The 57,362-nt window shown below is 59.5% G+C and carries 57 protein-coding genes (1 of these 57 only partly in view); 25 read left to right on the top strand and 32 right to left on the bottom strand.

The genetic code is table 11. The annotated features are described in order from the left end of the window. The 9 genes from bamA to rpsB form a co-directional block, all read right to left on the bottom strand. Positions 1-1,318, bottom strand: the 5' portion of a protein-coding gene (bamA, locus tag BN1118_RS04935) for an outer membrane protein assembly factor BamA (protein WP_043554778.1). 1,106 nt of this gene lie to the left of the window's left edge; the window shows 1,318 of its 2,424 coding nt (coding positions 1-1,318); its start codon is at positions 1,316-1,318; the stop codon falls past the left edge of the window. Between the two features lie 34 nt (positions 1,319-1,352). Beyond that, positions 1,353-2,705: a sigma E protease regulator RseP gene (gene rseP, locus BN1118_RS04930; RefSeq protein ID WP_043554777.1), complete on the bottom strand. Its 1,353-nt coding sequence runs from the start codon at positions 2,703-2,705 to the stop codon at positions 1,353-1,355. Positions 2,706-2,876: 171 nt separating this feature from the next. Then, positions 2,877-4,070 (bottom strand): 1-deoxy-D-xylulose-5-phosphate reductoisomerase, encoded by a 1,194-nt coding sequence (gene ispC, locus BN1118_RS04925; RefSeq protein ID WP_043554776.1) that lies wholly within the window; start codon positions 4,068-4,070, stop codon positions 2,877-2,879. Positions 4,071-4,202: 132 nt separating this feature from the next. Further along, positions 4,203-5,060, bottom strand: a complete 858-nt coding sequence (locus BN1118_RS04920) for a phosphatidate cytidylyltransferase (RefSeq protein ID WP_043134484.1) — start codon at positions 5,058-5,060, stop codon at positions 4,203-4,205. Positions 5,061-5,086: 26 nt separating this feature from the next. Further along, on the bottom strand, positions 5,087-5,863 hold the full coding sequence (uppS, locus tag BN1118_RS04915; RefSeq protein WP_043554775.1) for a polyprenyl diphosphate synthase: 777 nt from the start codon (positions 5,861-5,863) through the stop codon (positions 5,087-5,089). Positions 5,864-5,935: 72 nt separating this feature from the next. After that, entirely contained in the window at positions 5,936-6,493 is a 558-nt protein-coding gene (gene frr, locus BN1118_RS04910) for a ribosome recycling factor (protein WP_042867195.1), read from the bottom strand. A 102-nt stretch (positions 6,494-6,595) separates the two neighbouring features. Continuing rightward, the gene (pyrH, locus tag BN1118_RS04905) at positions 6,596-7,330 is read right to left on the bottom strand and encodes a UMP kinase (protein ID WP_042038153.1); all 735 of its coding nucleotides are present in this window, start codon (positions 7,328-7,330) and stop codon (positions 6,596-6,598) included. 71 nt (positions 7,331-7,401) lie between these two features. Beyond that, positions 7,402-8,283 (bottom strand): translation elongation factor Ts, encoded by an 882-nt coding sequence (tsf, locus tag BN1118_RS04900; protein ID WP_042038148.1) that lies wholly within the window; start codon positions 8,281-8,283, stop codon positions 7,402-7,404. Between the two features lie 104 nt (positions 8,284-8,387). After that, the gene (gene rpsB, locus BN1118_RS04895) at positions 8,388-9,116 is read right to left on the bottom strand and encodes a 30S ribosomal protein S2 (RefSeq protein WP_042867194.1); all 729 of its coding nucleotides are present in this window, start codon (positions 9,114-9,116) and stop codon (positions 8,388-8,390) included. 362 nt (positions 9,117-9,478) lie between these two features. Between rpsB and map the strand changes: the two genes are divergently transcribed. From map to BN1118_RS04875, 4 genes are all read left to right on the top strand, one after another. Then, a complete protein-coding gene (map, locus tag BN1118_RS04890; protein ID WP_042867193.1) occupies positions 9,479-10,267 on the top strand; it encodes a type I methionyl aminopeptidase in 789 nt (262 codons plus the stop codon). 64 nt (positions 10,268-10,331) lie between these two features. Then, a complete protein-coding gene (glnD, locus tag BN1118_RS04885; protein ID WP_043554774.1) occupies positions 10,332-13,019 on the top strand; it encodes a bifunctional uridylyltransferase/uridylyl-removing protein GlnD in 2,688 nt (895 codons plus the stop codon). Positions 13,020-13,154: 135 nt separating this feature from the next. Then, entirely contained in the window at positions 13,155-13,982 is an 828-nt protein-coding gene (dapD, locus tag BN1118_RS04880) for a 2,3,4,5-tetrahydropyridine-2,6-dicarboxylate N-succinyltransferase (protein WP_042867191.1), read from the top strand. Positions 13,983-14,240: 258 nt separating this feature from the next. Continuing rightward, on the top strand, positions 14,241-14,624 hold the full coding sequence (locus BN1118_RS04875; RefSeq protein ID WP_011705091.1) for a DUF3461 family protein: 384 nt from the start codon (positions 14,241-14,243) through the stop codon (positions 14,622-14,624). A gap of 253 nt (positions 14,625-14,877) precedes the next feature. Here the strand turns inward: BN1118_RS04875 and ptsG are convergent, their stop codons facing one another. From ptsG to BN1118_RS04845, 6 genes are all read right to left on the bottom strand, one after another. Next, positions 14,878-16,308, bottom strand: coding sequence for a PTS glucose transporter subunit IIBC (gene ptsG, locus BN1118_RS04870; RefSeq protein ID WP_043134475.1), 1,431 nt, complete (start codon positions 16,306-16,308; stop codon positions 14,878-14,880). A 431-nt stretch (positions 16,309-16,739) separates the two neighbouring features. After that, positions 16,740-17,711 (bottom strand): MalM family protein, encoded by a 972-nt coding sequence (locus BN1118_RS04865; protein WP_043554773.1) that lies wholly within the window; start codon positions 17,709-17,711, stop codon positions 16,740-16,742. A 91-nt stretch (positions 17,712-17,802) separates the two neighbouring features. After that, on the bottom strand, positions 17,803-19,167 hold the full coding sequence (locus BN1118_RS04860) for a maltoporin (RefSeq protein ID WP_043554772.1): 1,365 nt from the start codon (positions 19,165-19,167) through the stop codon (positions 17,803-17,805). 525 nt (positions 19,168-19,692) lie between these two features. Continuing rightward, the gene (locus BN1118_RS04855; protein WP_043554771.1) at positions 19,693-20,133 is read right to left on the bottom strand and encodes a flavodoxin; all 441 of its coding nucleotides are present in this window, start codon (positions 20,131-20,133) and stop codon (positions 19,693-19,695) included. 90 nt (positions 20,134-20,223) lie between these two features. After that, a complete protein-coding gene (gene truC / locus BN1118_RS04850; RefSeq protein ID WP_043134766.1) occupies positions 20,224-20,964 on the bottom strand; it encodes a tRNA pseudouridine(65) synthase TruC in 741 nt (246 codons plus the stop codon). Positions 20,965-21,155: 191 nt separating this feature from the next. Next, positions 21,156-21,491, bottom strand: a complete 336-nt coding sequence (locus tag BN1118_RS04845) for a YqcC family protein (protein WP_042867184.1) — start codon at positions 21,489-21,491, stop codon at positions 21,156-21,158. Between the two features lie 277 nt (positions 21,492-21,768). Between BN1118_RS04845 and BN1118_RS04840 the strand changes: the two genes are divergently transcribed. From BN1118_RS04840 to BN1118_RS04820, 5 genes are all read left to right on the top strand, one after another. Next, positions 21,769-22,797: a DUF3549 family protein gene (locus tag BN1118_RS04840; RefSeq protein WP_043554770.1), complete on the top strand. Its 1,029-nt coding sequence runs from the start codon at positions 21,769-21,771 to the stop codon at positions 22,795-22,797. Positions 22,798-22,871: 74 nt separating this feature from the next. Continuing rightward, positions 22,872-23,171: a DUF3301 domain-containing protein gene (locus tag BN1118_RS04835; protein ID WP_043134468.1), complete on the top strand. Its 300-nt coding sequence runs from the start codon at positions 22,872-22,874 to the stop codon at positions 23,169-23,171. A gap of 135 nt (positions 23,172-23,306) precedes the next feature. Continuing rightward, positions 23,307-23,543, top strand: a complete 237-nt coding sequence (locus BN1118_RS04830) for a DUF2789 domain-containing protein (protein ID WP_043554769.1) — start codon at positions 23,307-23,309, stop codon at positions 23,541-23,543. A gap of 100 nt (positions 23,544-23,643) precedes the next feature. Then, on the top strand, positions 23,644-23,949 hold the full coding sequence (locus BN1118_RS04825) for a hypothetical protein (RefSeq protein ID WP_042867180.1): 306 nt from the start codon (positions 23,644-23,646) through the stop codon (positions 23,947-23,949). 6 nt (positions 23,950-23,955) lie between these two features. Beyond that, positions 23,956-24,741, top strand: a complete 786-nt coding sequence (locus BN1118_RS04820) for a Zn-ribbon-containing protein (RefSeq protein ID WP_043554768.1) — start codon at positions 23,956-23,958, stop codon at positions 24,739-24,741. Positions 24,742-24,828: 87 nt separating this feature from the next. Here the strand turns inward: BN1118_RS04820 and syd are convergent, their stop codons facing one another. Beyond that, positions 24,829-25,377, bottom strand: a complete 549-nt coding sequence (gene syd, locus BN1118_RS04815) for a SecY-interacting protein (RefSeq protein ID WP_043554767.1) — start codon at positions 25,375-25,377, stop codon at positions 24,829-24,831. A gap of 177 nt (positions 25,378-25,554) precedes the next feature. Here syd and queF point away from each other — a divergent pair, with 177 nt between their 5' ends. From queF to BN1118_RS04780, 7 genes are all read left to right on the top strand, one after another. Then, positions 25,555-26,403: an NADPH-dependent 7-cyano-7-deazaguanine reductase QueF gene (gene queF / locus BN1118_RS04810; protein WP_043554884.1), complete on the top strand. Its 849-nt coding sequence runs from the start codon at positions 25,555-25,557 to the stop codon at positions 26,401-26,403. Between the two features lie 255 nt (positions 26,404-26,658). After that, a complete protein-coding gene (locus BN1118_RS04805; RefSeq protein ID WP_043134459.1) occupies positions 26,659-28,929 on the top strand; it encodes a hypothetical protein in 2,271 nt (756 codons plus the stop codon). Between the two features lie 91 nt (positions 28,930-29,020). Then, positions 29,021-30,640 carry a GGDEF domain-containing protein gene (locus tag BN1118_RS04800; RefSeq protein ID WP_043554766.1) on the top strand — a complete coding sequence of 540 codons (1,620 nt, stop codon included), beginning with the start codon at positions 29,021-29,023 and terminating at the stop codon, positions 30,638-30,640. 150 nt (positions 30,641-30,790) lie between these two features. Next, a complete protein-coding gene (gene ppnN, locus BN1118_RS04795) occupies positions 30,791-32,146 on the top strand; it encodes a nucleotide 5'-monophosphate nucleosidase PpnN (RefSeq protein WP_011705076.1) in 1,356 nt (451 codons plus the stop codon). A gap of 136 nt (positions 32,147-32,282) precedes the next feature. Next, positions 32,283-33,092, top strand: a complete 810-nt coding sequence (gene xni, locus BN1118_RS04790) for a flap endonuclease Xni (RefSeq protein WP_043554765.1) — start codon at positions 32,283-32,285, stop codon at positions 33,090-33,092. Between the two features lie 162 nt (positions 33,093-33,254). Further along, a complete protein-coding gene (locus BN1118_RS04785; RefSeq protein WP_043554764.1) occupies positions 33,255-34,262 on the top strand; it encodes an isocitrate dehydrogenase in 1,008 nt (335 codons plus the stop codon). A 121-nt stretch (positions 34,263-34,383) separates the two neighbouring features. Next, a complete protein-coding gene (locus BN1118_RS04780; protein WP_043134452.1) occupies positions 34,384-34,827 on the top strand; it encodes a hypothetical protein in 444 nt (147 codons plus the stop codon). A 74-nt stretch (positions 34,828-34,901) separates the two neighbouring features. On the opposite strand, the gene rlmM is transcribed toward BN1118_RS04780, so the two are convergent. The 6 genes from rlmM to dinB form a co-directional block, all read right to left on the bottom strand. Beyond that, the gene (gene rlmM / locus BN1118_RS04775; protein ID WP_043554763.1) at positions 34,902-35,996 is read right to left on the bottom strand and encodes a 23S rRNA (cytidine(2498)-2'-O)-methyltransferase RlmM; all 1,095 of its coding nucleotides are present in this window, start codon (positions 35,994-35,996) and stop codon (positions 34,902-34,904) included. Then, on the bottom strand, positions 35,989-36,387 hold the full coding sequence (locus BN1118_RS04770) for a DUF423 domain-containing protein (protein ID WP_043134447.1): 399 nt from the start codon (positions 36,385-36,387) through the stop codon (positions 35,989-35,991). Before BN1118_RS04770 ends, rlmM begins: the two co-directional genes overlap by 8 nt. A 31-nt stretch (positions 36,388-36,418) precedes the next feature. Continuing rightward, positions 36,419-37,057 (bottom strand): alpha/beta fold hydrolase, encoded by a 639-nt coding sequence (locus BN1118_RS04765; RefSeq protein ID WP_043554762.1) that lies wholly within the window; start codon positions 37,055-37,057, stop codon positions 36,419-36,421. A gap of 32 nt (positions 37,058-37,089) precedes the next feature. Next, the gene (locus tag BN1118_RS04760; protein ID WP_043134445.1) at positions 37,090-38,010 is read right to left on the bottom strand and encodes a transcriptional regulator GcvA; all 921 of its coding nucleotides are present in this window, start codon (positions 38,008-38,010) and stop codon (positions 37,090-37,092) included. A gap of 283 nt (positions 38,011-38,293) precedes the next feature. After that, on the bottom strand, positions 38,294-40,435 hold the full coding sequence (locus BN1118_RS04755) for a methyl-accepting chemotaxis protein (RefSeq protein WP_043554761.1): 2,142 nt from the start codon (positions 40,433-40,435) through the stop codon (positions 38,294-38,296). A gap of 66 nt (positions 40,436-40,501) precedes the next feature. Beyond that, complete coding sequence (dinB, locus tag BN1118_RS04750; protein ID WP_043554760.1) at positions 40,502-41,554, bottom strand: DNA polymerase IV; 1,053 nt, start codon at positions 41,552-41,554, stop codon at positions 40,502-40,504. 132 nt (positions 41,555-41,686) lie between these two features. On the opposite strand from dinB, the gene BN1118_RS04745 reads away from it, so the two are divergent. Then, entirely contained in the window at positions 41,687-41,905 is a 219-nt protein-coding gene (locus BN1118_RS04745) for a hypothetical protein (protein ID WP_042867165.1), read from the top strand. Between the two features lie 90 nt (positions 41,906-41,995). Here the strand turns inward: BN1118_RS04745 and nqrM are convergent, their stop codons facing one another. The 9 genes from nqrM to BN1118_RS04700 form a co-directional block, all read right to left on the bottom strand. After that, positions 41,996-42,220 carry a (Na+)-NQR maturation NqrM gene (gene nqrM / locus BN1118_RS04740; RefSeq protein WP_042867164.1) on the bottom strand — a complete coding sequence of 75 codons (225 nt, stop codon included), beginning with the start codon at positions 42,218-42,220 and terminating at the stop codon, positions 41,996-41,998. An 11-nt stretch (positions 42,221-42,231) separates the two neighbouring features. Next, positions 42,232-43,269 carry an FAD:protein FMN transferase gene (locus BN1118_RS04735; protein WP_043554759.1) on the bottom strand — a complete coding sequence of 346 codons (1,038 nt, stop codon included), beginning with the start codon at positions 43,267-43,269 and terminating at the stop codon, positions 42,232-42,234. 3 nt (positions 43,270-43,272) lie between these two features. Next, positions 43,273-44,496: an NADH:ubiquinone reductase (Na(+)-transporting) subunit F gene (gene nqrF, locus BN1118_RS04730; protein ID WP_043134436.1), complete on the bottom strand. Its 1,224-nt coding sequence runs from the start codon at positions 44,494-44,496 to the stop codon at positions 43,273-43,275. Positions 44,497-44,513: 17 nt separating this feature from the next. Beyond that, positions 44,514-45,110, bottom strand: a complete 597-nt coding sequence (gene nqrE, locus BN1118_RS04725) for an NADH:ubiquinone reductase (Na(+)-transporting) subunit E (protein ID WP_005330713.1) — start codon at positions 45,108-45,110, stop codon at positions 44,514-44,516. Positions 45,111-45,113: 3 nt separating this feature from the next. Beyond that, the gene (locus BN1118_RS04720) at positions 45,114-45,746 is read right to left on the bottom strand and encodes an NADH:ubiquinone reductase (Na(+)-transporting) subunit D (RefSeq protein ID WP_042867161.1); all 633 of its coding nucleotides are present in this window, start codon (positions 45,744-45,746) and stop codon (positions 45,114-45,116) included. After that, positions 45,739-46,527 (bottom strand): Na(+)-translocating NADH-quinone reductase subunit C, encoded by a 789-nt coding sequence (locus BN1118_RS04715; RefSeq protein WP_043134434.1) that lies wholly within the window; start codon positions 46,525-46,527, stop codon positions 45,739-45,741. Before BN1118_RS04715 ends, BN1118_RS04720 begins: the two co-directional genes overlap by 8 nt. Further along, positions 46,517-47,746, bottom strand: coding sequence for an NADH:ubiquinone reductase (Na(+)-transporting) subunit B (locus BN1118_RS04710; protein ID WP_043554758.1), 1,230 nt, complete (start codon positions 47,744-47,746; stop codon positions 46,517-46,519). The genes BN1118_RS04715 and BN1118_RS04710 overlap by 11 nt, the downstream gene beginning before the upstream one ends. Positions 47,747-47,749: 3 nt before the next feature. Next, complete coding sequence (locus BN1118_RS04705; RefSeq protein WP_043554757.1) at positions 47,750-49,093, bottom strand: Na(+)-translocating NADH-quinone reductase subunit A; 1,344 nt, start codon at positions 49,091-49,093, stop codon at positions 47,750-47,752. 440 nt (positions 49,094-49,533) lie between these two features. Then, on the bottom strand, positions 49,534-49,842 hold the full coding sequence (locus BN1118_RS04700; protein WP_042867323.1) for a BolA family protein: 309 nt from the start codon (positions 49,840-49,842) through the stop codon (positions 49,534-49,536). 206 nt (positions 49,843-50,048) lie between these two features. Between BN1118_RS04700 and BN1118_RS04695 the strand changes: the two genes are divergently transcribed. The 6 genes from BN1118_RS04695 (at position 50,049) to BN1118_RS04670 (ending at position 55,264) form a co-directional block, all read left to right on the top strand. After that, positions 50,049-51,191: a methyltransferase gene (locus BN1118_RS04695; RefSeq protein WP_043554756.1), complete on the top strand. Its 1,143-nt coding sequence runs from the start codon at positions 50,049-50,051 to the stop codon at positions 51,189-51,191. Positions 51,192-51,215: 24 nt separating this feature from the next. Next, positions 51,216-51,788: a YajG family lipoprotein gene (locus tag BN1118_RS04690; RefSeq protein WP_043554755.1), complete on the top strand. Its 573-nt coding sequence runs from the start codon at positions 51,216-51,218 to the stop codon at positions 51,786-51,788. A gap of 14 nt (positions 51,789-51,802) precedes the next feature. Continuing rightward, complete coding sequence (locus tag BN1118_RS04685) at positions 51,803-52,354, top strand: peptidylprolyl isomerase (protein ID WP_043554754.1); 552 nt, start codon at positions 51,803-51,805, stop codon at positions 52,352-52,354. A 116-nt stretch (positions 52,355-52,470) separates the two neighbouring features. Continuing rightward, the gene (locus BN1118_RS04680) at positions 52,471-52,800 is read left to right on the top strand and encodes a hypothetical protein (RefSeq protein ID WP_043554753.1); all 330 of its coding nucleotides are present in this window, start codon (positions 52,471-52,473) and stop codon (positions 52,798-52,800) included. Positions 52,801-52,885: 85 nt separating this feature from the next. Beyond that, a complete protein-coding gene (locus tag BN1118_RS04675; RefSeq protein WP_043554752.1) occupies positions 52,886-54,265 on the top strand; it encodes an AmpG family muropeptide MFS transporter in 1,380 nt (459 codons plus the stop codon). Positions 54,266-54,421: 156 nt separating this feature from the next. Next, positions 54,422-55,264, top strand: a complete 843-nt coding sequence (locus BN1118_RS04670) for a nucleoside-specific channel-forming Tsx family protein (protein ID WP_043134423.1) — start codon at positions 54,422-54,424, stop codon at positions 55,262-55,264. Positions 55,265-55,396: 132 nt separating this feature from the next. Here BN1118_RS04670 and BN1118_RS04665 read toward each other — a convergent pair whose 3' ends face one another. Continuing rightward, entirely contained in the window at positions 55,397-55,879 is a 483-nt protein-coding gene (locus BN1118_RS04665) for a YajQ family cyclic di-GMP-binding protein (protein ID WP_005311958.1), read from the bottom strand. Positions 55,880-56,080: 201 nt separating this feature from the next. On the opposite strand from BN1118_RS04665, the gene BN1118_RS04660 reads away from it, so the two are divergent. After that, entirely contained in the window at positions 56,081-57,013 is a 933-nt protein-coding gene (locus tag BN1118_RS04660) for a ketopantoate reductase family protein (RefSeq protein WP_043134421.1), read from the top strand. A gap of 35 nt (positions 57,014-57,048) precedes the next feature. Further along, on the top strand, positions 57,049-57,362 hold a 314-nt coding region (locus BN1118_RS22205), incomplete at its 3' end, for a DJ-1/PfpI family protein (protein WP_043554751.1).

Genomic DNA, 57,362 nt, shown 5'->3' with positions numbered 1-57,362 from the left:
GGCCCGATTCGGTACCATAGCCCACGCCGGCGTTGATGGAGCCCGCTGGCTGCTCCTTGACCTTGAAGTCGAGATCGACCTGGTCATCGCTGCCCGGCACCCGCTTGGTATCCACTTCCGCGGTTTCGAAGTAGCCGAGGCGGTTGAGACGGGTCTTGGACTGCTCGACGCTGTCGGAGGAGAGCCAGGTGCCTTCCATCTGACGCATCTCGCGGCGCAGCACTTCATCCTTGGTGGTGACGTTGCCGCTGAAGTTGATGTTGCGCACATAGACACGGGGACCCGGCTCTATGTTGACGATCAGCTCCACTTCCTTGGTCTTGTCATTGACCTGGGGGAAGGTGACCACTTTCGGGTAGGCGTAGCCGTAACGGCCAAGGAACTTGGAGAGCACCTCTTCGGTATGGGTAACCTGGCTGGCGGAGTAGATGCTGCCGGCTTCGATGGGGATCAGGCCCTTCATCTCGCCGCCACGATCTATCATGTCGCCCTTGAGCTGAACGCCGGAGACCTTGTACTGATCCCCTTCCTTGACGTTCAGGGTCACGTAGACGCCCTTCTTGTCCGGGGTCATGGAGACCTGGGTCGACTCCTGGGCGAAGCGGATGTAGCCGCGATCCATGTAGTAGGATCGCAGGGTCTCGATGTCACCGGCCAGTTTCTGTTTCTGGTAACGCTGATCACCGGTGAAGTTCCACCAAGGCACATCATCCTTGAGGGAGAGCTGGGCCAGCAGCTTCTCTTCCGGGAAGACATTGTTGCCGACTATGTTGATCTGCTGGATCTTGGCCGCTTCCCCTTCCACGAAGGTGAACTTGAGGTCGACCCGGTTGCGCGGCAGCGGGGTGACGATGGCCTTGACTCTGGCAGAGTATTTGCCCACGCCGTAGTAGAAATCTTCCAGCCCCTTCTCGAGGGAGCTCAGTACGGTGCGATCCAGGGGATCACCCACCCGGATGCCGGAGGACTCCAGGCTCTGGGTCAGCTGCTCTTCCTTGATATCCTTGTTGCCTGAAAACTCGATGCTGGAGATGGTCGGCCGCTCCTTGACCGCCACTTGCAGCACCTGACCGTCACGGTAAACCTTCACGTCCTCGAAGTTGCCGGAGGAGTAGAGCTTCTTGATGGCGTTGGCCAGGGTCACGGAATCGACGGTATCGCCAACCCGGATCGGCAGGTTCAACAGGGCGGCACCCAGCGTCACTCGCTGCAAGCCATCGACCTGGATATCTTGCACCACAAAAGAGGCAGGGGCCGCCTGGGCCAGGAAACTGGCACCCAGCAGGCAACTCAACACCAATGCTTTTTTAACAGCCATTTTGTTCTTGTGTGTCCTTGTTGATGCTCTGGCCTCAGAGGCGAGCGAAATCATTAAACAGCGCAATGCCCATCAGTAACATCAGAATGGCGGCGCCGATCCTGAAACCCACTTCCTGAATTTTTTCTGATACCGGCTTGCCGGTGACCGCCTCGATGAAGAAGTAGACCAGATGGCCACCATCCAGCACCGGCAGGGGAATCAGGTTGATGATCCCCAGGTTGACGCTGATCAGCGCCAGAAAACCGAGGAAATAGACCAGACCGTAATCGGCACTGCTGCCTGCGCCCTTGGCAATGGAGATGGGACCGCTCAGATTATCCAGCGAGACGATGCCACCAATCAGCTTGCCAATCATGTCAAAGGTCAGTGTGGTCAGGCTCCAAGTCTTCTGGGCTCCCTGCCACAGGGCTTGCAAAGGCCCATACTGTAACAGAATTCGATACTCATCCGGTAATGGAACCAGTTGCGGTGACAGGCCGACAAAACCGACCAGCTGGCCCCGCACTTTTTTCACATCCGGGGTCAGGGTCAGGGTCAGCTCGCTGCCCGCCCGCTCCACCACGACCGGCAATGGCTGCTCCGGTGACTGCTGCACCAGGAGCACGAACTGGGCCCACTCGGTGACCTCCTGCTCGCCCACCCGCTTGATGCGATCACCGACCTGAATGCCGGCCTTTTCGCTGGCACTCTTGGGCACTATGGCCTCGACCACGGGCAGCACCTTGCCGCCAAGGGGCACTATCCCCAGGCTGCCGATGGGTGACTCCTTGTCCGGGTCGAACTGCCAGCCATCGAGCTGGAGGGTCTTGTCCACCGCGTAGCTGGTGTTGGCCGCTTTCAGTTTGAGCTGCACGGAATCATCGCCCAGGTGGCTGATGAGGGCATAGGTCACGCTCTCCCAGTCACCGGTCGCCTTGTCGCCGACACCGACGATCTCCATGCCGGGTTCGATCCCGGCTGCCGCCACTATGGAAGCGGGACGCACCTCCCCCACCACGGGTTTGACAGCAGGGACGCCGATCATGAACATCAGCCAGAGGGCAAACAGGGCAAACACGAAGTTCGCCATGGGGCCCGCCGCCACTATGGCCATGCGTGCCCAGACACTCTTGTGGTTGAAGGCAAATTGCTCATCGCCAGGTTTGAGCTCATCGACCCGGCCATCGAGCATCTTGACGTAGCCGCCGAGCGGGATCAGCGCCAGCACATACTCGGTGCCATCCTTGCCGACCCGGCGCCAGATGGCCTTGCCAAAACCGATGGAAAAACGCTCGACCTTGACGCCACAGCGACGGGCCACCCAGAAGTGGCCGAATTCATGAACCGCAACCAGCAACCCGAGGGCGACAATAAAGGCACCTATGTTCCACAACACGCCGCCCATCAGCCGATCACCTCGATATCATACCCATTCGAACAACTGAAGGAGGCAGTCATCAAGGCATGTTTGTCATTCCACAGCACAGCACTCATCAGTCAGCCACCTCGATTTCATGCATGGTCCGATACCCGAAGGCAAGGATGAAGGCAGCACAATGCCACGAAATACCACTCATCAGCTAAGCTCCTCAATCAAATTGTGAGCACGGGCACGGGCCGCACCATCCAGCGCAATCAAATCATCCAGTGAGCCCACGGCGGAACTGCCCAGCGCCGCCATGATGGCCTCATTGACTCTGGCAATATCCATAAAACCGATCCGCTCTGCAAGGAAAGCCGCAACGGCCTCTTCATTGGCGGCATTGAGCGCCGTGGTCGCCGCCTGCCCTTGCTGGCAGGCGCTCATGGCCAGCGCCAGGCAGGGATAACGCTCATAATCGGGCCGGATAAAGCTGAATTCTCCGACACTGAAGAAATCCAAAGGTTCCACCCCAGACTCAACACGAGCCGGATAGGCCAGGGCATGGGCTATGGGGGTGCACATGTCCGGGTTGCCAAGCTGGGCCAGCACTGAGCCGTCCTTGTACTGCACCATGGAGTGGATGACGGACTGGGGATGGATCACCACCTGGATCTGCTCGGGCGCCGCATTGAACAGCCAGCGCGCCTCTATGTACTCCAGCCCCTTGTTGATCATGGTGGCGGAGTCCACCGAGATCTTGGCCCCCATGGACCAGTTCGGGTGGGCGATCGCCTGGGCCGGCGTGACCCGTGCCAGTTCCTGAATGTCGGTGTAGCGGAACGGGCCGCCGGAGCCGGTCAGCAGTATCTTGCTGATGCCCGCTTCTGCCAGGGAGCAGAAACCGGGCTGACGCTGAATGGCTTCGGGCAGGCACTGGAAAATCGCGTTGTGCTCGCTGTCGATGGGCAGCAGCTCGGCGCCATGCTCGCGCACCGCCTCCATGAAGAAAGCGCCGGACATCACCAGCGCCTCCTTATTGGCCAGCAGGATGCGCTTGCCGGCGCGCACCGCAGCCATGGTGGGCGCCAGGCCAGCGGCACCGACGATGGCCGCCATCACGCTGTGAACATCAGGATGGGCTGCCACCTCGCACAGGGCGGCCTGACCGGACAGTACCCGGGTCACGCTGCCATGGCTCTTGAGCCGGCCTGCCAGCATGGCGGCCGCTTCTTCATCCACCATGACGGCGAAGCGGGGGAAGAATTCGAGACAATCGCGCAGCATGGCGTCCACGCTGCGGGCCGCCGTCAGCGCCAGAACTTGCCAACGGCCCGGATTCTGCCGCAGTACCTTGAGGGTGCTCTGACCGATGGAGCCGGAGGCTCCCAGGATCACCAGGTTATGCATCAACACTCCCGACTTGCTAACGAATGAATGGAGCCGAAAGCCTTCAAGATCATCAGACTATGCATCAAGACTCCTGAACGAGTAACAGACTGACGGAGCCGGATGCTCCCGGGATCATCAGCGAGCGAGGCATCAGAATTCCTGGCTGAGCAACAGGTAGCTGAGCAGGAATACCGGCAGGGCGGCGGTCAGGCTGTCGATCCGGTCGAGAATACCGCCATGACCGGGCAGCAGGGTGCCGGAATCCTTGATGCCAGCTTCCCGCTTGAACATGCTCTCGGTCAGATCGCCGAGCACGGACGCCAGCACAGCCAGCAGGGAGCAGAACAGCACTATGGCCATCTTGGCGGGCACGAAGCCCATGAACCAGGTCACGGCAACGGCCAGCAGGCTGGCGGTAAACAGGCCGCCAACCATGCCTTCGATGGTTTTGCCCGGGCTGACGGCCGGCGCCAGCTTGTGTTTGCCAAAGGCCTTGCCGAAAAAGTACGCGCCAGAATCTGCCGCCCAGACCAGCCCCATGACGAACAACAGGATCCAGGCCCCCATCATGGGGTCGTGATAGAAGTTGTAACCACGGATGGCCACCAGGGACCAGAAGAAGGGCACCAGGGTCACCAGACCGAACAGGGACTTGAGCCAGATGGACTCTTTCCACAACTTGGCGCTCTGGGGATAACGCAATACCAGCAGCAGCCCCAGCAGCCACCAGCTGACCGCAGTCCAGAGCACGCCCATCACCAGCGGATGCAAGTGCGGGGTCCACAGCTGCTCGACCGGCAGCCAGAACAGGCTGGCACCGAGCAACAGACAGAACACCAGCGGCAGCCATTGCTGCGGCTGGGCAGAGACGAAGCCGCTCCACTCGCGGCTGGCCAACAGAAACACCAGGGCTGCCAACAGGGCAAAGAATTTCAACGGCAGAAAGAATAGCGCCCCCAACACCAGGGGAACCAGTAGCAATGCGGTAATAATTCGTTGTTTTAGCAAAAGAAACCTCTCTCTTGGGAGGGGGTTTAGCCGGTCTGATGCTCGGCGATCAATTCCCGTATCTGTTCACCCGTACACCCGAAGCGACGCTCACGGGCAACGAAAGAGGCAACGGCCTCACTGAACTCGGCCTCGTTGAAATCGGGCCACAATACCGGGGTAAAATAGAGCTCGGCATAGGCGAGCTGCCATAACACAAAATTGCTGATGCGATGATCACCACCGGTCCGGATCAACAGATCCACGGGGGGCAGGTCGGCCATGCAGACTTGCCCGGCCAGCAGGGACTCATCGATGGTATCGGCGTCCAGCTCGCCCGCCGCCACGGCACGGGCCAGTTTACGGGCCGCCTGGGCGATATCCCACTGGCCACCGTAATTGGCGGCAATATTGAGGGTCAGCCCCTGGTTGTCGGCGGTCAGGGCCTCAGCCTTGGCGATCTTGGCCTGCAAGCGGTCGCTGAAGCGGGCGGTATCACCGATCACCTTGAGCCGGATCCCGTTGCTGTGCAGTTTCTTGACCTCACGGCCCAGCACGGTCAGGAACAGCTCCATCAGGGCACTGACCTCCCCTTCCGGTCGCCGCCAGTTCTCACTGGAGAAGGCAAACAGGGTCAACGCCTCTATCTTGGCGCGCGCGGCAAAGGTCACCGCCTCACGAACAGACTGCACGCCCGCCTTGTGACCATAGACCCGCATCTTGCCACGGTTCTGAGCCCAGCGTCCGTTGCCATCCATGATGATGGCCACATGACGAGGCAAGGACGAGTTGGCACAATCACCTAACGCTGCCAAAAGCGACATTCATTTCTCCCACAAAGACAAAAGCGCCGTGCAGGGGCACTACACGGCGCTCGTAATATACCTGTCAGAGACTTAGATTTCCATTAGCTCCTTTTCCTTCGCGGCCAGGGCGTCATCCACCAGCTTGATGAAGGCATCAGTGAGTTTCTGGATCTCTTCCTGGGCACGACGGTCGTCGTCTTCGGAGATCTCTTTGTCCTTGAGCAGCGCTTTCAGGTCGGCGTTGGCATCGCGACGGATGTTGCGCACGGCCACACGGGCACCTTCGGCTTCGGCACGGACGATCTTGGTCAGATCGCGGCGACGCTCCTCGGTCAGCGGCGGCAAGGGTACGCGCAGGGTCTGACCGTTGCTGGACGGGTTCAGGCCCAGATCAGAGGTCAGGATGGCCTTCTCTACCGCCTGGATCATGGAGCGGTCAAAAATGGAGATGGACAGGGTACGAGCATCTTCTGCCACCACGTTGGCCAACTGTTTCAGAGGAGTGGCAGCACCGTAATACTCAACCTGGATACCGTCGAGCAGGCTCGGATGAGCACGGCCGGTACGGATCTTGGACATCTGGGTCTTGAGCGACTCTACGCTCTTGGCCATACGGTCCTTGGCGTCGTTTTTAATCTCGTTGATCACAGTGGTTTTCCTTTTGGCGAACGAGCCGCCACGCGGCTCGTGTCTATCATATTTATTTGCTGGCGTAATGAATAAGAGCGCCTTCCAGCCTGATCTCTTGTCTTACTTGCCGATGTGGTGGATCAGGGTGCCTTCCGGCTCACCCATGATAACCCGACGCAGCGCACCCGGTTTGTTCATGTTGAACACGCGGATCGGCAGATCATGGTCACGGGCCAGAGTAAAAGCAGCAAGATCCATCACTTTGAGTTCTTTTTCAAGAACTTCATCATAACTCAATTCATGGTACAGCACGGCATCCGGGTTCTTGACCGGGTCATCCGTGAATACGCCATCGACCTTGGTGGCCTTGAGCACCACGTCGGCTTCGATCTCGATCCCGCGCAGGCAGGCCGCGGAGTCGGTGGTAAAGAAGGGGTTGCCGGTACCGGCAGAAAAGATCACTACCTTGCCGGCGCGCAGCTGGCTGATGGCCTCGGCCCAGCTATAGGAATCGCAGACGCCCTGCAGGGAAATGGCAGACATCAGACGGGCATTCACATAAGCACGATGCAGGGCATCACGCATGGCCAGACCGTTCATCACGGTGGCCAGCATACCCATGTGGTCGCCCACCACGCGGTTCATGCCCGCTTTGGCAAGACCGGCACCACGGAACAGGTTGCCGCCACCGATGACCAGACCGACCTGAACACCCAGCTCAACCAGTTCCTTGATCTCTTGGGCCATCCGCTCCAGCACCGCCGGATCAATGCCAAAACCCTCGGATCCTTGCAGGGCTTCACCACTCAACTTCAGAAGAACACGTCTGTATGCAGGCTTGGGATTGGTACTCATGTCACTGATTCCTGGTCATATAAAGACCGCGACATAAGTCGCGGTCTGGGGAAACGGAAAAACCGGTTCGGTTAGGCCTTCTGAGCGGCCGCGATTTGGGCTGCTACTTCAGCAGCGAAATCGGTCTCTTGCTTCTCGATGCCTTCGCCCACTTCGAAACGGGTGAAGGAGACAACGTCAGCGCCTTCTTTCTTCAGCAGCTCGGCAACCGTCATGGAAGGATCCTTCACGAACGGCTGACCAGTCAGGGAAACCTCACCGGTGAACTTCTTCATGCGGCCTTCAACCATCTTCTCGGCGATCTCTTTCGGCTTGCCGGAGTTGATGGCGATGTCGATCTGAATTTCGCGCTCTTTGGCAACGACTTCAGCAGACACGTCTTCAGGCTTGACGAATTGCGGGCTGTTGGCTGCAACATGCATGGCCAGATCTTTGGCCAGCTCGGCGGAACCACCGGTCAGCTTGGTGATAACACCAATGCGGGAACCGTGAACGTAGGTGCCCAGGTTGTCACCTTCAACCAGCATCACGCGACGCAGGTTCATGTTCTCACCGATCTTGGCGATCAGGTTGGTGATGGTCAGCTCGATGGACTCACCGTTGCCGAAATCGGTCGCTTTCAGGGCGTCGACGTCAGCAATTTTCTGGGTCGCGGCGATATCGGCGATCTTCTGGCCCATTGCCATGAAGCTGGCATCTTTGGCGACGAAGTCGGTTTCGCTGTTCAGCTCGATCATGGCAGCAATGTTGCCTTCGGTACGGGCGAAAATCACGCCTTCAGCAGCGATACGGCCTGCTTTCTTGGCGGCTTTGGCCTGACCGGATTTGCGCATGTTCTCGATTGCCAGCTCGATATCACCAGCAGCTTCTTCCAGTGCTTTTTTGCAATCCATCATGCCAGCGGCGGTGCGCTCGCGCAGTTCTTTTACCAGGGCGGCAGTAACGTTAGCCATGTCCAGTATCCTCGGTCTTGAATTGACAAGAAACAGGGGCCACAAGGGCCCCTGCTAACCAATTACATCAGCTTGGTTAATAAGGGCTTTTCAGTCCTTATCAATTACTCAGCTTCAACGAAGCCATCTTGTTCGGCTTGAACAACGATGTCCTGAGCGCGAGCTTCCAGTACGGTGTCAGCAGCAGCATTCAGATACAGCTGTACGGCACGGATAGCATCGTCGTTACCCGGGATGACGTAATCAACGCCGTCCGGGTTGGAGTTGGTATCAACGATGGAAACTACCGGGATACCCAGGTTGTTGGCTTCTTTGATAGCGATGTGCTCGTGGTCGGCATCGACAACGAACAGCACGTCAGGCAGGCCGCCCATGTTCTTGATACCACCCAGGCTCTTCTCCAGCTTGTCCATTTCGCGAGTACGCATCAGCGCCTCTTTCTTGGTCAGCTTTTCGAAGGTACCGTCCTGGCTCTGGGTTTCCAGATCTTTCAGGCGCTTGATGGACTGACGAACGGTTTTCCAGTTGGTCAGCATGCCACCCAACCAGCGGTGGTTGACATAGAACTGGTCGCAACGATCAGCGGCATCTTTTACGGCTTCAGACGCGGCACGCTTGGTACCTACGAACAGTACCTTGCCTTTCTTGGCAGCTACTGAGCTGATGAAGTTCATGGCATCGTCAAACATCGGAACGGTTTTTTCCAGGTTGATGATGTGAACCTTGCTGCGGGCACCGAAGATGTAGGACTTCATTTTCGGGTTCCAGTAACGAGTCTGGTGACCGAAGTGAACGCCGGCTTGCAGCATGTCGCGCATAGAAACTTTAGCCATTTTATACCTCTGTATTGGGGTTAGGCCTCCACACATCCCATGTAACCGACCCCAAAGGGGCACCCCGGTACAGGTGTCGATGTGTGTGTGTTATTGAGTAAGGGTGATGAAATGCGGACGCAAGTTCCCCATTCCGGCGCGCTTTATACCATAACTTTGGTCAGGACACCACCGGCCGGGGTGCTAAAAATGGATCCCTGTAGTGGATGCTGGGCAGAGGATTTGACGTTGTGATGACAATCACACTGGAAGTAAACGGGGGTTGGGGATAAAATTTTGGCCTGATTGCAAACGCATCTATTTTTCATTACCTGATTGTTGGGCATCGACAGGATGCGCAGTCAGGCCCCAAGAGAGATCCCATGTCCATTAAAATCAAGACACCGGAAGAGATTGAAAAGATGCGCGTTGCCGGCCAGCTGGCCGCCGATGTGCTGATCATGATAGCCCCCCACGTCAAGGCAGGCGTCACCACCGACGAGCTGAACACCCTGTGCCACGACTATATTGTCGACGTACAGCAGGCGATCCCGGCCCCGCTCAACTACCACGGCTTCCCCAAGTCCATCTGCACCTCGGTGAACGACGTCATCTGTCACGGCATCCCCAACCACAAGAAATTGCGGGAAGGGGACATCATCAACCTGGACATCACAGTCATCAAGGATGGCTACCACGGTGACACCTCCGCCATGTTCATCGTGGGTGAGACCACACCGCTGCGTCGCCAGCTGTGCAAGGTCGCCCAGGAGAGCCTGTACGCCGCCATCAAGCAGGTGCGCCCCGGCATGTGCATCACAGAGATTGGCGCCCTGATCCAGCCCATCGTCGAGAAGGCAGGCTTCTCCGTGGTGCGCGACTACTGTGGCCACGGCATCGGCAGCGAATTCCACGAGGAACCGCAGATCCTGCACTACCGCAACGGCGGCAAGCAGGAGCTCAAGCCGGGCATGTGCTTCACCATAGAGCCCATGGTCAACAGCAAGAAGTATCACTGCCGCATCAACCCGAAAGATGGCTGGACCGTGACCACCAAGGATGGCGGCGACTCAGCCCAGTGGGAACACACCCTGCTGGTGACCGAGGATGGCTGCGAGGTGCTCACCCTGCGCCCCGATGACACCATCGACCGCGTTATCCGTCACGTTTGACATTCAACCCCGGCCACACGCCGGGGTTGATCTTTATCCGGCCAGACCGAGAGTGTGAGATGCCATGGATGCCAGCCTGCTTTCCCCCCATCTGTTACCCGACGATCAGCTCACCCGCGAGAACTGCAAAGAGTATCTGAGCCGTTTTCTCGGCTGGCTGCACGCCCGTTTCGATGCCGGTGACAACATCATAGAACTGGTGGCCACCCGCTCCGAATACATGGATGAGTTGCTGACCCGGCTGTGGCAGAAGTTCGGCTTCGACAAGACGGCGCTCACCCTGATCGCAGTAGGCGGCTATGGCCGCGGCGAGTTGCACCCCCACTCCGACATAGACCTGCTGATCCTCTATGAAGGGGAGGAGCTGGACGAGGTGCTGGGGCTGCGCATCGGCGAATTCATCACCTTGCTGTGGGATCTCAAGCTGGAGGTCGGCCAGGCGGTACGCAATGTGGCCGAATGCATAGAGCAGGGCCGCGCCGACATCACGGTCGCCACCAACCTGATCGAGGCGCGCTATATCACCGGCCGCCAGGAGGGTTTCCAGCAACTCAAGGAGGCGACCGGCCCCCAGCACTTCTGGCCGAGCGAGCAGTTCTTCCAGGCCAAGCGCGAAGAGCAGGCCCTGCGCCACCAGCAATTTCAGGGGACCGCCTACAAGCTGGAGCCGGATCTCAAGAGCAATCCGGGCGGACTGCGGGACATCCAGACCCTGGCCTGGGTCGCCCGCCGCCATTTCGGCGCCACCACCCTGTTCGAGATGACCAGCCACGGCTTTCTCAACCGGGCCGAGTATCGCGAGCTGCTCGACTGCCAGAATTTCCTGTGGAAGGTGCGCTTCGCCCTGCACATGGCCATCAACAAGGGCGACAACCGGCTGCTGTTCGACCGCCAGCGCACCGTGGCCCAGATGCTGGGATTCGAGGGGGACGGCAACAGCCCGGTCGAACAGATGATGAAACGCTTCTATCAGACGGTGCGGCGGGTCTCCGAGCTCAACGAGATGCTGTTGCAGCTGTTTGACGAGGCTATTCTCGGCAACACCGCCATGGACGTGCGCCGCCTCTCCGACGAATTCCAGCTGCGGGGTCGCCTCATCGATGCGGTGGATTCCGAGCTGTTTGGCCGCGAGCCCGCCGCCATACTGCGGCTCTTCTACCAGATAGCCCAGCATCCCGAGATTGCCGGCATCCACTCCGCCACCCTGCGCCAGCTGCGCGAGGCGCGCCGCAAGCTCAACTGCTGGCTGCAGGATTTGCCCGAGTGCCGCCGCCTGTTCATGGCGCTGCTGCGCCATCCCAACGGCATAGGTCAGCCGCTCTCCCTGATGCACAAATACGGGATCCTAGCGGCCTATTTGCCCCAGTGGAACCTCATCGTCGGCCAGATGCAGTTCGACATGTTCCACGCCTACACGGTCGATGAGCACACCCACCGGCTGCTCAAGAACATCCACCAGTTTCCCAATCCGGCCAGCCGCCAGACCCACCCGCTCTGCCACGAGGTGTTCACCCGGCTGCGCAAGCCGGAGCTGCTCAGCATCGCCGCCCTGTTTCACGACATCGCCAAGGGCCGGCGCGGGGATCACTCCGAACTCGGCGCCGTCGATGCGCTGGAGTTCTGCCAGCTGCACGGCCTGGATCGCTACGAAAGTCGACTGGTCGCCTGGCTGGTGCGCCACCACCTGCTGATGTCGGTCACCGCCCAGCGCCGCGACATCTACGACCCCGAAGTGGTCACCGACTTTGCCCAGAAGGTGCGCGACGAGCAGCATCTCGACCTTATCTACTGCCTGACGGTGGCCGACATCTGCGCCACCAACGACACCCTCTGGAACGACTGGAAAGGCACACTGCTGCGCGAACTCTACTTCGCCACCCAGAAGGCGCTGCGCCAGGGGCTGGAAAACCCGCCCGACATGCGACTGCGCATTCGCGAGAACCAGCGTCAGGCCAAGCAGATCCTGGCTCAGCGGGACGTACCGGAAGAGGCCATCAACCAGCTGTGGAGCGACTTCAAGGCCGACTACTTCCTGCGCCACAGCCCGGAGCAGATCGCCTGGCACTGTCGCAAGATCATCGAACATGGCGACAACCCGGCCCCGCTGGTGATCATCGGCAAGCATCCGACCCGGGGGGGCAGCGAGGTGTTCATCTACTGCCGCGATACCCCGAATCTGTTCGCCACCGTGGCCTCGGCGCTGGATCAGAAGAACCTCAACATCCACGATGCCCAGATCATGAATTCGCGCAGCGACTATGTGCTGGATACCTTCGTGGTGCTGGAGCCGAGCGGCGAGCCCATCAGCCCCAACCGCACCGCCACCATCAAGAAGGCGCTGGAGAAGGCCTTGCAGGAGCCGGGCAAACTGGTGCTGCGCAACAAGCCGCTGTCACGGCGCCACCGCCAGTTCAGCGTACCAACCCGGGCGGTGTTTTTGCCCCACAAGGGGGAGACCCGCCACACCCTGCTGGAGCTGACGGCGCTGGATACCCCGGGGCTGCTGGCCCGCATCGGCGCCGTGTTCCAGCAGTGCGGCCTGTCGCTCCATGCCGCCAAGATCACCACCATAGGCGAGCGGGTGGAGGACTTCTTCAGCCTCACCACACTCGCGGGCGAGCCCTTGACCCAGAACGAGCAGCTGGCGCTGGAGGAGCGGCTGGTGAATCAGCTCAATCCTCAGGAGTCGGCCGACGATGAGGGCAGCGACAAGCCGGCGAAAGGCCTCACAAGGCGCCTTTCATCATCCTGATTTATCAAGCAGAACAAATGGTTGGACCACTCAAGCACAATAAATCACCGTTCTCCCGAAGAAATCGGCTTGAGCCCTTAAAAACAATTGGAAAAGTGTGATACAACAAACGGAATTTTTTAAAGGAAACCTGTCATGACCGAGTTGCAACAGATCATCGAAGCGGCCTTCGAGCGCCGTGATTCCATCACTCCCGGCTCAGTCGATGCCGCCACCAAGGCCGCCATCCTGCAAGCCATCGACCTGCTGGATTCCGGCAAGGCCCGTGTCGCCGAGAAGATTGCCGGCGAGTGGGTGGTACACCAGTGGTTGAAGAAAGCGGTACTGCTCTACTTCCGCATCAATGACAACGGCATCATCAAGGGCGACGATGCCCAGTACTACGACAAGGTTCCCCTCAAGTTCTCCGACTACACAGCCGAGCAGTTCAAGGAAGCGGGTGTGCGCGTGGTGCCGCCGGCAACCGCCCGCAAAGGCTCCTTCATCGCTCCCAATACCGTGCTGATGCCCTCCTACGTCAACATAGGCGCCTTCGTTGACGAAGGCACCATGGTCGACACCTGGGCCACAGTGGGCTCCTGCGCCCAGATCGGCAAGAACGTACACCTCTCCGGCGGCGTCGGCATAGGTGGCGTACTGGAGCCACTGCAGGCCAACCCGACCATCATCGAAGACAACTGTTTCATCGGTGCCCGCTCCGAGGTGGTTGAGGGTGTGATCGTCGAGGAAGGCTCCGTCATCTCCATGGGCGTCTTCATCGGCCAGTCCACCCGCATCTATGATCGCGAAACCGGCGAAATTCACTACGGTCGCGTACCTGCGGGTTCCGTGGTCGTCTCCGGCTCTCTGCCCTCCAAGTGCGGCAAGTACAGCCTGTACGCCGCCGTGATCGTCAAGAAGGTGGATGCCAAGACCCGTGCCAAGGTAGGGATCAACGCCCTGCTGCGCTCCATCGACGAGTAATGGCCAACTGCTTGCTGCAAGGGCGCCTCGAGGCGCCCTTTTTTATGATTGCATCGACATTCAGATGATAGGAATGTCCCGTGGCCCAGGCTGTCGGTAACAGCGCACTGCTGCGCGCCATCGATAAGTGATCGACCAGCCATCATGGTAAAAGGGGCCTTTTGGGCCCCTTTTGATTTTGGCGCCCCTGTCACAGGCAAGCCACACAGACTCGGTTAAGATAGATGGGTCAGGATCGTTTCAAACCGAGGAAGCCCGATGTACGAGAATCTGAAGAGCCTGGGGATCCAGGAACCCACCTCAGTGGACAGCTATACCCTGCGCCAGGAAGCCAATCACGACATCCTCAAGATCTACTTCAAGAAGCAGAAAGGCGAGTTCTTCGCCAAGAGTGTCAAATTCAAATATCCCCGCCAGCGCAAGACCATGCTGGTCGACTCGGGTACCCATGAGTACAAGGATGTCACCGAGATCAACGCCAATCTCAAGTACGTGGTGGATGAGCTGGATAACCTGACCCAGGGCGTGCACGTCCAGGCCGACCCGGATATCAAGCAGAAGATACTGCGTGACCTGCGTCATCTGGAAAAAGTGGTGCAGAACAAGATCAGTGAAATAGAGCGGGATCTGGAGAAGTTGTAAGCCCGATCCGGCAGCAACGAGGGGCGCCCGTCAGGCGCCCCTTTTCTTTGTGCGGGATCCGTATGCCATGGGCGGGTCAACATCTGGTGAGGGCAGCAGGCCATAAACGCCCCCCTCACCCCCACTCCTTTGGATGCAACTGGATGAGCAACTCGACGGATCCGGTCCCTGCCCGCTATCACCCTGACGCTCGCCCAGCAAAAAGGGAGGCTTGCGCCTCCCTTTTCTGAACTTCAGGATTCAGGCAACTGTATTAGTTGCTCTTCATCCAGATATCCATGTCGGTTTTCAGGTTGTCTGACTTGGTACCGAAGATGGCTTGTACGCCGGAACCAGCCACAACCACACCGGCAGCACCCAGTTTCTTCAGACCAGCCTGGTCAACCTTGGCCACGTCTTTCACGCCAACCCGCAGACGGGTGATGCAGGCATCCAGAGAAGCGATGTTCTCTTTACCACCGAAGGCAGTGACCAGGGCAGCGGACATCTCATCCTTGCTTTGGCTGACGGTCTCTTCAGCAGTCTCGTCTTCACGACCCGGGGTTTTCAGGTTCATGGCACGGATTACGAAGCTGAACACCACGTAGTAGATGACCGCGTAGACCAGACCCAGACCCACCAGCAGCAACATGTTGTCGGCACGGGGTGATTGCACCACGAAGTCGATGAAACCGTTGGAGAAGGTGTGACCGTGTACCACGCCCAGGGAGTTGGTCAGCACATAGGCCAGACCAGCCAGTACGGCGTGAATCGCGTACAGCACAGGAGCGATGAACAGGAAGGAGAACTCAATCGGCTCGGTGATACCGGTCAGGAAAGAGGTCAGGGCGGCAGAGGCCATGATACCTACGATCTTGGCGCGGTTTTCCGGCTTGGCGGCGTGAGCGATGGCAAACGCAGCAGCAGGCAGACCGAACATCTTGAACAGGTAGCCACCGGCCAGCTGACCGAAGCCGTTACCGGCAGCGCGGGAAGCGTCATCGGCAGTCAGGAAGCAGGTCATGATGCCGTGAACAGTCTCACCGGCGCCGTTGACACAGGTACCCGCCTGATAGAAGAAAGGTACGTTCCAGATGTGGTGCAGACCGAACGGGATCAGGGAGCGCTCAACCACGCCGTAGATACCGAAGGCCAGTACCGGGTTCTGGTTGGCAGCCCAGTCGGAGAAGGCACCGATGGCGGAACCAACTGGCGGCCAAATCACGGACAGGATCACACCCAGACCGATGGACACGAAACCTGTGATGATGGGCACGGCACGCTTGCCGGCGAAGAAGCCCAGATACTCTGGCAGCTGGATCTTGTAGAAACGGTTGAACGCCCAGGCAGCCACACCACCGGCGAGGATACCGCCCAGTACGCCGGTCTCGATGGTTTCAACACCCATCACAGGTGCCATCACCTTCAGAGTAGCGGTCATGATGCCGTAGCCAACGATGGCTGACAGACCAGATACGCCGTCGTTATTGGTAAAGCCGAGGGCAACACCCACTGCGAACAGCAGGGCCATCTGACCAAATACGGAACCACCAGCTTGCTCCATCAATTGGGAGACAATTTCTGGCAACCAGCTGAAGTGAGCGGCGCCCACCCCCAGCAGAATACCTGCAACTGGCAAGACCGATACTGGCAGCATCAGCGCCTTACCGACCTTTTGCAGATTAGAGAAAGCATTTTTAAACATGTGTGCGCTCCTGAATGAATTGTCTTCCCGTAAACGGTTCAGTCCAATTGATAGACGATCACGAGCATCATCTTCATCGGCATGAATTCGATTGGGGGTTGTTTATTTTGACCAGATGAATATAACCCAGCAGATCGGAAATTTCTTCCATCAGGCGCAAGGGAATAAAAAATTTGGAGGGGAGATCACAAGATAATTCTGAGGGGAAATTCGGGGGAATTACAGATATATTTCGGCATTTTCATGCTACGCCATAAATATGAAAAGTGCTGTTTCGCATTGTATTTTAACCAATCATATTAATGCCGAAAGAAACGCATTGTAACTTAATGTAACCATTTGCTGTTTTTTCTATTTTAGTCTACCGATTAAAAAGGCCTCCAACAAGGGAGGCCTCAAATAAATATTATCTTTTAAAGACTGGGCAATATTCAGCCTTTCTGCGAACGCTTGACCGCGTCAATAAAGACGGATTTCGCCTTGGTCGAGCCGGCACGCTCGGCCTCATTGACCAGTTGCATCGCCTTGTCGATATCACCGGCTTTCACCGCTTTCTCGATCTGGGACTGATAGAAGGCCTCGGTTTCGGTCAGCATGGCGGGTGCGGGTTTGCTGGGCGCAGCAACGGCTGCAACCGTCACAGTACCAGCGGCCACGGCGGCGGTCGCCGGTGCGGCCTGGCTCATCGCCACCTTGTCTGCGTACTCGGGTTTGAAGACGGCCTCAAGACCCTGCCCCTTGGCCATATCGACGACTTCGATCTGCACCAGGCCCCATGGGGAGTGCGGGATCACGGGATCCTTGATATCCGGCTCGACCGTGCCATTCGCACGGGCAAACGCCTTGGAGGGATGCAATATGGTGGTACTGCCCGCCAGCTGGTTGGCCGGGGCATAGACAATCATGTAGGTTTCAGCCGCCGGGTTGCCCGGCATGCTGCGATCGACAAACACTTTGCCTTCGATGCGATCGTTGTCCAGCAGATGGGCTGGCTGGTAGCTGAATACCGACTCACCCAGCACACGAGTCACCTTGAACTGGGCATCCAGCATGATGACCTGAGGCACCAGCACTGTCTTGCTCACCTGGGAGGCGACCTTGATGGCCAGGTTGCCGGTGTTGGCTGGCAGGCGATAAGCCGCAAAGTAGCTCATCCCCTCGTCAAACTGAAAACTGGGTTGCTTGCCATCGAGGGCCAGCAAGGTATCGCCTTCCGGCAGGCTCACATAATTGAAATCGTTGAAAGCAGCGCAGCAGCTGGTTGCCTGTGAGAGCGCCTGCTTGGCCTGTTCGGCATTACTCAGGATGGATGCGTGATCCTGCACGGGGATCAACATGCTACCGGAACAACCGGCCAACAGCGCAGTAACCACGGCTGCGATAGACATCTTTACCAGTTTCATTCTTCTTATCTCCATAACCCGGTTGCCGTTACCCGGCGAAACAAAACTGCCCCCATACGGGGGCAGTGACTAACTTAACTGAAAGAAGTGCTTACCACCAAGCTTCCGCTTGCACACCCACTTGGTAGGTGTCTTTGGAGGTGCCGCTTTCGAAGACTTTCTGATCTTCGTCATTGGCCAGGTAGGAGGCGAACACACGGATTTCAGGACGAGCCCAGAAGCTGGAGCCGGCAGACCAGGCTTGAGCCAGGGTCAGCTTGTAGCCGGAGTCATCAACAGAGGTACCGTTGGTGGACTTGGTCTTGTCCTTGAAGTAGCCGCCTTCGAAGATGGTCTTGTTGAAGTCATCCCACTTGTACATGGGGCGAACAACGGCGGACATGGCTTCAACCTTGTCGTTGCCATCCCACATCTCGTTGCCTACACCGTAGACCAGCTGGTGACCCATCTCGAAGTTGTTGCCCATGGGAACAACACCCCAGTTGATGATGCGGAAACCATCAGCACCGTCTTTGGCTTCGGCACCGTACCAGGAACCGTCACCGTAGAAGGCCATGGTCTTGGAGTAACCTTCAGTACCGTACTGCAGCACAGTCTTGTTGAAGCCACCCAGGATGCCTTGGGTCAGTTCGGCAGTCAGCATGACGCCGTCTTTCATATTGTTGTTTTTCAGCGGTTTCTGCGCTTCAGTCTCGTTAACCAGTGCGTAGTCTACGCCCAGTTCCAGAGACGCTTCGCTCCACAGCGGGATACCGGCATAACGCAGGTCCAGTGTGTTGACGTTAACATCTTCGTTCTTGGTGTAAGTAGGATCTTCTACATAGTTACCAGTCGGGTTGCCGTTTGCATCCAAAACAGGTTTTTTATTTACACCGGTCTTAGTGTACTGACCGAACACATCGGCCGCGCTGCGGTCGTTGCGAACCCAGGCGAAGGAGATCTTGCCAGGACCGGCCTGGATGCCTTCGATACCGGCACCGGCACCGGAGATATTCCAGTAGTAGAAGTCGGAGATGTGGATGTCGTGACGTTGGTAGTAACGCTTACCGGCCCACAGGGTGGCTTCCGGTGCAAAACCCAGCAGGCCCTTGGCCTGGACGTTGAACTGGCGCAGGGCGAAATCGGAATCACCGTTGCACTGTTTGGCATCGAAGTTACAAACGGTACCGGTACCTTCCCAGTCGTTTGAACCGTTGGAAGCCATGGCGAACATGGAGTCAACGTAGAAAGTCTTGCCATCCTTGTTGAATACTTCCTGACCCAGCTGAACTTCGCCGTAGGTATCATTTTCGTTACCCAGACGACCAACCTTGTTCACGTTGTATTTAACCATGTCTCCGTCACCGGAAACGCCAACACCTGAACGGAAGTAGCCGTGGAAATCAACGGCGAAGGCGGCTTGGGAAGCCAGGGCTGCGGTTACTGCTGCAGCGATCGGGAGCCACTTTGCTTTCATTTTCATTTTCCTTATTCCCGCTGAGAGGAGTGTGATCCTGAATATCCAAGTTCTTATCACCATAAAAACGTTTAGGTGATAACCGAGGCCGATTATAGGTAGCCAATTTCGGGACAAACATGAGCTGATTCACAAAATGGCGACAAATCGCCCACCCCACACCCAAGAGGGTTTTATAGGGCATGGGAAGCAAACAATCAGCAATAACTCACCAATTAAAAACGCAAACAAGCAAAAAACATAGCTTGAAATCGCTATCAAACATTAATTCGCTTCGCTGATTAAGTATAAAATACCCAAATCAATGACAAAAACATGACTGAAATCGCTTTCAATGCGGAACTTTTAATTTTCTTGCATGTCTGTCATGACAGAAATAAATGCTCGACCAAACGAAGGGATGCCAGAAAAATAACCGGATGAAAAGTGGGAAATATGGTCAGTTGAGACTGGTCTGGCCCGGAAATAAACATCCCCCATGGGCAAACCAACGGGGGACAAATAAAGAACACAAGGAGGGGAAAACTAGAGTGTATTTTCCCAGCCGGTTAGCCAGGCCAGCGCCACTTTTTCCGGTTCATCGTCGACGGTGGCATCTATCTCCAGACGGGGCAACAGAGCCCTGGCCCCCAGCTCCTGCAACAGGTCGTCAAGCTGACGGCCTGCACCGCAAAAGTGTTCATAGCTGCTGTCACCCATGGCGATGAGCGCATAGCGCCACCCTTTCATATAAGGCGCCCGATCGGCCAGGGCGGCGGCTAAGGGTTGCAGATTGGGCGGAATATCGCCCTGCCCCGTAGTGGCGGTGATCACCAGCAGGAAGCGGGAGGCGTCCAGGTCTTCCAGCACGGCCTCATCGAAGATCTGGCACTCATGTCCGGCCTGCTGCAACTGCGCTGACAGCGTCTCGGCAACCAGCATGGCCGCGCCATAAACGGTTCCCACCACTATATCTATCTGAGCCATAACGGATTCCTTTGACTGGCGTAGCTTTACAGCATGCCACAACCCGGTCGAAGGCAACACCCGGCAGTGAGTGAGCAGGCCAGGTGAAGATCAGTAGTCGCTCTCGCTGGCGGGCCAGCCCAGCTCGGCAAACAGCTGCAAGACGTCCGGCCCCAGCGGCGCCTGGATCCGCATCGGGACTTTGAGGATCGGGTGCTCGAAACTGAGTCTGCGGGCCACCAGCAGCAGGCGTTCGCACCCCAGCTGCTCGCGAAAGAAGCGGTTGTGACGGCCATCACCATGGCTGGTATCCCCGACTATGGGGTGGAACAGGTGGGCCAGATGGCGGCGCAGCTGATGCTTGCGACCGGTTTTCGGGAACAACCTGACCAGGCTGTAACGACTGGTGGGGTGCTTCTTGGAAACCGCATGGGGCAGTTCGACCTGGTGCAGGCGATGAAATGCGGTGACCGCCTCCTGAGCCGGGCGATCCGGGGAGCTCATGGCGTCGGCTATCTTGTCCAACTGCTCTTTGAGGGGGTAATCGATCACCCCCTGCTCCGGGGCCCAGCCCCGCACCAGCGCCAGATACTCTTTGTGCACCCGACGGGCGGCAAACGCCTCGGTCAGGGTGCGGGCAACCGCAGGATCCAGTGCAAACAGCAGTACGCCTGAGGTTGGGCGATCGAGGCGATGCACGGGGTAGACGTGGCGGCCGCCGATGAGATCCCGGGTCATCTGCATGGCGAAGCGGGTCTCGGCCTTGTCGAGCCAGCTGCGGTGCACCAGCAGGCCCGACGGCTTGTTGACCGCCACCAGCCAGTCATCCTGATAGAGCAGAGTCAGCTTCATCGCGCCGCCGTCGTTAGTACAGCAACCATTGGGGCCGCCACCAGCCGGCGTTTCCTTCTGATAGGGCAGGGTCAGCTTCATCGCGCCGCCGTCGTTAGTACGGCAACCATTGGGGCTACCACCAGCCGGCGTTTCCTTCTGATAGGGCAGGGTCAGTTGCAAGGCGTTTTCTTCCTTTGCCTGCTCACTCATCATTGCTCAACCACTTTGCCGGAGAGCAGCAGATCGAAGCGGGCGATCAACCGCAGCAGGGCTTCCACGTCGGCCAGCTCTTCTTTGTAGACTTCGCTCGCCATGGGATAGAGGGAGACGCTGGTGGGCAGCGGCGCTTGCAGCATGACCAGTTGCTCCATGCGCGGGATCAGCACGAACTGCAGCCACTGATCGAAGCTCAGGGTATCGACACAGAACGGCAGCTCGCTCGCCAGGGCCTCTTCACCCGGATGCTCATCTTGCCAGCGCTCCAGGCGCTGCAACTCGGCGGTGAGTTCACCCAACAGGCCTGCTACCAGCAAATATTGATTCATCTCGTCGTCCTCTTGCTCATTCAGCCTCCCCTGTAAAACTGACACAGGCTGGCTGGGCTCATCAAAAAAGGGCGCTACTATACACCGTCCCCCTCCCCCTCTGCCATGTTCCATTGGCAGGCTGGACGCAGAGCCGAGCCCCCACAGGCTATCTGATGCAACCGCTTTATACAGCTTGACCCGCTGCGCCTGTAATAAAGCGCTCTTGGTACCCCTGCTGGCTATCTGATACAACCGCTTTATAATCGGCCCGCATCACCCTTAGCCGGATCACATCATGTCTACCATCAACACGCTGACCGAGTTTCTGACCCAGGCCGATACCCAGTTTCAACTGTTCGACATGGGTCGCCAGGTGCGACCGCTGGCGAGCGATACCTTCGTGCGCATCGAGCAGCAGCAAGAACCCTATCCCTGGCCCCTGCAACAGCACGCCTGGCTCGGCGTCCATTTCTTCCAGCCGGCGGAGTCCAGGCACTATCTCTGGTTCCTCAAGTTTGCGCTCGATGAGCGCGGTCTGCTCATCGGCAGCGGCCCCAAGCTCTTCATGGATCAAGTGGTCGAGACCCTGGGCTACAAGCTGACCGGTGATCTGGATGAAGAGAAGGCCCAGCGACTGGCCGACAACCCCTACACCTTCCGCCCGGCCGAGGCCAAGATGGCCAGCCTGCATGCCAAGCTGGCCCGCCAGCTGGAACAGGCCCCTTCCACCTACTACGACGCCCTCTGCCACTATCTGGCGGCACCAGGCGACGAAGGCTGGCAGGCGCTGGGCCTGCAAGGCTTCGCCGACATGGCCGAGCGGCTGCAGGACGAGCGCAATCTGGCGCTGGTGTGCAAGGCGTTGCCAAGGCTGCCCCAGGCGCCGCTCTACGCCCTGTGCCAGAGCCTGGAAAACGTCCCGCTGCCACCGGCCGTGCAGGGTGCCCTGTTTGAGCGCATCGGCAAGGAGCAGGAGAGCGCCGAGCCCAACCCGGAAACCCTGGCCTACCTGTGCCGGGCGCTGGCCTCTTGCAACGGCAATGCCATGCGCACCAACAAGCTGCTGACCCTGCTGCAAACCCAGCCGAGCCCGGCCCTGCTGCTCGCCATCGCCGGTCGCCTCTGGCCCGATCTGAAGGAGCCGAACCTGCTCGGCCTGTTCCTGGAGCAGCTGGCGCTGCAACCGCCCCAGTTCTTCAATCAGGTGTTTGCCGAACTGGTGACCCTGCCGGCCCTGCGCGATGATATGCTGGCCAGATTACGGGATCCGGCGCGTAGCGATGCGCTCGGTCAGGCCATAGGCCGTCTGTTTGCCGCGGCGTAACATCTGATGGAATAACGGCCGGGTGGCTCGCCACTCGGTCCACACCAGGCCACATCACAAGGAAGGAGCCCTCGATGGGTGAAATGCTCGGTATCTTGCTGCTTATCCTCATCGGCGCTGCCTTCTGGCATCAGCGCCGCCAGGCCGAACTCGCCTGGCAATACATGCGCCGCTACTGCCAGCATCACGATCTGCAATTGCTGTCGCTGGCGCGCAGCCACCGTGCACTGGCCCATCAGCCACTGCGCCTGTTGACCTACTACGAATTTGAATTTTCCAGCGATGGCGAGAGCCACTATCAGGGACAGTTGCGCATGCAGGGACTGCACATAGTCGGCGTCGACCTGCCACCCCATCGCATGCCATCCCAGTAAGCCAGCCAGCGCGACTCCCGCTGGCCCCAGACCACCTCAGGCCAGCCACTCCGCATCGTGCCCATGCCATCGCAATAGCAAGCCGGTACGGATCCGGGCCTATAATTTTCAGGAATGTCCCCCGGGAGAGATGAGATGGAATTCCTGACCCACGACCTGTCCGCCCTGTTTGCCCAGCTGGGCCTGGCCAACGACGAGCTGAGCCTGCACCGCTTCATCCACGAACACCGGCTGGACAATCAGACCCTGCTGCCCGAGGCCGATTTCTGGACCCAATCCCAGGCCAACTTCCTGCGCGATGCGCTCTGGGATGATTCGGACTGGTCGGAAGCCATCGATCAGCTGGATGTGCTGCTGCGCCAGACCGATTGAACCTCCTCCTCTCGCCAGCCCGCTTTCCAGACGAAGGCGGTTTGGTTAAGCTCTGTGCCCCGTCCAGCCCGTATCACCGCCATCCTGCGCAGGAGCCCTCATGTCCGCCCAAGAGATCATCCGCATTGCCAACGAACTGGCCGCGAAGGGGATCGCCCCCTCCACCGCCATGGTCAAGGCTCGCCTCAGCCAGCCCGTGCCCATGGCCGAGCTGCTGAAAGCGCTGAGCCAGTGGAAACAGCAACCCCAGCCCACCGAGCCATCCGCGGCTACCACGCCTGCGGTTGCCAAGCCCGAGATGGCGGCCGATGCCGCCAACCTGCAGCTGTTGAGCGAGCAGCTCAACCGGCTCGAGCAGAAGGTCGATCGCCTGACCGCTCTGCTGCTTCAACGCCAGCCGGACTGAGCCCCCATGTACATTCTCGAACTCAGCTTTGAGTGCTATCGCGATACTTCCCTCGGTGAGGCCGAGCGGGCCATAGTCAACTACCTAGACATGCTGCGCTATCAGGGCCAGATCCTTGGCCGGGAATTTCCCACCAGCATGCAGCAGGGTCAGTTCATCAGCCGGGTGGTCTGCCCCGAGCAAGACAGCCTGCACCCGGACAACCAGAGCGAACAGGTGACACTGGCTGAACAACAGCTCAATCAGGCAGGACTGCTCGCACCAAAACTTCAGCTGCAAGGGGTGGATCTGCTCTCCGACAGCACGGATCCTTGCGGCCATACCGACGAGCGGCCGAGCTGGATGCTGCTCTACACCAGCTTCCTGCACACCTGCTCGCCACTGCGTTGTGGCGACCACTTCGCCCCCATACCGCTCTACCGGCTGCCGGCCATCGCCAACGGCGACCACAAGCAGATCATCAAGTGGCAGGAGGATTGGGAGGCGTGTGATCAGCTGCAGATGAACGGCTCCATCGCCGAACACGCGGCATTGCACGAAATCGGCGAGGTAGGCAGCCGTCTGCAACGCCGTGGCAGCGATCTCGGCAAGCGGCTGGAGGCCCTGAGCGGCATTCCTACCTATTACTACCTCTACCGGGTCGGCGGGCTGAACGCCGCCGAAGAGAAGGCTCGCCCCTGCCCCGGCTGTGGCGGTGAATGGGCGCTAACCGAACCGCTGCACGAGATCTTCGACTTCAAGTGCGATCCCTGCCGGCTGGTCTCCAACCTCTCCTGGGACTTCAAGGATTAGGGGCCACGCCAGCCGTGATAAAGGGACAATGAAAAAGAGCCTTGCCAAGCGGCAAGGCTCTTTTCGTTAGGATTTGTGCAAGGCCCCTTATTGCGGCAAGGTCTCCAGCCGCGTGAGAAAATCGGGCAAGGAGGGCGCCAGCGCCAGACGGCGACCTGAGTCGAGCCACTCCAGCCACACCTGACCACTGTCGTTATCAAGGGAAATAAGCGTCATCTCGTTGCGGGTGGTGGCGATGAAGATCGATGGCGCTCGCTTCAACTTGCGCAGCATCAACAGGTGGCCGATGAGGTTCTCCCTGAGCAGGTCCAGATCCGCCTCGTTCCACGGCAGGATCAACTCAAGGCGCAACCCCTTGTAGGAACAGGGAATAGGGCGGCTGAACCAGTGACCAAACAGGGCAAGGGCTGCGGGATGCAGCACCAGCTCCAGCGCATCGGCCATGGCCGTGAAATCCGCGGGTTCACTGCGCTGCTGCGGACGCCAGGCGACCCGTCCCTCTCTGGGCTCATCCAGCTCGCAAGGGGAGCGCCAGTCAGCCTCCCATTCACACAGGGGCAGTCCCCGCCTCGCCTCGCCATCACGCTGCCAGCGTAAAAAAAAGTGTTCCAGGGCAGACAAGACTTGATCCGACATCGAAATTCCCCACAATTGCTGCCAAAGTCCGCTATTGCACCATCAAAGCCGTGAGCAGACAAGGTGAAGCGCGAGACGTCGCCACTGGGTGGCTATCCTCCCGCAACGCCGACCTGGGGCAAGGGCCCCAGCCGCTGCCAGCGCAATGGCCCATTCAACGTCCGGATCATCAAACACATGAGCAAACAAGAAAGATACGCAGGTGCCAGCGCCTTGCAGGGGCTGAGCCTGGGCCAGCAGTCCGCCTACATCAGCCAGTACAGCCCGGCCCTGCTGCAACCGGTACCGCGCAGCCTGAACCGCGACGACCTCGGCCTGACCGGCACGCTGCCGTTCCAGGGTTGTGACATCTGGACCCTGTACGAGCTCTCCTGGCTCAATGCCAAAGGCAAGCCCATGGTGGCCGTCGGCGAGGTCTCAGTCCCGGCGACCAGCGCCAACCTCATCGAATCCAAGTCGTTCAAGCTCTATCTCAACTCCTTCAACCAGACCCGTTGCGACTCGCTGGAAGCGGTACAGGCGCTGCTGGTCAAAGATCTGAGTGCCTGTGCCGGCAGTGATGTGAGCGTCACCCTGTTCCCGCTGACCCAGGCGCCCCACCACATTGCGACCCTGCCGGGGGAGTGCATCGATGAGCAAGACATAGAGGTGGACTGCTACGAGTTCGATGCCGAGCTGCTGCAGGGGGCAGCGAGCAACGAGGAGGTGGAAGAGACACTGCACAGCCACCTGCTCAAGTCCAACTGCCTGGTGACCAGCCAGCCGGACTGGGGATCCGTGGTGATCCACTATCGCGGCCCGCGCCTCGATCGGGAAAAACTGCTGCGCTACCTCATCTCGTTTCGCCAGCACAACGAGTTCCACGAGCAGTGCATCGAGCGGATCTTCACCGATCTCAAACACTTCTGTCGCCCGAGCCAGCTGACCGTCTATGCCCGCTATACCCGCCGTGGCGGACTGGATATCAACCCGTTCCGCAGCGACTGGGAAGTTCCCCCCACCAACCTGCGCCTTATCCGCCAGTAAACGCCGGGGCAGTTGACGGGAAGGCGCCTGGATACCGAGCCCCTCCTCTATCCCTGCCAGTAAACGTCGAACGCGGCAGACAGGAAGGGCTTGAATACCAGGCCCCTTCCCCTGTCACTGCCAGTCAACGCTGGACGCGGCTGACAACAAGGGGCTTGGATACCAGACCCCTTCCCCCTTCCCCGCCAGTAAACGCTGGACGGGCAGGGGGGGGCTTGGATAACATGCCCACACCCCTGTGCTGTCCTTAATCCAATGAATCAACTGTTTTTTCTGGCAATGATGATGTCCTCCCTGTCGGCTCCTGATCTGGATCTGGCCAAGGAGCAGTTGTCTATCGATCTGCAGCAGGCCCAGACCCTGGTGCTCACCGATCCTGCCAGATGTGTCCAGATCACCTCGGCCTTCCTGACACGCACAGCCAATAATCCCAAGCAAATCATCAGCAATCGCCAGGAGTACGGCTATCGCGAGCCATTGCTGAGCTATGGCACGGCCGCCCAGGCCACAGGCGCTCACCTGCTCAAGGGGGAGTGTCTGCTGCAACTGGGCCAGTTCCAGGCGGCACAGAAGTCGCTCGATCAGGGCATCGCCATGGCCGCCAAGGAGCAGCAACTGGAGTTGCAGGCTCACGGCCTCTATCTCAAGATCCGCAGCCAGAATCTGCAGGATCACTCCCATGGCGCCAGCGCCGGCCTGCTCGGCCAGCTGGAGACCCTGCTCAGCAATCCCAGCCTCAAAGAGAGCCAGCTGCAGGTCTACAGCCGCTTGCTGCGCACCAACGCCAGCATAGAGGCGCACCAGTTCGACGAGGCCAAACGCCAGCTGGCCGAGGCTAGGCGCTGGGCGAACAAGACCAAGGAGCCGCTGGCCAGCGCCTGGGTCAGCGCGGTGAGCGGCGATCTCTACCATGCCCTCAGGCAGCCCCAGCTCTCGCTAGGCGACTATATCGACGCCCAGCAACAGGCCAGGGGACTGCAGGATCCCCTCTTCCTCGGGCTGCTGTCGAACCAGATAGTGAACCTCTATCAGGCGGAGCAGGAGCCACAGAAGGCGCTGCAATACGCCAATGAGGCCGCCAACTACTTCCATGCCCTCGGCAACCCCTCCCTGCTCAGCGATGCGCTGATCGTGCTCGCCCGCCTCAACCGGGATCAGGGCGAGATGAACATGGCGCTGGTCTACTTCTTCAATGCGCTGGATCTGCTGGACGAGGGCAACAATCGCACCCGCATCGCCAATCTCAAGTACGAGATAGGCAAGACCTATCTGCAAACCGGCAACCTGACCCTGGCCCGCAACTACCTCACAGCGGCCCGCCAGTCCCACGAGCTGGGCGACGACAAGGAGCCGCTGATCGACACCCTGCTGCTGCTGGGTGAGCTGCACCTCAAGCAGAAGGAGGGTGGCATCGCCATCCTGCAGCTGGAAAATGCGCTGGCGCTGGCCAACCAGATCGGCGATGCCCAGCGCCAGTTCGAAATCTTCCGGCTGCTCTCGGTGGCCTACGAGCAGAAGGGCTACCTCAAGCAGGCGCTGGACAGCTACAAGAATTTCCACCAGCGCAGCGAGCAGGTGCGCCAGCAGCAGGTCGATCTGGAGCAAGAGGCGATCCGCGACAACTATGTCCAGGTGGAGCGGGAGCAGCAGATCAAAGAGCTGGAACAACAGCTAGATACCAGCCGGCATCAGCAGGATCGCTACCTCTGGTCGAGCGTCATCACGGGCCTGCTGCTGACCCTGTTCATCTATCTGTTCTTCACCCTCTGGCTCAAGCTCAGGGTCGCCCGCCTGCAAGGCAAGCAGCTGGGTGAAGCCATCTTGATCGAGCCGCGCACCGGCCTTGCCAACTGGCAGCGACTGATGAGCCGCTGGCCGCGCGAGATGGCCAGACGCCAGCAAAAGTCAGAACGCTGGTATCTGAGCGAGCTGCCCACCAGCGAATTCGACGACAAGCTGCACTATCTGCTGTTTCGGGTGCCCTTCCTGGTCAACAGCCTGGAGCAGCACGGCTATCAGGTGAGCCGCGAGATAGAGCAGGCCTTCGGCAGCTATGTCAACGGGCTGACGCCGCAGGATGGGCGCATCTACGATCTGCGTGAAGGCCACCTGCTCTACGTGGTGCCCCAGCGCCATGTGGAAGACCTGCACCGGCTGGCCCAGGATCTGCTCGCGGCCTTTGCCGCCTTCCCCTGCCAGCACCCGCTGGATCGCCACATCAGCCTCGGCATCGTCAGCCATCCCTTCCTGCCCAAGGCGGCGACCGCCCTCGATCACCACGGCCTGTTCGATCTCTGTTATCTGGCACTGGCCGGAGCCATTCAGCTCAGTGAAAAACACCAGCAAAGTGTCTGGCTGGAGCTGGCCGCCATCGATTGCCAACAGGCCGCGTTTTTTAATGGGGATGTGTGGCAATGCTGCTTGATGGCAATTGACAAGGGACTGGTAAAAGTAAATTCTTCTCATGAAAAGCAATGGGTTAATTGGCTTCGACTTTCACGGACGAAAGCGCCGGATGACCAATGACGATATAGATAATCAACTGGGTCTGGAACTGGGTTCGACCGCCGTTGCTATCCAACACAAAAACGATAATGACAACAGGGCGACCTGAATAATGAATGATATCGCTGCCGTAGCAGGACAATTGGCCAGACTCAGGGAATCCCTTCAGCAAAAGCAGCTGGAGCTCGACGGCATCGTCTCTTTCTCCGACACCGAGCGCGCCCGCAGCATCCAGTTCATCGGCAAGTTGATGCAGGCCTGTCGCGGCCACGATCGCGAGCTGGACAACAAGCTCGCCAAGCTCAAGCAAAAACTCGATGGCAATCCGCCGCTCTCCGCCCTCGACGCCGATCTCGCCGTCATCGAAAAGCTGTTGCAGCAGCACGGCAACGCGCTGGAAGAGTCCATCACCCTGACCAAGTCCGCCATCGACCTAGGCTCCAAGCAGCTCAAGTCCATCAAGGGCTTCCCGGAGGATACCCGCAAGTCCCTCAAGGAGTTTCTGGCGAGCCCCGATGGCTATGGCATAGGCGATCATCAGAAGAAGGTGATCCGGCTGCTGGAGTTCTACCAGCAGGCCATCAAGATCCAACTGCTGCCGACCCAGCCCCTGCTGGCGCAGGCACCCCTTGCCAGCACGCCGGCCGTGGCCATAGCCGAACTATCTTCCCCCGAGCCAACCATCCCGTTTGATGCCAAGACCCACGCCCACATAGCCGACGAGTTGCAGCGGCTCATCACCGAGCTGGACTTTGCCGGTGCCGTCGGCGAGAGCCTGGCGGATATCCGTCGCCAGTTGCTGGGTGGCATCACGCCGCCGCTGCTGGCCGAGATCTGCCTGCAGATCATCGAGCTCATCATAGAGGGCACCCGCGAGGAGCGAAAATCCTCCCAGGCGTTTCTCAGCACCCTCAACGAGAGCCTCTCGGCTGTGCATTTCAGCTTCACCGAATCCCTCGACGAGGGGCGCGCCCTGCAAAGCGCCACCCAGGATACCCGTCAGGCCATCAACAAGGAGCTGCGGGCCATCGACCATACCCTGGCCAGCCACGACACCCTCCATGAGCTCAAGGGCGCCATCTCGGGCCACATGGGCGCCATCAACCTGCTGTTGCAGGACAGGGAAGCCATGGCCGCCCGCGAGCGCCACCTGCTCACCCGCCTCTCCACCATGGAGGCCAAGCTGCGGCTGATGAAGGAGGAGACCGCCGAATACAAGAAGCGGCTCACCATCCAGAAGCACAAGCTGTTCCTCGACAGCCTGACCCAGGTGCACAACCGGGCGGCCCTCGACGAGCGGCTCGAACTCGAATACAAGCGCTGGTTGCGCTACAGCACGCCACTGTGCCTGGCCATCATCGACATAGATCACTTCAAGAACATCAACGACAACTACGGCCACATGGCCGGTGACAAGGCGTTGAAGGTGGTTGCCAAGGCGCTGCAGGGGGCTCTGCGTGACACCGACTTCATCGCCCGCTTCGGCGGCGAGGAGTTCGTGGTGCTGCTGCCGAACATCAACCCGGACAAGTACCAGAAGCCGCTGGAGACTCTGCGTCAGACCATCAAGAGCATTCCGTTCCGTTTTCGCGATGCCAGGGTCGAGATCACCATCTCCATCGGTGCCACCCTGTTCCGGGAAGGGGATCACACCACGGATGCGTTCGAACGGGCCGACAAGGCGCTCTACAGCTCCAAGAACTCGGGCCGGGATCAGGTCAACCTGGCCTGATGGCAGGCTAAAAAAGCAGCAAACGCACTTCTCCCCTATTCCCCTGCCCCACCGCTTACATCTACTATCAAATTCAAGGGATGCCACAGGGCATCCCGTTTTCTCCCCAGGGAAAAGCACAACGATAACAAGCGAGTGAAAGGGGAACCTATGATTACGCACATCAATCCTGTCGGCAGCATGGACTTGCTGTCACAACTCGAGGTGGATCGCCTCAAACAAACAGCCTCCAGCGATATCTATCAACTGTTTCGCAACTGCTCGCTGGCAGTGCTCAACTCAGGTAGCCATACCGACAGCTCCAAAGAGATACTGGAGCGCTTCAAATCCTTTGATATTCATGTGATCCGGCGCGAGCGCGGGGTCAAACTCGAACTGTTCAATGCCCCCGAACACGCCTTTGTGGATGGCGAGATCATCCGCGGTATTCAGGAGCACCTCTTCTCCGTGCTGCGCGACATCCTCTATGTCTCGACCCAGCTGGAGTCGAACCGGCTAGTCAACCTGACCAGCTCCACCCACATCTCCAACGTGGTGTTCGCCATACTGCGCAACGCCAAGGCGATCCTGCCGGGCGCGGATCCCAATCTGGTGGTCTGCTGGGGCGGCCACTCCATCAACGAGATCGAGTACCAGTACACCCGCGCGGTGGGCAGCGAGCTGGGGCTGCGTGAGCTCAACATCTGCACCGGCTGCGGCCCGGGTGCCATGGAAGGGCCCATGAAGGGCGCCGCCGTCGGCCACGCCAAGCAGCGGGTGCGCAACGGCCGTTACATAGGTCTGACCGAGCCGTCCATCATAGCCGCCGAGCCGCCCAACCCTATCGTCAACGAGCTGGTGATACTGCCGGATATCGAGAAGCGGCTGGAGGCCTTCGTCCGTCTGGGCCACGGCATCATCATATTCCCGGGCGGAGTCGGCACAGCCGAAGAGCTGCTCTACCTGCTCGGCATCATGATGCACCCGGCCAACGAGCGGCAGCCCATGCCGATCATCTTGACCGGTCCGAAGGAGAGCGCCGATTACTTCCGCGCCATCGATGACTTCGTCAAGGCGACCCTGGGCGAACCTGCCACCAGCCTCTACCGGATCATCGTCGGCGATGCGCCGGAAGTGGCCCGGGTGATGAAGGAAGCTATGCCCAAGATCCGCGAATATCGCAAATCGGTCGGGGATGCCTACTCCTTCAACTGGTCCCTCAAGATAGAGCCCGAGTTCCAGCTCCCGTTCGAGCCGGATCACGCCAACATGGCCAGCCTGGATCTGCACCGCAACCAGCCGCCCCAACTGTTGGCGGCGAACCTGCGCCGTGCCTTCTCCGGCATAGTCGCCGGCAACGTCAAGGAAGGGGGCATTCGCGCCATCGAGAAGAAGGGTCCCTTCAAGCTGCACGGCGACAAGGAGCTGATGCACCTGATGGACAAGCTGCTGGAGAGCTTCGTCAAGCAGCAACGGATGAAGCTGCCGGGCAGCCAGTACGTGCCCTGCTACGAGATAGTGCGCTAAGGCTGGCATCGCAATACGAAGAGAGGGGCGCATTGGCGCCCCTTTTTTACCTGCCTCTGGCATGCAAATGCCATCAATCCCCCATCAGGCCGGCCTGTTTGTTACAATGGCGCGTCTCGACCGCCAAGAGTGTCCCATGTCAACTATCAGGCCGCACCTGCTCATCATAGATGCCCTCAACCTCATCCGTCGTCTGCATGCGGTACAAGCCCAGCAGGCGCTGACCCCGGCCCAGGCATTGATCGCCACCCGCGCCAACCTCATCAACACCTGCCGCAAGCTGCTGGCCGGCAGCGAGCCTACCCACGCCATAGCGGTATTTGACGGCGAGGTGCACAGCTGGCGCAAAGAGGTCTATCCAGCCTACAAGGAGGGGCGAACCCCCATGCCGGTCGAGCTGCGCGAAGGCTTGAACACCTTGCAGGATGCGTTCTGGGAGTGTGGCGTGGATGCCCTGCTCTCCCAGACCGACGAGGCGGATGACCTGATCGCCACCCTGGCTACCGGCATTGCCCAGCATGGCGCCAGGGCCACCATCATCTCCACCGACAAGGGGTTCTGCCAACTTATCTGCCCGCAGATCCAGATCCGCGACTACTTCAACAAGCGCTGGCTGGATGCCGCCTTCGTCGAGCAACAATACGGGGTGGCGCCGGCGCAACTGGTGGATTTCTGGGCCCTGACCGGCATAGCTGGCTCCAACATCAAGGGGGTGCCCGGCATAGGCCCCAAGACAGCGACCCAGCTGCTGCAACAACATGGCGATCTCCCGGCCCTACTCGCGGCCTGTCAGCAGGAGGGTGCCGGCAAGCCCTTGCTCAAGCTGCGCCAGCATCAGGGTGAGGCCCTGCTGGCCCAGCGGCTGGTGCAGCTGCAGCGGGACATTCCGCTGGGGTTCAACCTGCGGGAGATACGCTATCCTCCCGTGCCAGACAGCGAAGCCTGACGGGTCTCCACCATGCCCCAGCAATCCTGCCAATCATGACGGGACTCACCCTTGCTGTTGACAAAAGCAGATAGAATGTAAAGAAACATGGAGGGTTAGGTGTAGAAATGGTATAAAACGGCCGAATCCTCCCCCTCTGTTCCCTAGAAGTGGATACCTCTCATGTCAAAAAGAAAAATTACCGTCATCCCGGGCGACGGCATTGGCCCCAGCATCATAGAATCCGCCATCCAGATCCTGGCCCACGCCGGTTGTGACTTCGAATACGAATATGCGGATGCCGGTCTGGTCGCGCTGGAGAAGCACGGCGAGCTGCTGCCCCAGGCCACCCTGGATCTGATCGAGAAGAACAAGGTCAGCCTGAAAGGCCCGCTCACCACCCCGGTCGGCGGCGGCTTCACCTCCATCAACGTCTCCCTGCGCAAGAAATTCAACCTCTACGCCAACGTCCGCCCCGTCATATCCTTCAAGGGTACCCGCAGCCGTTACGACAACATCGACATCATCACGGTACGGGAGAACACCGAGGGTATGTACTCGGGCGCCGGCCAGAAGCGCAGCGATGACAACCAGAGCGCCGAGGCGATGAGCATCATCACCCGCGACGGAGCCGAGCGCATCGTCAAGTTCGCCTTCGAGCTGGCCCGTCAGGAAGGGCGCAAGAAGGTCACCATCATCCACAAGGCCAACATCCTCAAGTCCACCTCGGGCCTGTTCCTGGAAGTGGCCCGCGAAGTGGCGGCCCGCTATCCGGATATCCAGAGCGAGGAGATGATCGTCGATGCCGCCTGCATGAATCTGGTGATGTACCCGGAGCGGTTCGATGTCATGGTCACCACCAACCTGTTCGGCGACATCCTCTCGGATCTGTGCGCCGGTCTGGTGGGTGGCCTCGGCATGGCGCCGGGCGCCAACATAGGTGATGGCGCCGCCATCTTCGAAGCGGTGCACGGTTCGGCACCGGATATCGCCGGCAAGAACATCGCCAACCCGACCTCGGTGATCCTCGCCTCCATCCAGATGCTGGAATATCTGGGCATGCAGGACAAGGCTGAACGCATTCGGGAAGCGGTGCGCGCCACCATAGAATCCGGCGATCGGGTCACCCGGGATCTGGGGGGCACGGCCTCCACCAGCGAGTTCACCCAGTCCATCATAGATCGGCTGTAATCTAGTCTAATATATTGATTTTAAAAGGGAGCCTCGGCTCCCTTTGTTTTATCTCGCGGCGCGCTACCCCCCTCATCGATTGGCTACTATGTTCAATAGATAAGGGATAAGGAGATCCATTATGCGCGCTATTTTCAGCCTGCTGCTCATCAGCAGCAGTGTCATGGCAGTAGACAGACCGGTCGACAATGCCTGGAAAGAACTACCGGCATCCGGCACCCAGCAAGCCAGCCAGGTCTGGCGCTCCACCATGGATACCAACGAGCTGCTCAAAGCGCCCAAACCGCTCTCCTTCGGGGTGGACATAGTGACCGACAGCAATGGCAACAGCCAGGTCACCCCCTATCAGAAGCTGAATCTGACCGCCGAGAAGAGCGTGAGCCTCTCCTTCGAGCAGCACAAACCCAGGATCAAGTTCAAGGCCGGTGGCATGAACACCTCCATCAAGTTGCGTGGCAACGGGGTCAAGCTGGAGTTCAGCCCGACCGATCGATCCATCCCCCTCGACATAGAGGTCAAGCTCACCGACGGCGAGTCCTCCCTGCGCTTCGACTATCGCTTCTAGGCCTGCATAAACGACAGGACCGACAGCATCTCTGCTGTCGGTCCTGTTTTCCGTTCACGGCAAGGCGCCGGACGTCAGTCCTTGGCTTCCAGCTTGGAGACCCAGTACTTGTTGTAGACGTGTACCGTGATCTCTTCGCGATCGTGGTAGAGCTGCTTGGCCTGGATGACGAAGGCGTTGTCGATCTCCTTGAGCAGGCCGCGCAACACTTCTATGTTGTGCACCGCTTCGGCGTAGCGCTTCTTCATCGGCAGCTTGAGGTTGAACACCGCCTCCTGGCAGTCGTTCTCGCGGAACCAGTCGGCAATCATGTGAACAACCCGTGCCGGCTTCTCCACCATGTCGCACACCAGCCAGTAGATGTTCTTCTTGCTGGGACGCCACACAAAACCGTCGTCACGCAGGTGCTTCACCTGGCCTGTATCCATCAGGGAGGGGGCCATGGTGCCGTTATCCACCGCAGTCACCATCATGCCGCGACGCACCAGCTGATGCGTCCAGCCGCCCGGGCAGGCACCCAGATCGACCGCCTTCATGCCGGAGGTGAGGCGCAGGTCCCACTCTTCCCGTGGCACGAACACGTAGAAGGCCTCTTCCAGCTTGAGGCTGGAGCGGCTAGGTGCATCCGGCGGGCAACGCAGACGCGGGATACCCATGTGGAATTCGGAGTTGTTGAACGAGTAGGAGTAACCGATCAGCAGGTGATCGTTGGCCATGAAGAAGGCGTGGAACACCGGACGGTGCGGCGTCTCCTTCTTGGTCAGCAACTCGTTACTGCGCAGCGCCTGACGCAGCGGCACTGTGAACTTGCGGCAGAAGGCCGACAGCTCTTTCGCCTCGTTGGTGTCGGCTGTCTCCACCCGCAGATCGCCGCAGATGGTATAGCTGGCGGCCGCCTCCAGGATGGGAGAGATCCGGTCGGAGAGCTCCAGATCCTTCAGCTCATGGGTCACCACCAGCATCTGGCGGATGAAGATGAGCTCCTTGAACGGCAGCTTGCGGGCCAGCAGATCGGCCTGCTCCTCGTCATACAGCTCGAATATCACATAACCGCTGTCGTCCTTGACCCGGGCGAAACCGTAACACTGCATGTTACTGGCACGTTCGGTGATCTCTGCCGCCGCCTCTTTCTCAAAACCGGGGCGGCAATAAAGCAGCAGATTATTCATTTTTTCCTCCAAGACGACAGCCAGCCCATATCAGAGCCGCCCATCCCAACATAAAACAGAGGCCACCGGCCGGGGTAATGAGCCCCAGCCCCTTGCTGCCGAGCAGCACCATGGCGTAAATACTGCCGGAGAATCCGAGGATCCCCAGCACAAATGCGAAGCCCGCAAAGGTGATCACCTTGCTGCGCACACCGCACCAACCCAGCACCAGCAGGGCCAGTGCGTGAAAAAACTGATATTGCACGGCTGTGTTGAACGCCGCCAGCAGCGAAGGCGTGATGCCGCTCGCCGCCAGGCCGTGGGCACCGTAGGCCCCCAGCAGGGTTGCCGTCAGGCCAAACAGGCCAGCCAACACCAACCAATGCCGCTGAAACTCTCGCTGGATCTGCATCCTTGGCTCCTCCTTGTCGCGCTCACCACCGTCAGGCCTCAACCCGAGTGGCGGCGATAAAGCTTTTTATCCGATCGGCCGCCTGTTGCAGGTTCTCCTGCTCGCTCACCCCACTCGCCTTTCGCGGTTTGAAGCCATGGTCACCATCGGTCAGCCAGTGGACCGATACGTGGGGTGAGAAGGGAAAATCTGCCAGTTCGGCGCGCGTACCGAAGGTATCGCGCTCCCCTTGCAATAGCAGGGTCGGCGTCTTGATCTGCTTGAGCACTTCGCCCCGCCAGCGGTCGGGCTTGGCCGGGGGGTGGAAAGGATACCCGAGAATGAGCAATCCTGCAGCATTCATCTCGTCCTCTCCTTCGCGATACAGCTCTGCCGCCATGCGTCCCCCCATGGACTTGCCCGCCAGAAACAGTCTGGGATGGGCAAACTCGCGCACCATCTGACGCCAATGGTCGAGCAACACGGGTGCTCTGTCCGGCGGCCTGCGCTTGCCATCCAGAGCCCGTTTGCTCATATAGGGGAAGTTGAAACGCACCACCTCGATATCGGTGCCCGCCAGCAGACGTGACAGCTCGGCGAGAAAGGCGTGTTCCATGCCGGCACCGGCGCCGTGGGCCAGCAAAATGCGAACGGGGGCATCGCTTGCCCCCTCCCTTATCACCTCAGTCATGATGTCCTCTCTCACGCAATCACCTCAGTGCCTCATGCATCGGCGAGCCGTGCCCGGCGACGGGCCTCCTCCTGCTCCACCAGCTCCAGCATCCAGTCGCGGAAGGCCACTATCTTGCCCTGATCAGACTGCTGCTCCTGGCACACCAGGTAGAAGGCGTTCTTGCTTACCAGCACCTGTTCGAACGGGCAAATGAGCCGGCCCGCTTCGATCTCGGGCTGGGCCAGCACGCTGTGGCCGAGCGCCACCCCCTGACCGTGGATCGCCGCCTGGATCACCATGGTCGAGTGGCTGAAAATGGGCCCCTGATTGACGTTGGGGGCATCTATGTCGAGCTGGCGAAACCAGGCCTTCCAGTCGCGGCGGGAGGTATCGTGCAGCAGGGTATGACGGGTCAGATCATCCGGGGTGCGCAGCGGCTTGGGACCGGTCAGCAGCAAGGGCGAACAGACGGGGATCAGATATTCGGTGTGCAACTTGTCGGATCTCAGCCCAGGCCAGTTGCCACGGCCGTAGTAGATGGCCACATCTACATCGTCGGTGAGCGACCCCTCGTCCATGTCCACCGCCTTGATCCGCACGTCTATATCCGGATGGCGTTCGCTGAACTTCACCAGCCTGGGCACCAGCCACTGGATGGCAAAACTCGGCTGCAGACTGACGGTGAGCGCCCCCTTGGCGCTGCGGGCCAGCAGCTTGTCGGTCGCCTCCGAGATGGAGCTGAAGATGTCCTTGATGTCGAGGAAGTAGCCCTGCCCCTCTTCGGTCAGCAGCAGGGAGCGGTTCTTGCGGCGAAACAGCTTGATGCCGAGATACTCCTCCAGCGCCTTGATCTGGTGACTGATGGCAGCCTGGGTCACGAACAGTTCTTCCGCAGCCCGGGTGAAGCTTAAGTGACGAGCCGCGGCTTCGAATGCTTTCAGTGCATTGAGCGGGGGTAAACGACGAGACATGAGACCAGCCGACGATGAGTTTTTCTAATGGGCCGCATTATAATTTGTCGGTTGCGGGCCGACCAGTGAATAAACATAATTCGCTTCGCAATCCGTTGTCATATGGCTCACTTTTTCTCTTCCATGTTGGTTTACATGTGATTTTTGTGAGTCAGTGGTCTGCGATTGTGGTGTTGTGTTTCTTCCTCTGCGGGAAGAGGGGCTTAAATCGAACCGATTTAACCCAGTCTGTCATCTGAATGTGTTTGGCGCCTCCGGTTGGATGGCGCCTTTTTTCTTATCCCTATACCTTGAACTGTCCCACCAGCTGCTGCTGTTTGTCCGCCAGCGCCGACAACTCGCGCCCGTTTTCGGCGGAGGTCGCCGCCTCGGCCCGTATGGTGTGGCTCACATCGCGAATGTTGCTGACGTTGCGATTGATCTCGTCCGCCACCCCGCTCTGCTCCTGCGCCGCCCGGGCAATCTGCTCGTTCATCTGATGTATGGTCGCCACCGCATGGATGATCTGCTCCAGCACGCTGACCGACAGATCCACCTTTGTCAGCGTCACATCCGCCTGGCTGTGGCCCGTCATGATCGCCTTGACCACGGCCTGGGTACCGGATTGCAACTGCCCTATGAGGGTCTGGATCTCGACGATGGCGTTCTGGGTACGCCCCGCCAGATTGCGCACCTCGTCGGCCACCACGGCGAAGCCACGGCCCTGCTCACCGGCCCGCGCCGCCTCGATGGCCGCGTTCAGCGCCAGCAGGTTGGTCTGCTCGGCTATGCCCTGGATCACCACCAGGATGTCGTTGATGTTCTCGCTGTTGGCGGAGAGCCGCTCCACCACCGGCTTGGCGTCGCTGATCACCGCCATCAGCTTGCGCATCGCCTCCTGGGTATCGGCCACCACGTACTTGCCCTCCTGCGCCGAGGTATCGGCCTGGTTGGCTGCCGCCACCGCCGAGTTGGCGTTGCCCGCCACCTGCAGCGCGGTGGCGCTCAGCTCTTCGAAGGCGGTCGCCACCAGATCCACCTCCTGATACTGGGCCTGCATGCCGGCGCTGGTGCGCTCGGCAACCTGGGCCGCCTGCTCAGCACTGGCGCGGGTGCCGGCGACCGTGTCTATCACCTGACTGATGGTGGTCTGCAACTTGTTGAGGAAGCTGTTGAACCACTTGGCCAGCTCGCCTATCTCGTCATCGCGATGCAAGTCGATGCGCTGGGTCAGATCCCCCTCCCCGGTGGCTATGTCCTTGAGGCGGGCCACCACGGCGCGGATGGGCGCCACTATCTGATGAGCCATCAGCCAGATGCAGAACAGCCCGATCGCCGAGATCACGCCGCCTATCACCAGCTGGGTGACCACGCTGCGATTGGCCTGGCTGGAGAGATCCTCTTGCAGCTGACGGGCCGAGGCCAGCACCACGCTGCGGGGCAGCTCGATATAGATGCCCCATGTCTGCGCCGTGCCGCGCATCCTGACCGGCACGAAGGTTTGCAGCAAAGAACCGTCCGGGCTCCAGCGGGTCATGGTCTGCCCCTGGCCGAGCCAGCCGGTCAGATCACCGGCCAGCGCCTGGTATTGCTGGCCGAGCGGGCTGCCCAAGGTCACGTCAAAGCCATCCACCCCGGCGGCGCGCCCTTCGTGACTGACCAGCAGCACCTTGCCCTGACCGTCGTAGAGCGCCTTATCCATCTCCTTGACCAGGTTTTGCAAGGTGGCCAACGAGATATCGACCCCGACCATGCCGAGCAGGGTCTCCTGCTCCAGCAGGGGAACTGTCACCGAGGTCATCAGCACCTTCTGCGACCCCACATCGTCGAGATAAGGTTCGAGCAGACAGAGCGCCTTGCTGCGGATGCTGCAGCGATACCATTCGTTCTCCACCCCGCCGGCCGCCGTCGGACTCTCGTCCGCCAGCACGGATTCGTTTTGCACCTCGGGTTCTATCTTGCCGTCGACCCGGGCCCAATAGGTGGAGAAGCGCCCCTTGTCGTTGGCCCCAAGCGCACTGGAGCCATGGTAGTTGCTGTCCTCCCCGTCGAGCTGATCCGGCTCGAACACCGCATAGACACCGAGCAGATTGGCCGAGGAGGCCGCTGCATCGTGCAGTTGCTGATTGACGGCGCCACGCAGCGTCTCGGAGGAGCCGAAGTTGTCGGCCGCATTCTTGCGCTGGAACAGGATCCCCTGTGCCAGCAGGGTGGTGCGGAAATAGGCCTCGTCCAGATAACTGGTGACCTTGGCCGCCTGCTCGGATCCCATCGCCTTCATCCAGTTTTCGGCCGAACGCTGCGCCTCCTCCGTGGTGGAGGTCAGTACCTGATCCTGCATCCGGGCGGCGCTATAGAGAGAAGAGGCGACCAGGGCACCGGCACTGGCCAACAAACAACAACCGGCGATCAGGGTAATGCGCCCCTGAACAGAAAGAGAACTCATGCCACCATTCCTAGCTCATACAGATGTGATCAGTTTATCGGGTTTGGAAACAAAAACTTAACCTTATCAGGCGAAATCCAGGCTGAGCTGGTTAACTTCTCCGTCACGGGGCAGCCCGACCACCAGCCCGAGCAGGCGAATGGGCTTGCCCTGTGCCCGCAGCAGCCCCTCATGGAGCAGATCGTGAAACAGCTCGGGCTGATAGCCGCCACGGCGATAGACTGTGGTCTGCTGAAAATCAGCAAACTTGAGCTTGATCCCCTGCCCCATCAGCGCCTCTGCCGGGCAAGCCTTGGCAAAGCGCTGCTCCAGCTCGGGAATGAGCCGGCTCAGCACCTGCCAGCAGGCGGCCTCATCCAGCACGTCGCTGGCCAGGGTTGTCTCGACGCCTATGGTCTTGCGCACCCGCTGGGCCTGCACGGGCTGATCGTCATGGCCCCAGATCCGCCCCGTCAGCATCTCTCCCAGCTTGCCGAATCGGGCGATCAGCTCCTCGCTGCTGAGCACTCTCGCATCCTCGCAGGAGTAAAGCCCCTGGGACTCCAGCCGATCGGCCGTCTTGCGCCCAATCCCCGGCAGCTTGGCCAACGGCAGCTGGCGCACGAACTCATCCACCTCATTCGGCTTTATCACGAACAGGCCGTCGGGCTTGCGCTGCTCCGAGGCCAGCTTGGCCAGAAACTTGTTCGGTGCCACCCCGGCCGAGGCGGTCAACCCGAGCTCGGCCACTATGGCGGCGCGGATCTCGGCCGCCATCAGGGTGGCACTGCCGCCACAGCAGGGGCTGTCGGTGACGTCGAGATAGGCTTCGTCGAGGGAAAGCGGCTCCACCAGCTCGGTGTAGCGCAGGAAGATGGCGCGCAGCTGGCGGGAGATCTCCTTGTAGAGCGCCATCCGGCCGGGAATGAGCACCAGCGGCGGGCAGAGCTTCTTGGCCAGGCCGCTCGGCATGGCGGAACGCACCCCGAAACGGCGCGCCACATAGTTGCAGGTCGAGATGACGCCGCGCCTGTCTGCCGAGCCGCCGATGGCCAGCGGCACCTCGCGCAGGGCCGGGTTGTCCCGCATCTCTACCGCCGCGTAGAAACAGTCCATGTCGATGTGAATGATTTTGCGCATACCACTGTACGGATAAACAGGTAACCTGCCTATGCTAACCCAGCGCTGCCGTTTCTGCCATCGGCATGAAACGACGAACAGGCATAGACTCTTAAGGCACCATTCACCACCCCATGGATCAAGGAGGACGAGATGAAAGCACTCTGGCTGGGATTAGGGCTGGGATTCTGCCTGCTGCCGCAGCCTGGCAGCAGCAAGGACAACCCGACTGCCGAATGCAGCTGGCTGTATGACCGCATAGCGGCACTGGAAAAGGCCATCAAGCAGGGCGATGAGCTGGGCACACGGGAAGAACTGGCGCGCTGGCAGGCCGAGTTCAACAAGAAAGCCTGTCATCAATACGACTACTGAGCACACCGCCATAAAAAAGCGGGCTGACCACAAGGTCAGCCCGCCTGTTATCCAGCATGGGTCCGAATACGACTTCGGCCCCAGACCCGCTCAGATGATCCGGTTGTCGATCAGCATCTTGCGACGGGCCTCTTCCTTGGCCATCTTCTTCTTGCGGTTGTCACAGGGCTCCGGACAATCGCACTCTTTCTCGATGCCGATCGTGCCCAGCCCACCGCAGGAACCTGAGATGGTCTTCTTCTGGAAGATGTAACCTATGGCCATGGCCACCACGACCGCCAGAAACACCCCGAAGGTGATCAAGAAAATCTGCATGCTACTGCCTCTTACTTTCTAACCAGATACTGTTTGAAGGCATCTGAATACGCCTCTTCAAAGCCATCGGCCGTCTTGGTGATCACGAAGATAGCCAGCCCGCGCTCCTTGGCATAGGCCAGGCTCTTCTCGGGCCCGAGCACCATGAACACGGTCGCCAGCCCGTCTGCCGTCATGCAGGATGGGTGGATCACTGTCACCGACACCATGCGATGCTGGATGGGCTTGCCCGTCATGGGATCTATGGTGTGGGAGAAGCGCTGGCCGTCCATCTCGTAATAGTTGCGGTATTCACCCGAGGTGGCAACCCCGTTGTCACCGGCCACTATCACTTCCTGCACCGAGCCGGCATTGGCGGTCGGCTTCTCGATGGCCACGCGCCAGGGGTGACCCTTGCCGTTGACGCCATTGATGCGCAGCTCACCGCCGATCTCCACCAGATAGTTGTGAGACCCCATGGCTTCCAGATACTCGGCCACCTTGTCCACCCCAAAGCCCTTGGCGATGGCGGAGAGATCCACGTAGAGATCCGGAATGTCCTTTTGCAAGGTATCGGCATCGGCGGAGGTGATCACGTGCAGATTGCCCAGACCTGTCTTCTGGCGGGTCTGGGTGATCAGCTCCTCGGACGGGATCTTGGTCGGACGTGCATCCGGCCCGAAACCCCACAGATTGACCAGGGGACCGACGGTCACGTCCAGCGCGCCGCGGCTCTCCCGGCCCAGATGCAGGGATTCAGTCACCACACGCGCGGTATCGCGAGAGACCACCACTGGGGTCGAGCTGCGGTGCTGGTTGAAGCGCGACAGCTCGGAGTCGGGACGATAGGTCGACATCTGGTCGTTGACCCGCTCCAGCAGGACATCGACCTCGGCCTGGAACTTGGCCGGATCCGTGATGACGTTGTCCGCCACCTTGATGGAGTAGTAGGTACCCATGGTGCTGCCGGTGATGTGGATCTCCGGCTTGGATTGGACCGTTTCCTGACCGCACCCAGTCAAGAAAAAGGCTAGCCCGAAGGCTAGCCAGGTCTTTACAACACTGTGCATTGATTAACCACCAAAGTCATCCAGCAAGATGTTTTCGTCTTCAACACCGAGGTTTTTCAGCATGTTGATGACGGCAGCGTTCATGACGGGAGGCCCGCACATGTAAAATTCACAATCTTCCGGCGCCTCGTGGTTCTTGAGATAGTTCTCGAACAAGACGTTGTGGATGAAGCCTGTGTAACCATCCCAGTTGTCTTCCGGTTGCGGATCGGACAGGGCGACATGCCACTGGAAGTTGTCGTTCTCGGCGGCCAGCATGTCGAAGTCTTCGACATAGAACATCTCGCGCTTGGAACGGGCACCGTACCAGAAGCTCATCTTGCGATGGGTCTTCAGGCGACGCAGCTGGTCGAAGATATGGGAGCGCATCGGCGCCATACCCGCACCACCACCGATGAACACCATCTCGGCGTCTGTGTCCTTGGCGAAGAACTCGCCAAACGGACCCGAGATGGTCACCTTGTCGCCAGCCTTGAGGCTGAAGATATAGGAGGACATCTGGCCGGGAGGCGCAGTCCAGTTGCTGGGCGGCGGGGTCGCGATCCGCACGTTCAGCATGATGATGCCGAACTCTTCCGGATAGTTGGCCATGGAATAAGCACGAATGATCGGCTCGTTAACCTTGGATTCCAGTTCGAAGATCTTGAAGCGATCCCAGTCCCCGCGATACTCCTCGGGAATATCGAAGTGCTTGTACTGCACATGGTGGGCAGGGGCCTCGATCTGGATATAACCACCGGCGCGGAACGGGACGCTCTCGCCATCGGGGATCTGCAGCTTGAGCTCCTTGATGAAGGTGGCCTTGTTGTCATTGGAGATGACGGTACAGTCCCACTTCTTCACCCCGAAGATCTCTTCCGGCAGCTCGATGTCCATGTCGCCACGCACCGTGACCTGACAGGCCAGACGCTCGCCATGACGGGCCTCGCCCTTGCTGATGTGATCCAGCTCGGTCGGCAGAATATCGCCGCCGCCGGCTTTCACCCGCACCTTGCACTGACCACAGGAGCCACCGCCGCCACAGGCGGAGGAGACGAAGATACCGCTGCCGGCCAGCACGCCGAGCAGCTTGCCACCCGCCGGGCTGGTGACAGCCTTGGCCGGATCGCCGTTGATGCTGATTGTCACGTCACCTGCGGTCACCAGCTTGGACTTGGCGAACAGAATGACTGCTACCAGGGCCAGCAGGATCACGGTGAACATGACCACACCCAGAATAATTTCCATCTATATTTCCTTTCCGATTACAGGGAAATACCAGAGAAGGACATGAAGCCCAGCGCCATCAGACCCGCGGTGATGAAGGTGATGCCCAGACCACGCAGGCCTTCCGGTACATCGGAGTACTTCATCTTCTCGCGGATCCCTGCCATCGCGACTATGGCCAGCATCCAGCCTGCACCCGACCCCACGCCATAGACCACGGACTCCACGAAGTTGTAGTCACGCTGCACCATGAAGGAGACGCCACCGAAGATGGCGCAGTTCACCGTGATGAGCGGCAGGAAGATGCCGAGCGCGTTGTAGAGCGCCGGGAAATACTTGTCCAGCGCCATTTCCAGGATCTGCACCAGGGCCGCAATCACACCGATGAAGGTGATGAAGCTCAGGAAGCTAAGATCCAGGCCGGAGACCAGGGCGCCATCTTTGAGGACGTAGTTGTAGATCAGGTTGTTGGCCGGAACGGCAACGGTCTGAACCACGATAACGGCAATCCCCAGACCCATGGCGGTCTTGACCTTCTTGGACACAGCCAGGAAGGTACACATCCCCAGGAAGAAGGAGAGGGCCAGGTTTTCGATGAAAATCGAACGAATCAACAGACTCAGATAGTGTTCCATACCTTAATCCTTCGCCTCCACCTGCTTGGGATCCCTGGTGCGAACGCCCCAGATGATCAGACCAATGATGAAGAACGCACTCGGCGGCAGCAGCAACAGGCCGTTAGGCACGTACCAGCCACCATTGTTCACCAGCGGCAGCAGCTCGATACCGAACCAGGTACCCGAGCCCAGGATCTCGCGCACTGTCGCCACGACCAGCAGCACGGCGCCATAGCCCAGACCGTTGCCGATACCGTCCAGGAAAGAGGGCAGCGGGGCGCTCTTCATGGCATAGGCTTCGGCACGACCCATCACGATGCAGTTGGTGATGATCAGACCCACGAATACCGACAGTTGCTTGGAGATGTCATAGGCATAGGCCTTGAGCACCTGGTCAACCACGATAACCAGCGAGGCAATCACCGCCATCTGGGCGATGATCCGCACGCTGTTCGGGATCTGGTTGCGGATCAGGGAGATGAACAGGTTGGAGAAGGCGGTGACCGCGGTCACCGCCAGCGTCATCACGAACGCCGTCTTCATCTGGCTGGTAACGGCCAGCGCGGAACAGACACCCAGCACCTGCAGTGCGATGGGGTTGTTGCCGAGCACAGGCGTCAACAGCAACTTCTTCATTTCGCTCTTGTCAGCCATTGTTGATTTCTCCTGCACGAATCTTGGCCAGGAAAGGACCGAAGCCCTTGGGTCCCATCCAGAAGTCGAACGTGTGCTGTACACCGTTACCTGTCAGGGTGGCACCGGACAGGCCATCGATCTCATGCTCGGAACCTGCCGGAGCATGGCCCTTGATGACGCGCAACGCCGGCATGCCGTCCTGATCGAACAGCTTCTTGCCGATGAACAGACCTTGCCAGGCCGGGTTCTCGATCTCGCCGCCCAGACCCGGGGTTTCACCGTGGTCATAGTAGGTGATGCCCTTGATGGTCTGACCGTCAGCCGCCACGGCGACGAAGGCATACATGGTGGACCACAGACCCTGGCCGTAGATCGGCAGGATAATGTTGTCGACCTTGCCCTCGGCATCTTTGGCGAAGAACACCGGGATCAGTCTGGAGATTTGACGCAGACCGGCCTTGTCGTCGGCAGATGCCAGACGAATGCTCTTGGCCGGGTCTTTGGCTGCCAGCTTGGTGTCGAAGTTGTCGGCATCGCCGTCAACAAACTCACCCGTGGTCAGGTCCACCAGACGCGCTTCAATCTTGTCGCCGTACAGCTGGGCCAGGTCACGCTTGGCCACGCTGCTGACATCGACACCGGCGACGGACAGAATATTGCTTTGCTTGTCCAGCGCCTTGTTTTCCAGCTGAGCCGGACGCAGCCCCACGGCAGCCACTGAGACCACGATGGAACAGACCAGACACAGACCGGTTACAACCGTCAGGGTGCCGACAGTAGAGTCTTTATTAAACGCCACGAGCGATCCTCCGCTTGATGTTCGCCTGCGCCACGAAATGGTCAAACAAGGGGGCAAACAGGTTGGCAAACAGAATGGCCAGCATCATGCCTTCCGGGAACGCGGGGTTCACGACACGGATCAGCACCACCATGACGCCGATCAGGGCGCCATACCACCACTTGCCCTTGTTGGTAAAGGCGGCGGAAACCGGATCGGTCGCCATGAAGGCCATGCCAAAGGCGAAGCCGCCCAGCACCAGATGCCAGTGCCACGGCATGTTGAACATGGGGTTGGTGTCTGAACCAATGACGTTGAACAGCAGGGAGGTGGCGACCATGCCGATCATCACACCGGCGATGATGCGCCAGGAGGCGATCCGCATGTAGACGATCATGGCGGCACCGATGAGGATCATCAGGGTGGAGACTTCACCGATGGAACCCGGCAGGTTGCCGAGGAAGGCATCCATCCAGCTGATGGCCTGACCGGTGGCACCGTTGATCAGCGCCATCTGGCCGCCCTGGGCCCACTGGCTCAGCGCGGTCGCGCCCGAGTAGCCGTCAACGGCAACCCAGACGGCATCACCGGAGATCTGACCCGGGTAGGCGAAGAACAGGAACGCACGACCCGCCAGGGCCGGGTTCAGGAAGTTCTTGCCGGTACCACCGAACACTTCCTTGGCCAGCACCACACCGAAGGTGATGCCCAGCGCGGCTTGCCACAGGGGCAGCTCGGGCGGCACTATCAGGGCGAACAGGATGGAGGTCACGAAGAAGCCTTCGTTGATCTCGTGCTTGCGCACCATGGCGAACAGCACTTCCCAGAAACCACCGACCAGGAACACGGTCAGGTAGATGGGCAGGAAGTGAGTGGCACCGATCAGCATCTTGCTGCCGATACCGGCCACGGCCGGATCCAGCGAGGCACCCAGCAGTTGCGCCAGCGCATATTGCCAGGTGTCGGCGCCGGCAGCCGTGCCCAGATGGGCAATGGCGGCAATCGCCTGATTGCCGACGTTGAACATGCCCCAGAACATGGCCGGGAACACGGCCAGCCACACCATGATCATCATGCGTTTCAGATCGATCGCATCACGGACGTGGGCAGCATTGCGGGTCACGGACCCGGGGGTATAAAACAGGGTGTACGCCGCCTCGAACAGGGCATAGTACTTGGAGTACTTGCCGCCCGGCTCGAAGTGATGTTCCATATTTTCAAGAAGTTGCTTGAAACTCATCGCTTAACCTTCCAGTTCTATCTTGGTCAGGCACTCACGCAAGACTGGGCCGTATTCTGTCTTGCCAGGGCAGACGAAGGTACAGAGCGCCAAATCTTCCTCATCCAGCTCCAGACAACCGAGCGCCTGGGCGCTGTCGATGTCACCGGAGACCAGATCCCGCAGCAGCAGGGTCGGCAGGATGTCGAGCGGCATCACGCGCTCATAGTTGCCGATAGGCACCATGGAGCGATCACTACCGTTGGTGGTGGTAGTAAAGTTGATGAGTTTGCCCTTCATCAGATGAGAGAGGGTGGTACGGGTGATGGAGAACTTGCTGGCGCTGGGATTGACCCAACCCAGGAACTCTTTCTCACGTCCCTCGCCCAGCACGCTCACCTGATTGTGGTAACGACCCAGGTAGTCATGCACCCCTTCGGCCTTGGCACCACTCAGGATGGAACCGGAGATGACGCGGTTTTCATCCGCACGCAGCTCGTTGTTGGTCAGCTGGCTGATGCAGGCGCCCATGCGGGTGCGCAGCAGGCGTGGCTTGACCACGTTCGGACCGGCCAGGGAGATCACCTTGTCGGTAAAGATCTGGCCTGTGGTGAACAGCTTGCCGTAAGCGATGACATCCTGATAGTTGATGTACCACTGCACCTTCTTGGCGCTGACCGGATCCAGGAAGTGGATATGGGTACCAGGCAGACCGGCAGGGTGCGGGCCGACGAACACTTCCTCTTTGACTTGCGCCAGGGAAGCGTGCGGCAGGCTGGCCTCGCCCTTGCAGACATGGACGGCGCCATCGGTCAGGCGAGTCAATACCGCCAGACCATCGAGGAAAGCCTGAGCCTGTTCCTTGATGATGAGGTCGCTATTGGCGGCCAGCGGGTTGGTGTCCATCGCAGTGACGAAGATGGCGCGCGGGGTTGAGCCGACGGCCGGCACCTTGCTGAATGGGCGGGTACGCAACGCAGTCCATTGGCCTGACGCGACCAGGATCTCTTGCACCTTGCTGCGCGCGAGCTGTGCGAGCTCGGCAGACGCAAAGTGTTCAAAGGTCACCTGCTCGTCGGACCCATCGAGTTCGATGACGACAGATTGCAGAATGCGCTTGGCACCCCGGTTGATCTCAGAAACCACACCGGTGGCGGGGGCCGTGAATTTAACGCCGGGATTCTTCTTATCTTCGAAGAGCTCCTGACCTTTAATGACGCGATCACCTACTTTGACGAACATAGTAGGTCGCATCCCCACGAACTCTTCGCCGAGTGTAGCAACACGGGTGATGGCCGGGCCATCGTAGATTACTTGCTCCGGAGCACCCAGCACGGGGATGTCCAGTCCTCTTTTAATTGTAATCATACTCACTTGCACTACCGTTAAGGGAAGACAGGTTGGTTAGCGCCGAGAAATACATCACGACGAGTTGTTGAATGAGCCCGTTCATGTTGCGAAAAAATGTCGAAGAAACAAACAAATCAGCAACATACAGGGTCATTCAAAAGCGCCTGAGTTTAGCACTTATGGCAAGTTTACTGCCATGCAAAATGGGGAAAATCCCCGCTCTATCACAAAATCATCGAAATTTAATCACGCCGATTTCTTCACTAAACCTCAGGATTTGCCTCGAGTTAGCCATTAATACCCCAAAATAGGTAATGGCGTTTATGTTCAAAAATAGATTAGAAATTTTGATGTCTTGGCGGGAGAGCGACGCCACGAGCCAGGACTCGGGGCGCCGCCAAAAAACGTTTATTAATTGTTAACTAATCGAGGATTGAGTAATCAACTCGTCAATAGCCTTAGGCCGGGCCATTCTTGCTGACGCAACTCGGGGTCGTCGGCGCCTGTTCCCGTTGCTGCCACTCCTGCTCCGTATAGGTATGCAGCGCCAGTGCATGAATGGCACCCGCCAGCTCGTCGGCCAGCACCCCATTGACCTGGCGATGGCGGGCCAGCAGTCGCTGGCCCTCGAAGGCCTGACTCACCACCACCACCTTGAAATGGCTCTCTGAGCCCGGCGCAACCCTGTGCATGTAGCTTTCGTTGATCACCTCCAGGTGGCTGGGGGACAAGGCAGCGGCCAGCTTGGCCTCGATCTGTTGTTGCATGGTCACGAGCAAAACTCCCAAAATGGATGTCCGGCCATTGTAGCCAGGGTTGGCGGTATGACGAAATCGTCCGGCACGGGAAAAGGAGCGCGGTTTTGCCCCTCACCCGGTGCCGCCGGGCTGGTGAAATTCTCCGCCCCCGCTAGAATAGCGCCACTTTGCGCCCCGCTGGCGCCTGTTTTATGAATCATCTGGACGCTTCGCTTATGCAAACCCTTCTCGACACGGCTCATTGTCGTCTGACCCTGTATCGCTATCCACGCCAGAGCCAGGATCCGTTGCAGGCCTGGGATGCGGCAGACGAGTACCTGATCAATACCCTGGCAGAGGCGCCACTCGAGCAGACCGGCCCCGTCATCATCATGAATGACGGCTTCGGGGCCCTGGCCGCCTACCTGCACGGCCATGCCCCTGTCTGTGTGAGCGACTCCCATATCAGCGAGCGGGCCACCCTGGCCAACCTCGCGGAGAACGGGCTGGATCCCCATGCCATCACGCTGCAGGATGCGCTGGCGCCATTGCCTGCAGCCCCCGTGCTGGTGGTGATCAAGGTCTCCAAGTATCAGGCGCTGCTGGAACAGCAACTGCTGGCCCTGCGCCTGGTGGCAACCCCGGCCACCCGCATCCTCGCCGCCGGCAAGGCCAAGGACATTCACAGCTCCACTCTGGCGCTGTTTGAAAAATACCTGGGGCCGACCCGCACCTCGCTGGCCTGGAAGAAGGCACGCCTCATTCATTGCACCCCGGCCGCTACGCCCGCCGAACGCCCCGTGCTGGCCAATCCCTTTCCCACGGTCTGGCCGCTGGAGGGCACCGACATGCTCATCCACAACCATGCCAATGTGTTTTCGCGCACTAGCCTGGATATAGGCGCCCGCTTTATGCTGGACAACCTGCCGGTGCACAGTGCGCGCAAGGTGATCGATCTGGGTTGCGGCAACGGTGTACTAGGGCTGGCGCTGCTGGCGCGGGATGCCGAGGTGGAGGTGACCTTCATCGACGAATCCCACATGGCGGTCGCCTCGGCGCTGCTCAACGTCGAACACAATCTGCCGGATGCCCTGCCCCGCGCCCGCTTCATGGTCAACAACTGTCTCGATGGGGTGGAAGTCGGCTCGGCGGATCGGATCCTCTGCAACCCGCCCTTCCATCAGTTGCAGGCGATCACCGATCATATCGCCTGGCAGATGTTCAGCGATGCCCACCGGGTGTTGCCCCAGGGGGGCGAACTCTGGATAGTAGGCAACCGTCACCTGGATTATCACAACAAACTCAAGCGCCTGTTTGCCAATGCACAAGTCGTTGCGTCGAACAGCAAATTCGTTATTTTGAAAGCCATCAAACGCTAAACAGAAAGCTAAAGGAAACCCATGATGAAAAAGTCACTCTTGCTGCTGGCCGCCCTGACGCTGGGTGGTTGTGCGACTCACTGGCCGGAAACCGCCCTGCTCAACCCGCAGGTTATTCCTTCCAATCAGCAGTACTACTCGGGCAACCGCATCACCCTGGAAGGGGTCGACAAGCGTGAAGCCGCCTACGTCTTCTCCATCAAGAAGAAAGAGAAGGCCGCCGTGCTGGTCAACAGCGAGCAGCAGCTCAACAACCTGCTGGCCGAGAAACTGGCCGAAGGCCTGCGCAGCCAGGGGCTGGAAGTGGGCAACAGCGGTACCACCAACCTGACCCTGGCCATCTCCAGCGCCGCGGTCACGGTGGAAGAGAAAACCTTCACCTATGTCACCAAGTCCCGCGTCAGCCTGCAGGTGATGGCCGACTTCCAGGGCAGCAAGCTGACCAAGCAGTTCAACATGTCCTCCAGCAAGGAAGGTCCGGGTGAACCGACCATGGCCGAGCTGGAATCCATCCTGAACCAGCAGCTGGGCAGCCTGCTGCAACAGATCATGGCGGACAATGCCCTGCGTGGTTATCTCAAGGGTCAGCCGAGCTGAGCGAGGAGAGTCAAATGAAAAAACTCTGGTTACTGGCCATGCTGATCGCCCCGCTGGCGTTCGCCGGCCCCAAGGTCAGGATGGAGACCAACCACGGCAACATAGTGGTGGAGCTGGCCTCCAAGCAGGCGCCGCAGACGGTGAAAAACTTCCTGCGCTACGTGGCGGACGGCAGCTATGACGGCAGCCTGTTCCACCGGGTGATCCAGGACTTCGTAGTGCAGGGGGGCGGCTATAACCAGCAGTTCCAGCAACTGCCGACCCTGGATCCCGTGGTCAACGAGTCCAAGGGAGGCTTGCCCAACAAGCGTGGCAGCATCGCCATGGCCCGCACCCAGGCCGTGGACAGCGCCACCCGCCAGTTCTACTTCAACCTGACCGACAACAACAACCTCAACGCCAATGCCGGCGCCGGTTATACCGTGTTCGGCCAGGTGGTGCAGGGCATGGAAGTGCTGGACAAGCTGGCCCAGGTGCAGACGGGTTACAGCTCCACCCTGCGCGCCAACGACGTGCCCACCAGCCCCATCATCCTGAAGAAGGTGGTGTTGCTGGCGGAGAAATAACGCGGGCCGGATCACATTCCGCCGCGTCTTTGCCCGGGTCACCGGCGCCCCTTTCTATACTCTGGCCTTGCCCCATGTTCCCGGGGTATGGCCCACATGAGGAGAAGGAGGTTCCGGTGACCTGCAACGAGTACCTAGCCCAACACACAGTCCCGCTGGCCCAGGCGGTTCGTCATTTTCTGGCACGAGAAATCCCCTATCAGCAGTTGGAAGACTTGAGCTGGCAGCTCCTCTCCCACTGGCAAGACTTGCCCCATATACCCGCAGACAAACAACCGGCCACCGACCGGGAAGGGGTGTTCTGGCACCTGCTGCACAGCCTGCATCAGTGGGATGAGCAGCAGATCATCGCCGACGTCTGGCTGCGCCTGCAGCTGATGGAATGCGCCAACTATCTGACCACCGAGGGCCCCTGCCCGCGCCACTGCATGGGTTCGCGCCCCTGAATCCAGACCCGCCACGCTCGGCTTGCCTTGGCTATCCCCCTCGAACCTGACAAAATGGCGCAATTTTCCCAGAGGAGTCAGGTATTTGAACACTGTCCGCACACCGAGCTGGCGAGACTCGCTCGCCGTCTACCTTGAGACTCGGGTCCTCATACTGTTTGCCATGGGTTTCTCGTCCGGCCTGCCTCTGCTGCTGGTGTTTGGCACCCTCTCGTTCTGGCTGCGCGAGGCCGATGTCAGCCTGACCGACATCGGCTACATGAGCTGGGTGGCGCTGGCCTATGGCTTCAAATGGCTGTGGTCGCCGCTGGTTGACCGGATGCCGCTGCCGCTGCTCTCCCGCTGGCTGGGGCGGCGCCGCAGCTGGATGCTGCTCTCCCAGCTGCTGATTGCCCTCTCGCTGGTGGGCATGGCCTATTGCGATCCCAAGACCCAGCTCGCCCAGCTCGCCCTGTTTGCCCTGCTGGTGGCGTTTTGCTCCGCGACGCAGGACATAGTCATCGACGCCTATCGCATCGAGTCGGCGCCGGAGCGGTTGCAGGCGGCCATGGCGGCCTCCTACATGACGGGTTACCGGCTGGCGATGATCATGGCCGGCGCGGGGGCACTGGCACTGGCGGCCTGGCTCGGCAGCAACAGCGGCTATGACTACCGTGGCTGGCAACTCACCTATCTGCTGATGGCGGGGCTCATGTCCCTCGGCGTCATCACCACCCTGATCTGCCACGAACCGGACATAGATCTCGCCGGTCAGAACGATCAGCAGGAGGCGCGCAAGGCGCTGCTGCTCTCCCGTGGCTGGCCCACCTCGCTGGCCGGCATCGGCGCCTGGATCTACGAGGCCATCTGGTGTCCGTTTGCCGATTTCTTCCGCCGTTACGGCGGCTCGGCCATGCTGATCCTGGGGCTCATCGCCTGTTATCGCATCTCGGATGTGGTGATGGGGGTGATGTCCAACAGCTTCTACGTGGACCTGCAGTTCAGCAAGACGGAAGTGGCCACCATCACCAAGGTGTATGGCGTCATCATGACGCTGGTGGGGGCCGCCCTGGGGGGCGTGCTGGTGATGCGCTTTGGCACCCTGCGCATCCTGTTCCTCGGCGCCCTGCTCACCGCCAGCACCAATCTGCTGTTCGCCCTGCTCAACGAAGTGGGCCACAACCTGGAGCTGCTGACCCTGATCATCTCGGTCGACAACCTCAGCGCCGGCATAGCGACGGCCGCCTTCGTGACCTATCTGTCGAGCCTGACCAACGTGGCCTTCTCCGCCACCCAGTACGCCCTGTTCAGCTCCGTCATGCTGCTGATGCCCAAGCTGCTGGCAGGTTTTTCCGGGCGTTTCGTCGAACAGTTCGGCTACAGCACCTTCTTTGTCGGCACCAGCCTGCTCGGCATTCCGGTGTTGATCCTGATCGTGCTGGTTGCCAAACGAGGAAGAGACTTGCTCTTGCAACAGGATAAATAGCAAGCGTTTGCGTGAAATTGGGGGTGATTAGATTCACACTTCCGAATAAAGTTCCCCGGCTCTTGTTTCTCCGATGAATTTATTTGGCTAGAATCCCTTCCGCTCCTTGTGGGCAGGCTACGGAAAACCTCAACTAACGCACAAGAGACCAATAAAATGGCCAAATTTACCAAGACTCTGATCGCTGCCGGTCTGCTGGCTGCTGCCGCCACCCCGGCCTTCGCTGCTGACTACAGCGGTGACATCCACAAGAACGATTACAAGTGGATGCAGTTCAACGTCATGCATACCATCGACCAACGTCCTTTCACCACTGGTGCAGAAGATTACAACGACACCTACTTCGAAATGGAATTTGGCGGTCGTTCCGGTCTGTTTGACCTGTACGGTTACGTCGATGTGTTCGACATCTTCGATTCCCGTCACAGCGACAAGCACAAGGGTCAGAACCTCTTCATGAAGTTTGCGCCGCGTATGTCTCTGGATGCGCTGACTGGTAAAGATCTCTCCTTCGGCCCGGTGCAAGAGGTGTACATCGCCTCCCTGAACAACATCGGCGACAACCAGATGGAAAACATGATCGGTCTGGGTGCTGACGTACAGGTGCCTTGGTTCGGTAAAGTGGGTATGAACCTGTATGCCCGCCACGCCACCGAAAACCAGTTCTTCACCGAAGAAGAAGGTGAGTGGAACGGTTACTGGTTCGCCATGAACTGGTTCAAGCCTTTCTACACCTTCAGCAACGGCAGCTTCGTCTCCTACCAGGGCTACCTGGATTACGCCTTCGATCTGGACACCCACGACCGTGCCGACCGTACCAGCGACAACCTGGCGACCTTCCACGGTATCTACTGGCACTCTGACCGCTACGCTGTCGGTTACGGCCTGAAGTACTTCATGGATGCCTACGGCACCAAAGATGGCTCTACCGCCTACGACGGTACCCCCTGGAAGAGCTCTGGCTTCAGCCACTACTTCTCCGTTACCTACAAGTTCTGATAGAACGGGTAATGCGGATACAAAAAACCGGAGCAGCTGCTCCGGTTTTTTTATGGCTCTGTCATCGAACCTTTTACTGTCGCACCGCGTGGCGGTCGCACAAGGGGGAAGGCCGAACCCTCCCGCCCGTCATCAATCGCGGAAATTCTGGAACTGCATCGGCTGACCCAGCTCGGCACCACGTACCAGCGCCATGGCCTCCTGCAAATCGTCACGCTTCTTGCCGGTGACGCGCACTTCATCACCCTGAATGGCAACCTGCACCTTGATCTTGGAATCCTTGATCAGCTTCACCAGCTTCTTGGCGATCTCTTTCTCGATCCCCTGCTTGAACTTGACGTTCAGGTGGAAACGCTTGCCGGAGTGAACGCTGTCGCCCACGTCCATTGAGCTGTTCTCGATGTTGCGCTTGAGCAGGGCTGCGCGCAGGATCTCGACCATTTGCTTGAGCTGGAAGTCGGCATCGGCCTCCAGCTTCACTTCTTCCTTGTTCAGCTCGAAGCTGGCTTCAACACCACGAAAATCGAAACGGGTCGCCAGTTCACGATTGGCGTTATCGACGGCGTTCAACACCTCGTTCATTTTGACTTCAGAGACAATATCGAATGACGGCATGTCAGGGCTCCTCATGTTGCGCTATAAGGGGGCAAATCTACCAGAAAACCGGCAAATTTGCTGATTTCGATGGGGTTGCTCTGCTAGAATCCCCTGCGCACAGGAATGGCGAGACCCGTTAGTGTCCGCCACGCGACATCTTCACTTATCCCCGGCGGGCGGTTGACCGGAATGCAACCCCTACCTTGATTGAGTCTCTCCATGCCAAGCGGATTACAGAGTTCCCGACTGCCCTCCTCCCCCCAATGGTCACTGCTGGGCTGCGGCGCCCTGGGTGGCGTCTTCGCCTCCCTGCTGACTCTAAGCGGTCAACCTACCCGCGTCTTGCTGCGCGATCGTCACCGTTCGACCCTGCATCCCGGGATCGACTTCACCTCGCTGGAGGGCCATACCCAGCTGATCGCCATCGAACGCGGTTTCATCAGCCAGCCCGGCCAGATCAAGCGTCTGCTGGTGATGACCAAGGCTGGTCAGGTGGTGTCGGCCCTGACGCCGCTGGTGGGCAAGCTGGCGGCAGGCGTGCCCATAGTGCTGCTGCACAACGGCATGGGCATAGCCGAGCAGGTGGTCCAGCTGTTCCCCCATAACCCTGTCATCGCGGGTGTCACCAGCCATGGCGCCATGCAAAGCGGCCACTTCGTGTTCCGCCATACCGGCAAGGGTGAAACCTGGCTCGGCCCGGTCAATGAGGCTGCCAAGGCCCATGCCGCCCTGGCGGACGACCTCGGTGCCGCCCTCGGTCAGGCCGGTTGGGATGAGCAGATCCTGGCTCGCCAGTGGCAAAAACTCGCCATCAACTGCGCCATCAATCCGCTGACCGCGCTCTATAAACTCAAGAATGGTGAGCTGGCCGGCCCCCGCTTCGCCGATGTCCTGCAACAGATCTGCGTGGAAGTGGCGGACGTGATGCAGGCCGAAGGCCAGCCCACCAGCAGCGATGAGCTGCTGCGCCGCGCCATGACGGTGGTGGAGCTCACTGCCGACAATTACTCTTCCATGTATCAGGACATGGAGCTGGGCCGGGAGACCGAGATCGAGGCCATCACCGGCTTCCTGCTGGCCAGGGCCGCCCGGCACGGCATCGCGGTGCCGGTCAATCAGGGCCTCTATCAGGCCATCAAAGAGAAGAGCTGAGCCCGGCGAGATCGCGGGCAACTAAGGAGTGCAGTATGACAGTGCTGGTATTGGTAGCCCCGGGCTCGGAAGAGATAGAGACGGTCGCCATCGTCGACACCCTGGTGCGCGCCCGCATCGAGGTGCTGCTCGCCTCCTGCTGTCCGGCCGGTCTGCGCCAGATCCGCGCCTCCCGCGGGGTGCAGCTGGTCGCTGACTATCATATCGACGAGCTGGCCAGCCGTGACTTCGAAGCCATAGTCGTGCCGGGCGGTTTGCCCGGCAGCGAAGCGATCCGCGATACGCCGCTCGCCATCGACCTGCTCAGGGAGCAGGCGGCGCTCGGCCGCTGGCGGGCGGCCATTTGCGC

Origin of the sequence: Aeromonas bestiarum, from assembly GCF_000819745.1 — a bacterium.
Taxonomy (GTDB): domain Bacteria; phylum Pseudomonadota; class Gammaproteobacteria; order Enterobacterales; family Aeromonadaceae; genus Aeromonas; species Aeromonas bestiarum.
Note: the sequence above shows the minus strand (reverse complement) of the source record. Positions and strands in the feature narration are given on the sequence as shown.

Bases quoted from the DNA above. Each gene is read 5' to 3' on its own strand.
- rseP (WP_043554777.1), bottom strand. From the start codon at position 2,705: ATGGGCGGCGTGTTGTGGAACATAGGTGCCTTTATTGTCGCCCTCGGG.
- ispC (WP_043554776.1), bottom strand. From the start codon at position 4,070: ATGCATAACCTGGTGATCCTGGGAGCCTCCGGCTCCATCGGTCAGAGC.
- uppS (WP_043554775.1), bottom strand. From the start codon at position 5,863: ATGTCGCTTTTGGCAGCGTTAGGTGATTGTGCCAACTCGTCCTTGCCT.
- pyrH (WP_042038153.1), bottom strand. From the start codon at position 7,330: ATGAGTACCAATCCCAAGCCTGCATACAGACGTGTTCTTCTGAAGTTG.
- tsf (WP_042038148.1), bottom strand. From the start codon at position 8,283: ATGGCTAACGTTACTGCCGCCCTGGTAAAAGAACTGCGCGAGCGCACC.
- rpsB (WP_042867194.1), bottom strand. From the start codon at position 9,116: ATGGCTAAAGTTTCTATGCGCGACATGCTGCAAGCCGGCGTTCACTTC.
- map (WP_042867193.1), top strand. From the start codon at position 9,479: ATGTCCATTAAAATCAAGACACCGGAAGAGATTGAAAAGATGCGCGTT.
- glnD (WP_043554774.1), top strand. From the start codon at position 10,332: ATGGATGCCAGCCTGCTTTCCCCCCATCTGTTACCCGACGATCAGCTC.
- dapD (WP_042867191.1), top strand. From the start codon at position 13,155: ATGACCGAGTTGCAACAGATCATCGAAGCGGCCTTCGAGCGCCGTGAT.
- BN1118_RS04875 (WP_011705091.1), top strand. From the start codon at position 14,241: ATGTACGAGAATCTGAAGAGCCTGGGGATCCAGGAACCCACCTCAGTG.
- ptsG (WP_043134475.1), bottom strand. From the start codon at position 16,308: ATGTTTAAAAATGCTTTCTCTAATCTGCAAAAGGTCGGTAAGGCGCTG.
- BN1118_RS04865 (WP_043554773.1), bottom strand. From the start codon at position 17,711: ATGAAACTGGTAAAGATGTCTATCGCAGCCGTGGTTACTGCGCTGTTG.
- BN1118_RS04860 (WP_043554772.1), bottom strand. From the start codon at position 19,167: ATGAAAGCAAAGTGGCTCCCGATCGCTGCAGCAGTAACCGCAGCCCTG.
- BN1118_RS04855 (WP_043554771.1), bottom strand. From the start codon at position 20,133: ATGGCTCAGATAGATATAGTGGTGGGAACCGTTTATGGCGCGGCCATG.
- truC (WP_043134766.1), bottom strand. From the start codon at position 20,964: ATGAAGCTGACTCTGCTCTATCAGGATGACTGGCTGGTGGCGGTCAAC.
- BN1118_RS04845 (WP_042867184.1), bottom strand. From the start codon at position 21,491: ATGAATCAATATTTGCTGGTAGCAGGCCTGTTGGGTGAACTCACCGCC.
- BN1118_RS04840 (WP_043554770.1), top strand. From the start codon at position 21,769: ATGTCTACCATCAACACGCTGACCGAGTTTCTGACCCAGGCCGATACC.
- BN1118_RS04835 (WP_043134468.1), top strand. From the start codon at position 22,872: ATGGGTGAAATGCTCGGTATCTTGCTGCTTATCCTCATCGGCGCTGCC.
- BN1118_RS04830 (WP_043554769.1), top strand. From the start codon at position 23,307: ATGGAATTCCTGACCCACGACCTGTCCGCCCTGTTTGCCCAGCTGGGC.
- BN1118_RS04825 (WP_042867180.1), top strand. From the start codon at position 23,644: ATGTCCGCCCAAGAGATCATCCGCATTGCCAACGAACTGGCCGCGAAG.
- BN1118_RS04820 (WP_043554768.1), top strand. From the start codon at position 23,956: ATGTACATTCTCGAACTCAGCTTTGAGTGCTATCGCGATACTTCCCTC.
- syd (WP_043554767.1), bottom strand. From the start codon at position 25,377: ATGTCGGATCAAGTCTTGTCTGCCCTGGAACACTTTTTTTTACGCTGG.
- queF (WP_043554884.1), top strand. From the start codon at position 25,555: ATGAGCAAACAAGAAAGATACGCAGGTGCCAGCGCCTTGCAGGGGCTG.
- BN1118_RS04805 (WP_043134459.1), top strand. From the start codon at position 26,659: ATGAATCAACTGTTTTTTCTGGCAATGATGATGTCCTCCCTGTCGGCT.
- BN1118_RS04800 (WP_043554766.1), top strand. From the start codon at position 29,021: ATGAATGATATCGCTGCCGTAGCAGGACAATTGGCCAGACTCAGGGAA.
- ppnN (WP_011705076.1), top strand. From the start codon at position 30,791: ATGATTACGCACATCAATCCTGTCGGCAGCATGGACTTGCTGTCACAA.
- xni (WP_043554765.1), top strand. From the start codon at position 32,283: ATGTCAACTATCAGGCCGCACCTGCTCATCATAGATGCCCTCAACCTC.
- BN1118_RS04785 (WP_043554764.1), top strand. From the start codon at position 33,255: ATGTCAAAAAGAAAAATTACCGTCATCCCGGGCGACGGCATTGGCCCC.
- BN1118_RS04780 (WP_043134452.1), top strand. From the start codon at position 34,384: ATGCGCGCTATTTTCAGCCTGCTGCTCATCAGCAGCAGTGTCATGGCA.
- rlmM (WP_043554763.1), bottom strand. From the start codon at position 35,996: ATGAATAATCTGCTGCTTTATTGCCGCCCCGGTTTTGAGAAAGAGGCG.
- BN1118_RS04770 (WP_043134447.1), bottom strand. From the start codon at position 36,387: ATGCAGATCCAGCGAGAGTTTCAGCGGCATTGGTTGGTGTTGGCTGGC.
- BN1118_RS04765 (WP_043554762.1), bottom strand. From the start codon at position 37,057: ATGACTGAGGTGATAAGGGAGGGGGCAAGCGATGCCCCCGTTCGCATT.
- BN1118_RS04760 (WP_043134445.1), bottom strand. From the start codon at position 38,010: ATGTCTCGTCGTTTACCCCCGCTCAATGCACTGAAAGCATTCGAAGCC.
- BN1118_RS04755 (WP_043554761.1), bottom strand. From the start codon at position 40,435: ATGAGTTCTCTTTCTGTTCAGGGGCGCATTACCCTGATCGCCGGTTGT.
- dinB (WP_043554760.1), bottom strand. From the start codon at position 41,554: ATGCGCAAAATCATTCACATCGACATGGACTGTTTCTACGCGGCGGTA.
- BN1118_RS04745 (WP_042867165.1), top strand. From the start codon at position 41,687: ATGAAAGCACTCTGGCTGGGATTAGGGCTGGGATTCTGCCTGCTGCCG.
- nqrM (WP_042867164.1), bottom strand. From the start codon at position 42,220: ATGCAGATTTTCTTGATCACCTTCGGGGTGTTTCTGGCGGTCGTGGTG.
- BN1118_RS04735 (WP_043554759.1), bottom strand. From the start codon at position 43,269: ATGCACAGTGTTGTAAAGACCTGGCTAGCCTTCGGGCTAGCCTTTTTC.
- nqrF (WP_043134436.1), bottom strand. From the start codon at position 44,496: ATGGAAATTATTCTGGGTGTGGTCATGTTCACCGTGATCCTGCTGGCC.
- nqrE (WP_005330713.1), bottom strand. From the start codon at position 45,110: ATGGAACACTATCTGAGTCTGTTGATTCGTTCGATTTTCATCGAAAAC.
- BN1118_RS04720 (WP_042867161.1), bottom strand. From the start codon at position 45,746: ATGGCTGACAAGAGCGAAATGAAGAAGTTGCTGTTGACGCCTGTGCTC.
- BN1118_RS04710 (WP_043554758.1), bottom strand. From the start codon at position 47,746: ATGAGTTTCAAGCAACTTCTTGAAAATATGGAACATCACTTCGAGCCG.
- BN1118_RS04705 (WP_043554757.1), bottom strand. From the start codon at position 49,093: ATGATTACAATTAAAAGAGGACTGGACATCCCCGTGCTGGGTGCTCCG.
- BN1118_RS04700 (WP_042867323.1), bottom strand. From the start codon at position 49,842: ATGCAACAACAGATCGAGGCCAAGCTGGCCGCTGCCTTGTCCCCCAGC.
- BN1118_RS04695 (WP_043554756.1), top strand. From the start codon at position 50,049: ATGCAAACCCTTCTCGACACGGCTCATTGTCGTCTGACCCTGTATCGC.
- BN1118_RS04690 (WP_043554755.1), top strand. From the start codon at position 51,216: ATGAAAAAGTCACTCTTGCTGCTGGCCGCCCTGACGCTGGGTGGTTGT.
- BN1118_RS04685 (WP_043554754.1), top strand. From the start codon at position 51,803: ATGAAAAAACTCTGGTTACTGGCCATGCTGATCGCCCCGCTGGCGTTC.
- BN1118_RS04670 (WP_043134423.1), top strand. From the start codon at position 54,422: ATGGCCAAATTTACCAAGACTCTGATCGCTGCCGGTCTGCTGGCTGCT.
- BN1118_RS04665 (WP_005311958.1), bottom strand. From the start codon at position 55,879: ATGCCGTCATTCGATATTGTCTCTGAAGTCAAAATGAACGAGGTGTTG.
- BN1118_RS04660 (WP_043134421.1), top strand. From the start codon at position 56,081: ATGCCAAGCGGATTACAGAGTTCCCGACTGCCCTCCTCCCCCCAATGG.